This is a genomic window from Agrobacterium tumefaciens str. B6 (assembly GCF_001541315.1).
Classification (GTDB): domain Bacteria; phylum Pseudomonadota; class Alphaproteobacteria; order Rhizobiales; family Rhizobiaceae; genus Agrobacterium; species Agrobacterium radiobacter.
This window is the reverse complement of the sequence record NZ_LMVK01000011.1, coordinates 57,672-115,342: the sequence shown is the minus strand read 5'-3', so window position 1 is coordinate 115,342 and position 57,671 is coordinate 57,672. Positions and strand designations below refer to the sequence as shown.

52 protein-coding genes and 2 pseudogenes (1 of these 54 only partly in view) are annotated in these 57,671 nt (G+C 57.3%); 34 read left to right on the top strand and 20 right to left on the bottom strand.

Going from position 1 to position 57,671, the window contains the following annotated elements; all coding sequences use genetic code 11:
• The first annotated feature begins 420 nt into the window (after positions 1 to 420).
• Together ASB65_RS10090 and ASB65_RS10085 are read left to right on the top strand one after the other, a co-directional pair.
• Positions 421 to 711 (top strand): toxin-antitoxin system TumE family protein, encoded by a 291-nt coding sequence (locus ASB65_RS10090; RefSeq protein ID WP_060723879.1) that lies wholly within the window; start codon positions 421 to 423, stop codon positions 709 to 711.
• Complete coding sequence (locus ASB65_RS10085) at positions 708 to 1,076, top strand: hypothetical protein (protein ID WP_060723878.1); 369 nt, start codon at positions 708 to 710, stop codon at positions 1,074 to 1,076. Before ASB65_RS10090 ends, ASB65_RS10085 begins: the two co-directional genes overlap by 4 nt.
• A 223-nt stretch (positions 1,077 to 1,299) precedes the next feature.
• On the opposite strand, the gene ASB65_RS10080 is transcribed toward ASB65_RS10085, so the two are convergent.
• Both ASB65_RS10080 and ASB65_RS10075 read right to left on the bottom strand, forming a co-directional pair.
• A complete protein-coding gene (locus tag ASB65_RS10080; RefSeq protein WP_236734592.1) occupies positions 1,300 to 2,529 on the bottom strand; it encodes a type II toxin-antitoxin system HipA family toxin in 1,230 nt (409 codons plus the stop codon).
• Positions 2,530 to 2,549: 20 nt separating this feature from the next.
• Entirely contained in the window at positions 2,550 to 2,861 is a 312-nt protein-coding gene (locus ASB65_RS10075) for a helix-turn-helix domain-containing protein (RefSeq protein ID WP_236734591.1), read from the bottom strand.
• Between the two features lie 213 nt (positions 2,862 to 3,074).
• Here ASB65_RS10075 and ASB65_RS28880 point away from each other — a divergent pair, with 213 nt between their 5' ends.
• From ASB65_RS28880 to ASB65_RS29080, 6 genes are all read left to right on the top strand, one after another.
• Positions 3,075 to 3,650 (top strand): MFS transporter, encoded by a 576-nt coding sequence (locus tag ASB65_RS28880; RefSeq protein WP_236734590.1) that lies wholly within the window; start codon positions 3,075 to 3,077, stop codon positions 3,648 to 3,650.
• The gene (locus tag ASB65_RS28875; protein ID WP_236734589.1) at positions 3,629 to 3,979 is read left to right on the top strand and encodes a hypothetical protein; all 351 of its coding nucleotides are present in this window, start codon (positions 3,629 to 3,631) and stop codon (positions 3,977 to 3,979) included. Before ASB65_RS28880 ends, ASB65_RS28875 begins: the two co-directional genes overlap by 22 nt.
• 399 nt (positions 3,980 to 4,378) lie before the next feature.
• Entirely contained in the window at positions 4,379 to 5,707 is a 1,329-nt protein-coding gene (locus ASB65_RS10065; RefSeq protein WP_060723875.1) for a type II toxin-antitoxin system HipA family toxin, read from the top strand.
• 14 nt (positions 5,708 to 5,721) lie between these two features.
• Complete coding sequence (locus ASB65_RS10060; protein ID WP_060723874.1) at positions 5,722 to 5,997, top strand: helix-turn-helix transcriptional regulator; 276 nt, start codon at positions 5,722 to 5,724, stop codon at positions 5,995 to 5,997.
• 272 nt (positions 5,998 to 6,269) lie between these two features.
• Positions 6,270 to 6,590, top strand: a complete 321-nt coding sequence (locus ASB65_RS10055; protein WP_060723873.1) for a hypothetical protein — start codon at positions 6,270 to 6,272, stop codon at positions 6,588 to 6,590.
• A 124-nt stretch (positions 6,591 to 6,714) separates the two neighbouring features.
• Positions 6,715 to 6,843, top strand: a complete 129-nt coding sequence (locus ASB65_RS29080; protein WP_262567139.1) for a hypothetical protein — start codon at positions 6,715 to 6,717, stop codon at positions 6,841 to 6,843.
• Between the two features lie 114 nt (positions 6,844 to 6,957).
• On the opposite strand, the gene ASB65_RS10050 is transcribed toward ASB65_RS29080, so the two are convergent.
• Complete coding sequence (locus tag ASB65_RS10050) at positions 6,958 to 7,587, bottom strand: hypothetical protein (protein ID WP_139786523.1); 630 nt, start codon at positions 7,585 to 7,587, stop codon at positions 6,958 to 6,960.
• Between the two features lie 272 nt (positions 7,588 to 7,859).
• On the opposite strand from ASB65_RS10050, the gene ASB65_RS10045 reads away from it, so the two are divergent.
• Positions 7,860 to 8,087: a helix-turn-helix domain-containing protein gene (locus ASB65_RS10045; RefSeq protein ID WP_060723871.1), complete on the top strand. Its 228-nt coding sequence runs from the start codon at positions 7,860 to 7,862 to the stop codon at positions 8,085 to 8,087.
• 67 nt (positions 8,088 to 8,154) lie between these two features.
• On the opposite strand, the gene ASB65_RS10040 is transcribed toward ASB65_RS10045, so the two are convergent.
• Positions 8,155 to 8,994, bottom strand: coding sequence for a GIY-YIG nuclease family protein (locus ASB65_RS10040; protein ID WP_060723870.1), 840 nt, complete (start codon positions 8,992 to 8,994; stop codon positions 8,155 to 8,157).
• Between the two features lie 161 nt (positions 8,995 to 9,155).
• Between ASB65_RS10040 and ASB65_RS10035 the strand changes: the two genes are divergently transcribed.
• Positions 9,156 to 9,539 carry an ester cyclase gene (locus ASB65_RS10035; RefSeq protein ID WP_060723869.1) on the top strand — a complete coding sequence of 128 codons (384 nt, stop codon included), beginning with the start codon at positions 9,156 to 9,158 and terminating at the stop codon, positions 9,537 to 9,539.
• Positions 9,540 to 9,745: 206 nt separating this feature from the next.
• Positions 9,746 to 10,405 (top strand): outer membrane protein, encoded by a 660-nt coding sequence (locus ASB65_RS10030; protein ID WP_060723868.1) that lies wholly within the window; start codon positions 9,746 to 9,748, stop codon positions 10,403 to 10,405.
• A gap of 200 nt (positions 10,406 to 10,605) precedes the next feature.
• Here the strand turns inward: ASB65_RS10030 and ASB65_RS10025 are convergent, their stop codons facing one another.
• On the bottom strand, positions 10,606 to 10,887 hold the full coding sequence (locus ASB65_RS10025) for a hypothetical protein (RefSeq protein WP_060723867.1): 282 nt from the start codon (positions 10,885 to 10,887) through the stop codon (positions 10,606 to 10,608).
• Positions 10,877 to 11,746 (bottom strand): NYN domain-containing protein, encoded by an 870-nt coding sequence (locus ASB65_RS10020; protein ID WP_081088419.1) that lies wholly within the window; start codon positions 11,744 to 11,746, stop codon positions 10,877 to 10,879. Before ASB65_RS10020 ends, ASB65_RS10025 begins: the two co-directional genes overlap by 11 nt.
• Before the next feature lie 175 nt (positions 11,747 to 11,921).
• On the opposite strand from ASB65_RS10020, the gene traA reads away from it, so the two are divergent.
• A complete protein-coding gene (traA, locus tag ASB65_RS10015; protein ID WP_060723865.1) occupies positions 11,922 to 15,173 on the top strand; it encodes a Ti-type conjugative transfer relaxase TraA in 3,252 nt (1,083 codons plus the stop codon).
• A 279-nt stretch (positions 15,174 to 15,452) separates the two neighbouring features.
• Here traA and ASB65_RS10010 read toward each other — a convergent pair whose 3' ends face one another.
• A complete protein-coding gene (locus tag ASB65_RS10010; RefSeq protein ID WP_060723864.1) occupies positions 15,453 to 16,199 on the bottom strand; it encodes a hypothetical protein in 747 nt (248 codons plus the stop codon).
• 1,099 nt (positions 16,200 to 17,298) lie between these two features.
• On the opposite strand from ASB65_RS10010, the gene ASB65_RS10005 reads away from it, so the two are divergent.
• The 7 genes from ASB65_RS10005 (at position 17,299) to ASB65_RS09970 (ending at position 32,880) form a co-directional block, all read left to right on the top strand.
• The gene (locus ASB65_RS10005; protein WP_245301387.1) at positions 17,299 to 18,960 is read left to right on the top strand and encodes a ShlB/FhaC/HecB family hemolysin secretion/activation protein; all 1,662 of its coding nucleotides are present in this window, start codon (positions 17,299 to 17,301) and stop codon (positions 18,958 to 18,960) included.
• 3 nt (positions 18,961 to 18,963) lie between these two features.
• Positions 18,964 to 19,623, top strand: a complete 660-nt coding sequence (locus ASB65_RS10000; protein WP_236734586.1) for an invasion associated locus B family protein — start codon at positions 18,964 to 18,966, stop codon at positions 19,621 to 19,623.
• Between the two features lie 38 nt (positions 19,624 to 19,661).
• Entirely contained in the window at positions 19,662 to 20,576 is a 915-nt protein-coding gene (locus ASB65_RS09995; RefSeq protein WP_236734585.1) for a ChaN family lipoprotein, read from the top strand.
• Positions 20,577 to 20,611: 35 nt separating this feature from the next.
• Entirely contained in the window at positions 20,612 to 22,600 is a 1,989-nt protein-coding gene (locus ASB65_RS09990; protein WP_236734584.1) for a filamentous hemagglutinin N-terminal domain-containing protein, read from the top strand.
• Positions 22,601 to 22,725: 125 nt separating this feature from the next.
• Positions 22,726 to 23,565, top strand: a complete 840-nt coding sequence (locus ASB65_RS09985; protein ID WP_236734583.1) for a tetratricopeptide repeat protein — start codon at positions 22,726 to 22,728, stop codon at positions 23,563 to 23,565.
• A 376-nt stretch (positions 23,566 to 23,941) separates the two neighbouring features.
• Positions 23,942 to 32,566 (top strand): hemagglutinin repeat-containing protein, encoded by an 8,625-nt coding sequence (locus ASB65_RS09975; protein WP_081088417.1) that lies wholly within the window; start codon positions 23,942 to 23,944, stop codon positions 32,564 to 32,566.
• A gap of 11 nt (positions 32,567 to 32,577) precedes the next feature.
• Positions 32,578 to 32,880, top strand: a complete 303-nt coding sequence (locus ASB65_RS09970; RefSeq protein WP_060723862.1) for a hypothetical protein — start codon at positions 32,578 to 32,580, stop codon at positions 32,878 to 32,880.
• A 165-nt stretch (positions 32,881 to 33,045) separates the two neighbouring features.
• Here ASB65_RS09970 and ASB65_RS27205 read toward each other — a convergent pair whose 3' ends face one another.
• Complete coding sequence (locus ASB65_RS27205; RefSeq protein WP_236734582.1) at positions 33,046 to 33,390, bottom strand: hypothetical protein; 345 nt, start codon at positions 33,388 to 33,390, stop codon at positions 33,046 to 33,048.
• Between the two features lie 51 nt (positions 33,391 to 33,441).
• Here ASB65_RS27205 and ASB65_RS28150 point away from each other — a divergent pair, with 51 nt between their 5' ends.
• From ASB65_RS28150 to ASB65_RS09950, 4 genes are all read left to right on the top strand, one after another.
• Positions 33,442 to 33,801, top strand: a complete 360-nt coding sequence (locus tag ASB65_RS28150; RefSeq protein WP_139786524.1) for a hypothetical protein — start codon at positions 33,442 to 33,444, stop codon at positions 33,799 to 33,801.
• Complete coding sequence (locus ASB65_RS28870; protein ID WP_060723860.1) at positions 33,731 to 34,153, top strand: hypothetical protein; 423 nt, start codon at positions 33,731 to 33,733, stop codon at positions 34,151 to 34,153. Before ASB65_RS28150 ends, ASB65_RS28870 begins: the two co-directional genes overlap by 71 nt.
• A 119-nt stretch (positions 34,154 to 34,272) precedes the next feature.
• The gene (locus ASB65_RS09955; protein WP_060723859.1) at positions 34,273 to 36,576 is read left to right on the top strand and encodes a hemagglutinin repeat-containing protein; all 2,304 of its coding nucleotides are present in this window, start codon (positions 34,273 to 34,275) and stop codon (positions 36,574 to 36,576) included.
• On the top strand, positions 36,573 to 36,938 hold the full coding sequence (locus tag ASB65_RS09950; RefSeq protein WP_060723858.1) for an immunity 8 family protein: 366 nt from the start codon (positions 36,573 to 36,575) through the stop codon (positions 36,936 to 36,938). Before ASB65_RS09955 ends, ASB65_RS09950 begins: the two co-directional genes overlap by 4 nt.
• 160 nt (positions 36,939 to 37,098) lie before the next feature.
• On the opposite strand, the gene ASB65_RS28815 is transcribed toward ASB65_RS09950, so the two are convergent.
• Positions 37,099 to 37,566: a hypothetical protein gene (locus tag ASB65_RS28815; RefSeq protein ID WP_060723857.1), complete on the bottom strand. Its 468-nt coding sequence runs from the start codon at positions 37,564 to 37,566 to the stop codon at positions 37,099 to 37,101.
• A 9-nt stretch (positions 37,567 to 37,575) separates the two neighbouring features.
• Here ASB65_RS28815 and ASB65_RS28690 point away from each other — a divergent pair, with 9 nt between their 5' ends.
• The 3 genes from ASB65_RS28690 (at position 37,576) to ASB65_RS09930 (ending at position 39,384) form a co-directional block, all read left to right on the top strand.
• On the top strand, positions 37,576 to 38,670 hold the full coding sequence (locus tag ASB65_RS28690) for a hypothetical protein (RefSeq protein WP_206744124.1): 1,095 nt from the start codon (positions 37,576 to 37,578) through the stop codon (positions 38,668 to 38,670).
• An 11-nt stretch (positions 38,671 to 38,681) separates the two neighbouring features.
• Positions 38,682 to 39,053, top strand: a complete 372-nt coding sequence (locus ASB65_RS09935) for a hypothetical protein (RefSeq protein ID WP_060723856.1) — start codon at positions 38,682 to 38,684, stop codon at positions 39,051 to 39,053.
• 130 nt (positions 39,054 to 39,183) lie between these two features.
• Complete coding sequence (locus tag ASB65_RS09930; RefSeq protein ID WP_060723855.1) at positions 39,184 to 39,384, top strand: hypothetical protein; 201 nt, start codon at positions 39,184 to 39,186, stop codon at positions 39,382 to 39,384.
• A 162-nt stretch (positions 39,385 to 39,546) separates the two neighbouring features.
• Here the strand turns inward: ASB65_RS09930 and ASB65_RS09925 are convergent.
• The 11 genes and pseudogenes from ASB65_RS09925 to ASB65_RS09870 form a co-directional block, all read right to left on the bottom strand.
• A protein-coding gene (locus tag ASB65_RS09925; RefSeq protein ID WP_139786525.1) for an IS3 family transposase occupies positions 39,547 to 40,736 on the bottom strand; the annotation gives its coding sequence in 2 pieces (ribosomal slippage) (positions 39,547 to 40,484 and positions 40,484 to 40,736; 1,191 coding nt in all).
• 63 nt (positions 40,737 to 40,799) lie between these two features.
• Positions 40,800 to 41,639 (bottom strand): annotated as a pseudogene (locus ASB65_RS09915) (IS66-like element ISAtu6 family transposase); the annotation flags it as partial.
• Between the two features lie 72 nt (positions 41,640 to 41,711).
• Positions 41,712 to 42,059, bottom strand: a complete 348-nt coding sequence (gene tnpB, locus ASB65_RS09910) for an IS66 family insertion sequence element accessory protein TnpB (protein ID WP_060723852.1) — start codon at positions 42,057 to 42,059, stop codon at positions 41,712 to 41,714.
• A complete protein-coding gene (gene tnpA / locus ASB65_RS09905; protein ID WP_060723886.1) occupies positions 42,056 to 42,418 on the bottom strand; it encodes an IS66-like element accessory protein TnpA in 363 nt (120 codons plus the stop codon). Before tnpA ends, tnpB begins: the two co-directional genes overlap by 4 nt.
• A gap of 333 nt (positions 42,419 to 42,751) precedes the next feature.
• On the bottom strand, positions 42,752 to 44,047 hold the full coding sequence (locus ASB65_RS09900; RefSeq protein WP_198927607.1) for an MvaI/BcnI family restriction endonuclease: 1,296 nt from the start codon (positions 44,045 to 44,047) through the stop codon (positions 42,752 to 42,754).
• 26 nt (positions 44,048 to 44,073) lie between these two features.
• The gene (locus tag ASB65_RS09895; RefSeq protein ID WP_060723850.1) at positions 44,074 to 44,532 is read right to left on the bottom strand and encodes a very short patch repair endonuclease; all 459 of its coding nucleotides are present in this window, start codon (positions 44,530 to 44,532) and stop codon (positions 44,074 to 44,076) included.
• Positions 44,525 to 45,775 (bottom strand): DNA (cytosine-5-)-methyltransferase, encoded by a 1,251-nt coding sequence (dcm, locus tag ASB65_RS09890; RefSeq protein WP_065695363.1) that lies wholly within the window; start codon positions 45,773 to 45,775, stop codon positions 44,525 to 44,527. Before dcm ends, ASB65_RS09895 begins: the two co-directional genes overlap by 8 nt.
• A 229-nt stretch (positions 45,776 to 46,004) precedes the next feature.
• Positions 46,005 to 46,217: pseudogene (locus ASB65_RS09885) on the bottom strand (STAS domain-containing protein); the annotation flags it as partial.
• A 4-nt stretch (positions 46,218 to 46,221) separates the two neighbouring features.
• Entirely contained in the window at positions 46,222 to 47,391 is a 1,170-nt protein-coding gene (locus ASB65_RS09880; protein ID WP_236734581.1) for a hypothetical protein, read from the bottom strand.
• Between the two features lie 15 nt (positions 47,392 to 47,406).
• Complete coding sequence (locus tag ASB65_RS28145) at positions 47,407 to 47,805, bottom strand: hypothetical protein (protein ID WP_139786526.1); 399 nt, start codon at positions 47,803 to 47,805, stop codon at positions 47,407 to 47,409.
• Positions 47,802 to 48,662 carry an MDR family NADP-dependent oxidoreductase gene (locus ASB65_RS09870; protein ID WP_236734580.1) on the bottom strand — a complete coding sequence of 287 codons (861 nt, stop codon included), beginning with the start codon at positions 48,660 to 48,662 and terminating at the stop codon, positions 47,802 to 47,804. The genes ASB65_RS28145 and ASB65_RS09870 overlap by 4 nt, the downstream gene beginning before the upstream one ends.
• Positions 48,663 to 49,111: 449 nt before the next feature.
• On the opposite strand from ASB65_RS09870, the gene ASB65_RS09865 reads away from it, so the two are divergent.
• The 8 genes from ASB65_RS09865 to ASB65_RS09830 form a co-directional block, all read left to right on the top strand.
• Positions 49,112 to 50,263, top strand: a complete 1,152-nt coding sequence (locus ASB65_RS09865; RefSeq protein ID WP_060723847.1) for a transporter substrate-binding domain-containing protein — start codon at positions 49,112 to 49,114, stop codon at positions 50,261 to 50,263.
• Positions 50,264 to 50,274: 11 nt separating this feature from the next.
• Positions 50,275 to 50,883 carry an ANTAR domain-containing response regulator gene (locus ASB65_RS09860; protein ID WP_003509665.1) on the top strand — a complete coding sequence of 203 codons (609 nt, stop codon included), beginning with the start codon at positions 50,275 to 50,277 and terminating at the stop codon, positions 50,881 to 50,883.
• Positions 50,884 to 51,131: 248 nt separating this feature from the next.
• The gene (locus ASB65_RS09855) at positions 51,132 to 52,382 is read left to right on the top strand and encodes a transporter substrate-binding domain-containing protein (RefSeq protein ID WP_060723884.1); all 1,251 of its coding nucleotides are present in this window, start codon (positions 51,132 to 51,134) and stop codon (positions 52,380 to 52,382) included.
• A 154-nt stretch (positions 52,383 to 52,536) separates the two neighbouring features.
• Positions 52,537 to 53,430: an urea ABC transporter permease subunit UrtB gene (gene urtB / locus ASB65_RS09850; RefSeq protein WP_060723883.1), complete on the top strand. Its 894-nt coding sequence runs from the start codon at positions 52,537 to 52,539 to the stop codon at positions 53,428 to 53,430.
• Position 53,431: 1 nt separating this feature from the next.
• Positions 53,432 to 54,571 carry an urea ABC transporter permease subunit UrtC gene (gene urtC, locus ASB65_RS09845; protein WP_060723846.1) on the top strand — a complete coding sequence of 380 codons (1,140 nt, stop codon included), beginning with the start codon at positions 53,432 to 53,434 and terminating at the stop codon, positions 54,569 to 54,571.
• A gap of 1 nt (position 54,572) precedes the next feature.
• The gene (urtD, locus tag ASB65_RS09840; protein WP_060723845.1) at positions 54,573 to 55,322 is read left to right on the top strand and encodes an urea ABC transporter ATP-binding protein UrtD; all 750 of its coding nucleotides are present in this window, start codon (positions 54,573 to 54,575) and stop codon (positions 55,320 to 55,322) included.
• Positions 55,322 to 56,017 carry an urea ABC transporter ATP-binding subunit UrtE gene (urtE, locus tag ASB65_RS09835; protein WP_060723844.1) on the top strand — a complete coding sequence of 232 codons (696 nt, stop codon included), beginning with the start codon at positions 55,322 to 55,324 and terminating at the stop codon, positions 56,015 to 56,017. Before urtD ends, urtE begins: the two co-directional genes overlap by 1 nt.
• A 25-nt stretch (positions 56,018 to 56,042) precedes the next feature.
• Positions 56,043 to 57,671 carry the 5' portion of a nitrilase-related carbon-nitrogen hydrolase gene (locus ASB65_RS09830; RefSeq protein WP_060723843.1) on the top strand. Its footprint extends 123 nt past the window's final position, so the window shows 1,629 of its 1,752 coding nt (coding positions 1-1,629); it begins with the start codon at positions 56,043 to 56,045; its stop codon lies beyond the right edge, outside the window.

The following is a 57,671-nucleotide window of genomic DNA, read 5'->3' as shown; positions in this document are numbered from 1 at the left end:
TCCACCAATAAATAATCCACACTCCATATAAAAAACTATATAAAATCATCCAGTTGCAAGCGGCTCGAATTGCCGGTCCGCAAAACAAGCAAAAATCCGCCAATTAAACTCCCTCCCTCTGTCAGCAATGGTTCGCTTGCAATATTTTATATGTTTTCACACCACTCCAGTATAAATTATATGTTTAATGGCGACCCTTCCCTGTCTCAAGTGAATGACGCACCGCGATCAATCGTTCACTCTAGCCTATAAATAGTAATTAATTCCACTATCAAAGTATAAAAATAATAATATATGTATTTATCTGATTTATGTTAGCAAAATATTCCAAGTATAACACCCTGCAGCGAGCCGCCAATTAACCTCAAAGCTCCGTTGGCATCCTTGACAACGAGACGTGGCGATGGCATAAATGACAACATGATTGCCGCGATCCTTGTCGAACGTTCGAAAACTGTTTTGCCAGACGGTGCGATTGTCGAGATCGTTGTGTGGAAGGTGCCAGAACCCGTTCCCGGTAGCGCCCACCTGTTCAAGTATCGACTGTTTTATGGCAAGGACGGCAGGCGTATCGTCGCTTTCGACAACGAACGCGGCAAAGGCGATCATCGTCATCTTGACGGCGAAGAGCATCCTTACGTGTTCACAACGACCGATGCCCTCCTGTCCGATTTTCGGAAGGAGATAATCAAGAGGAGGCAGAAACCATGAGAGAAGCCTTGATACAAATCAGAGCAGACAGTGAGGCTGCCCTTGATGAAGCTTTTGACAGGGCAACCAGCGCCATGCGCTCAGGTAATCCCTCAGAGCCCGTGGCAGTCTTCACCTTCTCGTCGCCTGCACAGCTTTTTTCCATCATCACCCCCAAAAGGTGGGAATTGATCGAACATCTTCAGAAGATCGGCCCATCCAGCATACGCGGACTTGCCCGATCCGTCGAACGCGACGTCAAGCGTGTACATGAGGATGTGTCAGCGTTGTCGGATTGGGGTATCTTCGAACAAACCGAAGACGGAAAGGTTCACGTACCCTACGACGTGATCCACGCGAATTTCGACCTCAGAGCGGCAGCCTGATCAGGAACCATAACGCAAACTATCACCACACCACCCTTCCGGTCTTCGAATACGACAACCGGGAATGCTGCCGCTGATGACATGTCACCGCCTTCCTGCATCTCAGCCTGGTCCACCCAACGAAGACATAATTCCTGAAACTTCCAATTTCTGAAAGTTTCAGGAACTTTCCACGTTTGTGGCATCCGGCCTGCGTAAATCCGATCCGTCGAAACATGGGCCTTTAAGCCAGCCGATTACCATTCAGGAACTTGTCGAGTTCAGCGGTCCGGGTTCTGGATAACTGAACTTCCCCAGCAAACTCAGGCCATCGGTCTACGGCCGCTCTAACCTGTTCTATAACTTCCCCCGCATCCTGGTCTAAAATCGAGGCCCCTTTGGAGACTGCCAGAAGGTGAGACATGCCGGGATTCCTGCCTTCCCCGGCTATTGCCGCGCTGTGCTCCCCACCTGGTCCCGACGAAAAAGTAAGATCGTATGCGGGTGCCAGGGACCAGCGGCCATTCCCGTCCATAAGGAAGGCGTGGTTCTTCGCATGGTCGTCGCGATTTCTGGCATAGACATTGAACACCATGTTTCGGAACATCTTCAGGACTTCCGTAGCGTCGCGGGTCATTATGTGAGTAAGCTTGTGCAGTTGCTCATAATTCACACTCGCTTCACGATGGCTGGCATTCAGCAGGCCGCTTGCCGTGTGCATGTGCAGCCTGCCGGCAGGGGTCCTGTCAAAACGTTTCGTCGCAAAAAGCCGTCGTCCTTTCCTGGTCTCCAGCAGCAGGGTGTCGGCCATCGTCAGTCCTGCAGCGACGGCCATAAGCGAATAGGCTTTTTCTTCCGCACCGATCTCCCGCGGATCATCGGAACTCGGCGCCTTGACCATCCACCTTTCAAACCCCGGATCCAACGGTTGGCCGTAGTCCAAAACACAGGTATTTTCCGCTTGGTTGAAGCCGATCATAATCTTCGGCCGCGCACCCGCGGATCCACCCTGCGCGCCCTGCAAGCTGTCAATATCAGCCACGTCCATTTCAGCCTGCACCAACTCGACCTGATCAGCGAACCAGTCGAGATCGGTGACGGCCTGAGGCTCCTGGTCGTCTGGCAATTCAGGAACATATGAGAGCGCGCCCATTCCCGTTCTGCCCACTGCCGACAGACGGTCGACCGGGGTAAGTCGGGTATAGTCGATGCCCGCCCGCTGAAGACGGCGGTCCAGCAACAAACGACCCCACCCATCCGGCAAGCTGTCGTTGAACAGCCCGTGAAGCCCGTCAAATGGATCGCGAGGCGCTGCAATCAATCCAGTGGAGGCCATCATATGGAATGGTGAAACCAAAAGGGGCGCAGCCAGAAACTCCGCCGCGTACTCGAAATACGCCCTCCGTTCCCTGCCGCTCCAGGCAAGCGTCCCGAGCTTTCTCTCATTCCCTTCGAGCTCCAGATAAACGCTCATCTTCCGGATTGACGTGAACTTCATTTACGGCGCACACGCTGCTTGAGAGGACGATCAATGACATCATCGATATTCTGTGGCGGCCGACCTGGAAACAGCCGTTCGAATTCTGCTTCCGCCTCAAGAGCAAAGGCAATTTTTACCAGACTTTCGAGGGAAATTTTGCCGGTTTCCTCAAATAGCCTCAGCGATCCGTAGGAGACATTCGATCTCGCAGCCAATTCGCGTTGGGTCAATCCTTGCTGGATCCGTCGGCGCTTCATTCTATCCGCCAAGTCCCGGATAACCTCCACAGGAGAAGACATTTTAAATGCTAACATATTATCACCCATGCGCAAATCAGACTTATTAATGCCAATATAATAGCACTTAAAAGAAATCGCAACTCACATGCATGCTCAGAAAACTCGGCTTTATGACTCGTTGCGTATTGCAGGACTGCATCATCGCGGCCGTTTTCCACCATCGGTTAGCCGTTATAAGGAACACGACTTTTCCTTATAACGGCCTTGCCGCCCGTCGTGCATTATATGAACTCGCCGCAAATGACCTGCCTTCGTCTTTCAAAAATGCTGGCGTCTGCGAAATCCTCACCCAGCCCAATGGGCCTGCTCGGCACTGTTTCGGCGCTGGGAACGGCGCTCGGCCCATCGCTCGGCGGGCTCCTGATCCCGCTGGCAGGCTGGCGCGCCATATTCTGGGTGCAGGTGCCGCTGGCGGCCCTGGCACTGATCATGGCCATATCGGTACTTCCCGCCGACACCGGCAAGGGCAGAACCATATCAGCAAGCCTGTGGTCGGTGATGAACCGCTCTCTGGTACCAAATCTCATCGTCAACATCCTCGTCGCTGCCGTTATGATGACGACACTGGTCGTCGGTCCCTTCTACCTCGGTCTCGGCCTCGCGATGACGGCGACCAAGGTCGGCCTCGTCATGATGATCGGCCCGGTCATCTCCATCGTCAGCGGCGTACCCTCCGGCCGGCTGGTGGACACCTGGGGAAGCCACCGTGTGCTCGTGATCGGTCTCCTGCTCCTGACCACAGGCACATTGCTTCTCGCGTTCGTGCCAAACATGATCGGAGTTACAGGCTATGTGTGCTGTCCCTCATCGTACTGACGCCCGGCTATCAGCTCTTCCAGGCCACCAACAACACAGCGGCCCTTTCGGACGTGCCCGGTAACCGGCGCGGAACGGTCTCGGGATTACTCGGCCTGTCGCGCAATATCGGGCTGATCGCCGGCGCTTCTGCCATGGGCGCCGTATTTTCCATCGCCGTCGGGACGGAGGATTTTACCAGGGCGACAACATCCGCCATCGCCACCGGAATGTGCCTGACCTTCTTGCTGTCATGCGCCATGATGGTCGTTGCCATCCTCGTTGCATTTGGATGGCCGAATACACACGGAAAGCCGTCGCCGGTGATGAAACAACATCCGGAAGGCTGATCACCCGTGGCGGTATGCCTCAGGCGGCTCGATCCTCCTCGGTGACATGAGGCCCGCACGCCCCGAAGCCGGCGTTGCAATCTCCGCAGCCGGCAAGAGGCGCTTTGGAAATGCCCCATCCAATGGGTCAACTAATTGGCAGACCGTCGATACTGCCCCACTAAAATGGCCCAATATATGGGGATTGCCGCCCACGCTGCGAGACAGCGAGCACCAGACCCGGCTTGCCACTGTATTCGATAGCAAGAGCGAAGATGGAGGCGCGGAAACAAGCTCGGTGCCGCCTGCCAAGCTCTGTCAGGACTCCATGTTTCATGACAGGCGCCAGAATGATAGACCCACTAAGAAGGGTTGATTAAGCAGATTATTGGGATTATTGTTCCATTAAAGGGATCAATAATGCGTTTCACTCTCCAAACCCATTTTGACGACGTGTGGCATGATGCCGCTACACTGGAACTGCGGGACGATACCGCCGGGTATCAGGGCGCGTCGATCGTCGACTACGATCTCGACTACTTTATATCACACGCATCAACGGACTACGCAGCCGGAAACGCAGTTCGCGATTATCGCGCCCTTTCTGTGCACTATCCAGTCGATCTCGAAAACCGGTACAGCACAACCTGGCCACCATTCCTTCTTGATCTGATGCCGCAAGGGCATGCACGCAGGAAACTGGCCGAATATCTCGGCCTGAACGAAGGCACTCGCGGCTCTGACCTCCCGCTGCTCCTGCGGTCAGCCACAGGCGGAATCGGCAATATCCGGCTTAAGGAAGCCGCCGACATGGAGGTGGCGCGGCTAAAAGGAGTACAGCGCCAAGGCGTCACGGAAGCTGAAATACTTGAACGGTCGGACCGTTTCATGGAAGTTGCCGACCGCTTCGCGATGCTCGCCTCAGGCTCAAGCGGATTGCAGGGCGAATGGCCAAAAGTCTCCATGACCCAGGCGGCCGACGGCTTCTATTATCCCGACAGCTTCGTGACCGACGAGGAAGCCGTGCGCCACGTTATCGTCAAGCTCGTACGCAGCAACGATCCTGCCGACCGGATGATTCTCGAAGGCGAAGCTCTCTATGCGCGGATCGGCCGGAAAATCGGGCTGAATGTCGCCGAACCATCGGTCTACGCCGAGGGGGTACTGATTATCCCCCGCTTTGACAGGACGCGGAGCAAAACCGGCAAAATCGTGAGACTGGGTCAGGAAAGCCTGGTGGCAACGATCGGCGTGGCAGAATTCGGGTACATCGGCACGCATGAGGCCTACATTGACAGCCTGCGCAAATATTCTGCCGATCCTGTGGCAGATACAGTTGAATACATGAAGCGCGACATAGCCAATCTGGCGCTTGGCAACCCCGATAACCACGGCCGAAATTCCGCCCTCAGCAAACATGAAGATGGCACGGTCCGGCTGTCTCCTCTTTTTGACTTCGCGCCCATGAGACTGGCCAGAGAAGGAATTGTCCGCTCTACCCGTTGGGCAATGATGCGGGATGGCGGTCGGGATCATCTGCCCGACTGGAAGGAAGTCTGCACCCGCCTTTTTCCGGATAGCAATGACCGGCAACCGGTTTCCGGTGCGCTTTGCGAATTCGCAGAATGTCTCCAACAGGTACCCCGTCTTGCGCAGGGCATGGGAGCGCCGCCCGAAATTGTGCAACGTGCCATGAGCCGCTGCGCAGAAATCGCGCAGAGTGTTCAGACTTCCCTGTCACAAAACTGAGCAAGGGACACACCATGCCGCGGTGGAAAAAGCCGACTAAAGAAGAAATACTCCAAAACCGTCGTGATCTTGCCGAGCGGGCACGCCTTGGCGAATTGCGCCTGCCTGCTGCAGTGGCGGAAATCCGCAAGGGCCTCGGGCTGACGCAGGAGGAGTTTGCGACGATGTTGTCGCTGACCCGGCGCCAGGTCGCCGAGATCGAGACTGGCGCAGCAAATCCGACACTCGAAACGCTCGAAAAAGTCGGGCGGCTGTTTGGATTCAGCGTCGGCTTCGTGCCCCGGGCATGAACCGGACCCCTCAACAATCCCGGTTCAAAGCCTGCCAAGGCAAGCGCGACAGACCGCCTTTACAATCACCATCGACATCATGTTTTACTTCTGAAAATTTCTTCAACACCATGATAAAAATACGAATAATTCAGAAACAACCAAAAAAGATCGCATCTGTGCCCACGCGCCGTGACGCATCGGCGTCACATCCTCGTGCCAACTTCAGAGTCGGAAGCTCACCTCGAAGGTCTTCCATTGACGCCCGTCAGCCGACCCGGCAACCTCATACCATGACCCTGACCAACAGTTTCATTGCCGAACTTGTCCGCGACGCCAACAGGCTCGATCACCTCGACGACTATCAGAAACGGCGTATGCTCGAACGGGCAGTGACAACAATCCGCGACATGCGCGAAACAATCGGCATTCCATCAGGACCCGGCCGTGACAGTCTCGTCGACATCCACACCGTTGCCCTTTCTATCGAACGGGGATGGCGCAGCGATGAAGAGATCCGGAACGCTCTTCTGCAGGCAGCCGCCATGATCCGCGACCTGCATATCGTCCTCGACAGCAAAACCGAAATCAGCCTCGTCAAGCCAGCCAGTTGAGGGTTGGCGCCATCGTCGGACGGCCAAATGCAAAATCATACCGGCAACATTCAGTCCGCAAATATTAGGATTTCGTTAACCATACGGGACCACCCTTCCTTCACAGCAACGAGGGAGGTTGGCTATGGCTTACGACTGGAATCGCAATGAACGCGACGGCAGGTTCGATGAACTCGCGGCGGCTCTCATATTTTTCACCGTCGTCACCCTGCTTCTGGCATCCGCCTGCCTTGTGACGAGCCTTGCCGCATAGGCCGGGCGTGGCGTATTTCGCTGTCTGGCCGTCGCGGGGCGCTGAAGGTCCGGCGACGGTACTGTGTGTCACCACATACCGCTGCCGCGCCTCCAAAGCCCGCTCCAGCGTCGCTCAAACGGCAATCCTGTCCCTTTCCTCCTGAAACCGCGTCTCGCGCGTCTTCGGCCTCAGCAGGCGGATACGCGATTGCGGCTCTATCACAGACCAGTGCGGCTGGATCAGTTCACGCAGCATGCGGCGCAGTTCCGGCCAGGGGGTTTCCTCGTTGCGAAGCTCCGGATCATACATCACCAGCATGCAGTGAAGCTTGGCGGCAATGTCGTGGATGTAATAGGGTTGCAGCGAAATCAGCACACGCCCGGCAATGCCCTCGAACCGGGCAAGGTCCTGCGCCTTTGCAAGGCTTGCGCTGTAGCCGATGCGACGGTCGGCGGCCTTCCATGCCCGTCTCAGTCTCAGCAACTCCAGACGCGCGCTCTCTGCCGCTTCAGCACCGATCCGCGGCGCCAGTTCCCTGATCTCCTCGAAGGAGGACACAGTCCCGGGTGATGAACCACCATCATCGACGGCAATCACCACAGACGGACGACCGCCGGTCTCTTCCAGCAGTCGCGCCTCAAGATCCCGGCATTCGCGCTCGGCAGCAAGCCGCTGCCGGTACATCTCATACCAGTCTGGCCACAGCTCCCTGGCATGGACCGGTCCGGCAATGGTGCGCTTCGGAAGATCGTTGAGCAACATCGGAAGGATCCGTGCTGCGAGCGGCAAAAGATTGCGCCGGTTGATCACGCTTGGCAGGTTGTCGACAAACGTCTCGTTGGGGAATGCATTTGCGCACGAAATTTTAGGTAAAGTTCTGCTATTCTCAGAATCAGCCATGATCCAAGCTCCTGATAGCTAGATTGTGGTTAGGCTGGACGAAGTGGTACCAACACTGAGTCCAGCCGATTACAGCTTCGGAGGTTACGAAATTAGATGTCAACGAGCAAGAAAAATCACAACAGCGTAGTGAAATGAATGGCACTCAATGCAAACTTGCTCGTGTAGCGCTCGGATGGGGTGTCCGCGAACTGGCCAAAATCGCTGGCGTCTCGACGCAGACCGTATCGCGGCTTGAACGTGGTGACCTGCTCAAAGAAAACACGGTCGCGACGATCAAGTTGGTTTTTGAGGAAGCTGGAATTGAGTTTTTGCCAGAGAATGAAAACGGATATGGCATCTGGGTCAACAATCGCCGCTGACTAGGTAGTGAAACAACAGAACTAACGAGCACCGTCCCGCCCTTCAACTTTGCGGAACAAAGGCGTGCTAATTGCACAACAGTTCGATCGTATATTCATCGAGCACAACGCCTTCGACTATATCTCCCTCATCGAAGTGCGTCTGAAACCATCGGGCAATCTGGGAATTCTGGCCTACCACTCTGACAGCCCCGGTTCGATTGGCTCTCCGGTTGATCTTCGAAACGACTGGCGGATTACCGTCACTGAATTTGACCTGGATAGGTTCTCCTTCCTTTCCCAGAAATTTGCTGGCATCGGTGCCGGGGTTGAGGATTCCCATTTTATAATAAGTAGGTCCTAGCACGACAGAAAAAGACGCCAATATGCTGTCCGTCGTGCGTGAAGACAGATCGGCCTCGACGATAGCCGGAGCATCAAGCTCGGCTTCCTGTTCTTCCTCACGTTCTGCGTCTTCCGAGATCGCACGACCTTTATCTTTTCCGTTCCAGGGCGGATCGAACTCTCGGATCAGGCTGTCCTCTAGTCCGGCAGCCAGATTGATTTCAAAATCCAGATATTGGAGATGAGTTATCGGCGTGAAAACAAAGATGCGGACCATACCCCCATCCGCGATCGCCATTTTTATGTTGCGATGGCAACGCTGGTTCGTGGCTTGCGAGCCACCAGGATGACAATATCCGACGTAGCGCTTTCTGATTGAGCGGGCGGTCTTCCCAATGTAGAGAACTCGGTCTTCACGCACGAATGCGTAGAGCGCATTCGGTGCTTCCAGCAGAATTCGATTTGAGATGGCGTTCTCACCGTCGAGCTCGTAAGTGATGAAATCGTCTTTCAGCTGCCATTTCCCTACATCTACGAAACCGAGATTTAGGAGAACCTCAGCGTTTACCTGCGAGCTTGTCATGCACGTCCAACTCCTCTGGATTGGCGCCTTTTTGCTGAGAACAAACCGTCATGTCAACGCGATCTGGTTCGGGCAAAGCTGTTCAACAGAACAATGGGAGCCGTGTAACGATCAGCCGGCCTCGGCCCTAAAAACAGGATCCAATCGATACGGAGAAACGCATGCCGACACTTCAGGACGTCTATCTCGCCTGTCTCGACTGCCTCAACCGTCAGGCCTTCGATGAACTCGGCACCTTCGTCGACGATACAGTCGAACACAACGGACGACCATTCGGGCTGTCGGGCTATCGCGACATGCTGGTGAACGACTTTGCCGACATTCCCGACCTGCGGTTTGAAGCAGATATCCTTGTCAGCGACGCGAACAGGATTGCTGCCCGGCTTTCGTTCGATTGCACCCCCAAAGCCGCCTTCATGGGCCTCCCGGTCAACGGCAGGAAGGTTCAGTTCTGCGAACACGTTTTCTACGAGTTCGGGCACAACAAAATCCGCAGGGTCTGGTCGGTCATCGACAAGGCAGCAATCGAGCACCCGCTTGGCTGACGGTCTTAACCGGGCGAAGACATCTGTGGCCCGCGAGCGCCGGAAAAATCACCCTGACGCGTGCGATTGACGGGACTCCCGCCGGGCCCGGGCAGCCTCCGGTTTATGCAGACAGTTGCCGAGATCGTGGGCGTTGCACAAAGGTTACATCATTTTTCAGGGAAAACGCATATGAATGATCTCTCATGTAAGGGAGTTCAGAGACTATGAAGAAAATCGTATCGACTATCGCATTCGTGCTCGCCGCATCGACTGCAATGGCGGCCGATGCCGTATCAGAAGTTCCTGCAGCCCCGGCAGCAGACGTTGCACCGCTGTTCAGCTGGACCGGATTTACAGCCGGTGTCCAGGCCGGTTACGGCTGGAATCAAAACGACGCCTCGATCGTGGGCCTTCCAGGTGAAACATCCGCAGACTTTGACGGCGCTCTTGCCGGCGGGTTCGTCGGTTTCAACTATGACCTTGGCAACAGCTGGGTCGTTGGCCTTGAAGCAGACTTCGAAAAGAACTGGGGCGACGATTCCGCCACTATTCTGGGCACAAGCTTCGACTACGGGTTCGACTGGCAGGGCTCGGTCCGCGGCCGCGTTGGCTACGCATTTGACCGTGCCCTGGTCTATGGTACCGCAGGCTGGGCCTACGCTCGCGGCTACGCGGAAGTTCCAGGCGTTGCCGACGTGAAGGAAACCTTCAACGGCTACACCGTCGGCGTTGGTCTCGACTACGCGTTTACCGACATGGTGTTCGGACGCATCGAGTACCGTTACACCGACTTCGGCGACAAGGATTTCAATTTCGGCGGCGCTGCAATCAACGCAGATGTCGACCAGCATGCAATCCGCGTCGGCCTCGGCGTAAAATTCTGATCCACTCGGACAAGAAACAGCGAAAGCCCGGCCATCGTGCCGGGCTTTTTCCTTGTCCTTTTCCGAAGGCAGGAGAGCGACAAACCGGGGTAAACAAGTGCGAGCGACCTGTTCGCCACACCTCATGGCACCACAATGACTGAACATGCCGACCAGCACCGGACACGGTCAGGCACGCTCCCGCCAACCGCCAGCAAACGTCAACCGTTCCCGTCCGCGTTTTCCTCTTTGAGCAACTCCTCAAGCAGCACACGATCGGCATCCCGCAGCGCCATCCGCGGCAGCTGACGCCGCAGCAGGTCGCGCAGCATCTGCACGTCCGGCTCCTCTGCCGTTTGTTGCAGTTCGCTGGTCACCCACGTGCCCAGCAGCATTTTCCGCCGTACCTCAAGCCGCCGTTCCTGCGCGGCAAGCCGGGCCATCAGCGAACGCTTGCGCGCCTCCAGTTCCTCAATGCGACGGGCAACCGGTTTACGCGCCATGACCGGCTTCCCCGCATGCTGTGGTGCCCTTCTTCCTCACCAGCTTCACGCTGAGCAGATGCCCACCCTCGCCACAGCGTCTGACGATTATGGCCGGGCAGGCATCAGCGAAATCACCCGGTCCGGCAAAACCGAAGTGGCGCGGATTGAACGCCGGCTCATGCAGGGCAAGCCAGAGACCGACCTTTGCCAAAGGCGACCAGCCGTCTTCCTCGATACCGGCACAAACAGCCTCTTCCATCATCACCAGCATCTGCTGCCAGGCATCGGCGGAAAGACCTGTTTCCCTGCCGGCGGTTTGTTCTGCATCTGCTGTTGTGGCGGACAGCCACCGCATGTTTCCGGGTGGCCGCAGCCTGTCTAAACGGGTAAAGCTGCTGCAGGCGGCGATGAACGAAAACGGTGTTTGCCGGTCACCAAATCCATGCACATCGACACCCTCTTCACGGATGCGTACCGCCAGCCGGGTAAAGTCGCCATCACTCGAGACGATACAGAAACCGTCGAGGCGGTTCCGGTGCAAAAGATCCATCGCATCGATGATCATGGCGCCATCGGTGGCGTTCTTTCCCGGACAACTGGCAAACTGCTGCATCGGCCGGATGGCATGATCGGCAAGACGGCTTTTCCAGCCTCTCAGGTTTGCCCCTGTCCAGTCGCCATAGATGCGCCGGACGGTCGCATCGCCGAGCATCGCAATCACGCCGAACAGTCCGTCCACCTCCCTTGACGAGCCATTGTCACCGTCGATCAGCCCCGCCAGTCTCTGCCTGTGCTGCCCTGTGCCTTCGCCGGCATTGTCATCCGTCCTTGTGGTCTGTGACCGTCGTTTCGACCTTGCGAACCTGCCCGCATCCATCGCCGTCTCCATTGCTCTCCTGTCATCGAGGCAAGGGTAGCGAGGATCAGTTTGCAGCGCATTCTGGTGAATTCACCATAGAGCCAGCCATCCCCCGACCCGCTAGACAGGAAACAACAAGGGCGCACTTACGAGTTGGCGCACCGGCGGGGGGCCGTTTTATCGGGAGACCGGCATGGCGATCTATCATTGCAGTGTAAAACCGGTCGGCCGCAGTGCCGGCAAAAGTGCCGTCGCCGCCATCGCCTATCGCACCGCCAGCAAAATCCTCAATCAACGCGATGGCGTCATCCATGACTTTACCGCCAAGCAGGGCGTGGTTCACGCCGAGATCGTTCTTCCCGATGGTGTCGACGCCCCCTGGGCGCTTGATCGTGCCTCGCTCTGGAATGCCGCGGAGTTTGCCGAACGCCGATGCGATGCCCGTGTCGCCCGCGAGTTCGAGATCGCCCTGCCGCATGAACTGACCGATACTGAGCGACTGGCGCTGACCCGGGCCTTTGCCGGTGATCTCGCCAATCGTTTTGGCGCTGCCGTCGACTTCGCCATTCATGTGCCACAGGGCAAAAGTGACGGGCGCAAAAGCGACGACCGCAATATCCATGCCCATGTCGTCATGACCACCCGGGTGATCACATCCGCCGGCCTTGGAGAAAAGACCCTGATCGAGCGCGAGAACAGATGGCTGATCGACCATGGCCTGCCGACATCGCAGATTCAGATGAAGGCGGTGCGCGAGGCCCTTGCCGGTCTCGTCAACCGGCATCTGCTGCGTGCCGGTCTCGATCGCCGTGTCGATCATCGCTCGCATCTGTCCCGCGGTCTTGCCATCGAACCGACCGGCCATATGGGTGTGCATGCCGCGCAGATGAAAGAGCGTGGTGTCGATGTCTCCCGCTGCCGCATCGAGGATGATGCGGCACAACGAAACGCCGAGCTGATCCGCCGTCGTCCCGAACAGGTGCTTGCCCTCATCACTTCAGGCCAGAGCGTCTTTACCCGTCACGATATCGCCAGAACGCTCGGCCGCTACATCACCGACACGGCCACCTTCCACACTACCCTTGCCGCCGTTATGGCCTCACCGCAGCTCGTCCTTTTGCAGGCAGAGCAGAAACACGAACCGGCCCGCTATTCCACCCGGGAGATGATCGAACTGGAACGACTGATGGCAGAAAGTGCGATCAGGATGGCGGCGCGATCAGCTCATGGTGTCAGACCGGCGATAGTCACAAAATCAATCGTCCGGCAGAACGGGGAGCTGGCAGGATCAGGTCTCAGCGACGAGCAGACGAGAGCAGTGCTGCATGTCACCGGACCCGAACAGATATCGGCGGTGACCGGCTTTGCCGGTGCCGGCAAGTCGACCATGCTTGCGGCAGCACGGCGGGCATGGGAGGCGGACGGTTATCGTGTTCATGGTGCCGCCCTTGCCGGCAAGGCAGCTGAGGGCCTGACGTCATCTTCGGGCATTGTTTCCCGCACGCTGGCCTCCTGGGAACTCGGCTGGGAGAACGAAAAATCCATCCTCGGCCGGAAGGACATTCTGGTCATCGACGAGGCCGGCATGATCGGCAGCCGGCAGCTTTGCCGCTTCGTCAGGGAGGTCGAGGCGCGTGGCGCCAAGCTGGTGCTGGTCGGTGATCACGAGCAGTTGCAGGCAATCGGTGCGGGCTCGCCCTTCCGGGCCATCACCGAGCGGACCGGCGCCATCGAACTGACAGAAATCCGTCGCCAGAAAGACGAGTGGCAACAACAGGCCTCGATCGCCCTTGCCACCCGCCGTACCCCTGAAGCACTGGCACAATATGATCAGCAGAATGCCATCCGTTTTGCCGATGATCGACAACAGGCATGCGCGGACCTCGTGCGTGATTATCTCGCCGACCGGCGGGACAATCCGGATCAGTCCCGCATTGCCCTTGCCCATCGCCGTGTCGATGTCCGCGCCATCAATGACGCCATCCGGCAAGGTCTGCAGGCCAAGGGGGTTCTGGCAAAAGCAACAGGAAACGAAACCGGATCCGGCGAAATCATTTACCAGACGGTCAACGGCAAACGTGCCTTTGCCGCCGGTGACCGCATCGTTCTGCTGCGGAACGATCGCGCACTTGCTGTCAAAAACGGCATGCTGGGAACAGTGGAATCCGTCGAGCCGGACGCACTACATTTGCGGCTCGACGGGAGTTCGGGCGGACAAAAAACCGGCCGCAGGATCACTATCCGTCCAAAAGATTACCAATCCTTTGATCATGGCTACGCCACCACCATTCACAAGGCGCAAGGGGCAACCGTCGACCGGTCCTTTGTCATGGCCTCTGCCACCATGGACCGGCATCTGACCTATGTCGCCATGACCCGCCATCGTCATCAGGCAATGCTTTATGCCGGTCGTGACGAGTTCAAAAACATCAAGGCGCTCACCGCCAGCATGAGCCGGTCGGGGCTGAAGGAAACCACGCTCGATTATACCGACACCTTTGCCGAGCGCCGCGGACTGAAGGAGCCACCGGGCGAAAATATCCGGCAGCAGCGGGCGATGGGACAAAGCTCCTTGCAGCGGAGGGTGGAAGGACAAGGACAAGGACAAGGACAAGGACAAGGACAACGACAGCGCACGGAAGCAGATGCGATGGCGAAGAGCGAGCTGCACCATCAACACCAGCTCGTCAACATCCCCGCACCGCTCGTTCCCGCCATCACCCGCCACGACAAGGCGATCGACGAGATCGCCCGTGAGAAGGCGCGACCGCACCTGGAAGAAAGCATGGAGGTGGTGCGCAATGTCGCCACTCGTGTCTATCACGATGCCTTCGCTGCATGCGAAGCCATCAAGCCCCATATCCTCGATCCCGCCACCGATCCTGCCATTCTGGCAAGAGCCATCCGCGAGCGGCCAGACCAGTTCGGCGCCCTGCGCGGCAAGTCGGGCATCCTCGGTGACAACAGGGACAGAAAACAGGCCCTGCACTACGCCGGATCGGTTGCAACGCTTGTCGGGAACGCCGCCAGAAGCTGGCTACGGCATCTGGAGCGCGAACACCGCTCGGAAACATGGCAACGGGAAAAGCGGGATATCGTCGAGGTTCCCGCTCTCACGCGCCGCAGCGAGGAAATCCTCTCACGCCTCGGTGCGCTCTCCCATGAGCAAAGGCCAGCCTTCGTCCGGAAGATGGAAAGCACCACGGAAGGCCGGCAGGCATTGCGGGAGGTCACGGAAATAACGCAAGCCCTGACGAAACGGTTCGGGACCGCAAACCTGCGCAATGAGGATCTGGACAGGCTCAGCGTCACGGCAGACGCCCGTGTCTCCGTCGAACGGATCAAACAGGTGGCCGGACTGGTCGAGCGGGCGCACCACGCCGAGCTCGTTGAAAAGCAGAAGCTCACGCTCGGCCAAACGCAGGGGCTCGGGATGCGGATGTGAGAACCGGCACTCCCGTGCACGTAAAAAGCAAGGGATCATCGGGATGATGGCACAGCCTGTCCTCGCCCTCCGCCGACAGGCCATCACAAACAGCAGGAGAATGCCGGTCCCTGCAAATATTCCAGAGAGCCGCGGAACCGTTCGGCCTTGCCCGCATTCATATCGCGGACGGACCTTTCCCGCCGTCCATCCTGCCTTGCAGCCCTGTAAGGTTGGCACCACTCGAACCCTCCCCGCCGGAGGGTTTCTTTTTAATAGCATGGCTATAGTGACTGAGTGTCAAAACGTTCCATTGGTTATGTAACGGAAAGCAGTACCCGACACAGCCAGCCATGCCGCCCCGCACATAAATACGAGCATGAAGGCGCCAAAGACACCACAAAACCGTCGTACAATATTCAACCATCGCACTTGCCAATTGAACCGCGGGCCCGAGCGGTTCCCATTTGGCAGATAATAGCTGACGAAAACTGCCGCATGGACAAGTACGATGGCGACAGCGACAATCCCGGATGCCTGAAGTAACGCCCAGTTTGCCGCAGGCTGCAAAAGAATTCCTGGCAGCTCGACAAATTTGCCTGGCAAATGAAACGACCGCAGGGTCTGGCGATTTTCCCACGCAATTAGCAGGAAACGGACGCTGACTAACGAAATAAAGGCCGGCACGAAAAACCAGACCACATTTTCCGGGGTACGGACCGCACCGACGACGCACATCACGACGACCCCTGCCGCCACTGTCGTGAGAATCGTGATCGCCAGATATGCGAATACGATATACAGATAGATCAGGCCAGCCACGAGCAAGGAAACAAATAGACAGGCCGGAATGAAAGCACTACTGTTCTGGACGTTGTTCGCGCCGGGGTAATTAATCACGACATGGTTCACAGTGACGTACTGTTTCCCAATGCTGTTTCCGGCACCGGGTGGCATAAAAAAGTACGACAGGAGAAGCCCGATTACCGGGCCAAGAATGAGCCCATTGATAATTGGATGAGATAGAATATCGATAATGGTATGCATGTCTGGTGCCCCCGAATACAGTCGCACCGGCGCTACAACCAATCCGTTCACAACCAGTTATTGCAATTATTAAAATGCTTTGCACAACGATGGACGACCAGTTGTCGCGAAAATCGGACAAGCGTTTAAAGCCCCGATTGCGGATGACGACGTGCGATCAGATGGACAGCACAAATGAATGATCCCGGCCTGAAAAACGCCGTGCTCGAGGCACTCATGGCTCCTCCAAGTGAGTCGCTGAATCCGCAAGAATTTCTGTTGCAAAGCCCCTGAGGCGTCCTAAAGGTACTAAACAGGGGGCAGGCGACGAGACCTCCCCCTCCTCCCGTCAGCGAGGTTAAAAAACACACGTAACGGTCGTTAATCTTCGCACTCACTGTTCGGGCAAGGAATAAATCTTTTCTCGATTCGGTGTGTTTGGTGCCAACGTCGGCAAATTGCTACAGGCCAAAATAATGATGTGTGATTTTTCGCACTCTATTCCACGAACAATCCAACTGCTTTCAACCGGCTCCCTATTTAGCTTCGGCTGGAAGAATAAAGCCAGCGATGACAACCGCTTAAATATAATACTGACGTGAAGTATCGACCCTTGAATTCGCTCTGGCCAGCACCGTGCGAGCTTCGATCTCAGCGAAATCCAACGCAGAACTGATGCAAATTGGTAACTCAATTCTCATTCTTTTTGTAGGCGCGCCAGAGTTGTCTTGCAAAATACCCTCTATTGATTAATGCGTCGCATTGGGCAACATGGGGTTGAAGTTTATTGATGACCAGATATCTGGCCAGAGCGCGATTTGTCGTTCCGGCAGCTACCAAATCATCTACAGCAGGTCGTTTCGGCAGGAAGGTGATCGGTGGTATCGCGCCGACCTCACCCGCGTTGCGAAACTCGGTCCTCGTTCTCTGCGCAGCTCTTTGCTTTGCTCCACAAGCGGCATTGTCACGGGATGATCTTAAAGGGCCGCCGCCGGCAGAAGCGAACGCAGGCCAGGCAGATCCAGGTGTTGCTGCATCGCATGAGCCTGCCCTGACTATTCAGACATTTGCGGGTTCCGCATCTGATAGCGCGGCGTCCGGCGCTTCATCATGTTTTCCCGTGGACACGATCCGCATCGAAGGTGGACACGAACTCATTGGCAGCGAAGCTGTTGAAGATGTGACAAGACCCTTTGCATTGTCCTGCCAGAACAATGAAAGCGTCGGCGGATTGCTCAAGGCGGTGAACCGCCTTTTTGCCGACAAGGGCTTCGCCACCACGCAGGCCTGGTTGCCGGAGCAAGACATTGCCGCCAGCAGGACGCTGGTCCTGCGCGTTGTGCCCGGGCGGATCGATGCTGTTCTCTACAAAGAGGAGCAGCAGCCTTATAAGGGGTTCTTTCCCCGGATGGCGAAATTGAGTGGCAACGTTGCAAGGTCCACGTCCATTTCCGAATTCGTGCAGCAGGCAGACGCCTGGCTGGAGGGTATCGATGACGATCTCGAACGCCTGACCTTGTTGCCGCCATCCGACCGGATCGCGATATCTGGCACGATTGCCAAAGACGACGTCCTGCATGTCGATCGCCTGCAGGACACACTCGATAGCCTCAACAGGGTTCCTTCGAACAAGGCCAAGGCGGAGCTTGTTCCAGGCAAGAGGCCGGCGACTTCCGACGTGCAGATCACGAACCGCATCAATGACGCGTTCAGGCTCTACGGCGGTTACGACACGGAATCGATCGAAGGTGTCGACAAGCTTCGCTTCGGGGTCACGGCGGAGAAAGACAATCTCATCGGTATCAACGACATGTGGGGCCTCACGCTTAAAAGCGGCGTCGAGACTAACGAGCTGAGCGGGGATTTCGCGGTTCCCGTCGGACGAGCCACAATGAGGCTCAAGGGGGACTGGTCCGAGAACATGATCGACCTCGGCCCGCTTTCCGAGTTGTTCATGACGACCTGGGACGTCAGCGCGGGTGCCGACTGGATCGTTCATTCATCACGGACAGAGCGGCTGGGTGCCGATTTCACAGTCGCGCATCGTGAACAGAACCGGTATATCAACGGCGTTGGGCTGATGGACCAGCGCGTTTCTCCGCTTCAGGCAGGCCTGACTTACAGCCGCTTTTTCGAACGCGCCAACGTTTCGGCCCGGATCGGTGCCAGCCAGGGGCTGTCTATCTTCAATGCCCGCGAAGATGCCGACGATATCGATGACTCTACGCCCCACAGCCAGTTCACAAAGCTGGATGCGTCTTTTTCGGGGTCTTATGTCTTCCCCGGGCGCGCCTCCGTTTCGTCCAGCCTGTCGACGCAATGGGCGGCAACAGCGCTTTATTCCGACGACCAGATGACAATCGGCTCGCGCAGCTCGGTACGGGGCTTTTCCAACGGAAGCTTCAAGGCTGACCGGGGTGCGGTGTGGCGCAATGAGGTCGCATTCGCCATGCCGGTCGATTTGCTGTTGGGGAAAGCCGGATCAGGCACACAGCCGGACAGCCAGGGCCCAGTGCAAATATCCGCCCAATCGTCGGAATGGGCGCGAACGACCCTCTCCCGTCTCAACCCCTATCTCTTTCTCGACGCAGGGCTCGGCCGCGACGTTGCCAATGAAGTCACCGGATACCGGGTCGGCAGTGGTGTGGGCCTGCGATATGGCGGTCCAAGGCTTTCTTTCGATGTCGGCTACGCCTGGCGGGTTGCCGAAGACAGCCGAAGCCGGCGCGTGAGCGAAGAAAAGGGCGAGTTGTTCATGACACTGCGTTTGAAGGTTTTTTGAGCCATGCCGTTTTTGTTCGATCTTCCCTCAAGAGATGCTGACGATAATTGCCTCACGTTCGGGCTGCGCCGTCAGAGAGTCTCATATGTTTTCGGAATTGGCATCGCGCTTGTTGCCGTTGGATTGCTGCTGGCTGCTCCCACCGCGAAAGCAAATGCGGATGACGGCAAGGCTCCCGCTGTCCGGGAAGACACTTCCGGGGCTGCAGCGCCACCAGCCGTAGAGCCCAGACGTTATGGCGACTGGGAACTGGTCTGCAAACCGCAGGCGGATGCCGCTACCCCGAAAGCTGAAAGTGCGTCATGCCGTCTCCAGCAGGCGCAGGCCGTCAACGGCGGGAACGATGTCGTCTTTCTGTTCAACATTGCGAGGCAGGGAAAACAGCGCGTCGCGATCATTTCGACGCCGCTGAACGTCTATCTGCCGGCAGGTCTGGAGTTGAAGATCGATGGCGGGCAGACACAGCGCGTTATCTTCGAGACCTGCAATGTCTCCGGATGCCACGCCGGCTTTGCTCTCAACGGCTCGCTGCTCGGCGCGTTGCGCAAGGGAAACGTTCTGACGGTCGCTCTCAAGGACACCAAGGCAACCACCATTCCGCTCAAGGTTTCACTCAACGGGATCAGCGCCGGTATCGACGCGCTGGATGCGGCAACACCATGAGAGCAGACAGGGAGATATGCGCAGGAATAGCTCGCCATGTGTTGGTTGCCGGCCTGATGGCGGCAGGCTGGCTATCGATGGCCGGACAAGGATTGGCAGCACCCGGCGAGTTCAAGGACTGCCCGGGCAGGATTGAAGAAGTGTCCAGCAGCAGCCCGATCTCTTTTGCCGACCTCGCCGGTCGCATCAGCAAGGTGGATTACGTGCTCTTTGGCGAACGGCATGGCGTCAGGGAACAGGCGGTTGCGTCGTCCTGTGTGCTGTCGGCAATGGCAAAGGATGATCGTCGGGTCACCGTCGTAATGGAAATGCTTTCGCGCGACGATGATGCAGCAATTGCCCGTTATCGCGAAAATCATCCGGAGACCCCGGCTGGACTGGGCGCAGAACTGAAATGGTGGACACGAGGCTGGCCCGCCTTCGACAACTGGTTGCCCCTCGTTGAGCGCGCATTCAGCCTACGGGTACCGTTGCGCGGCGGGGATCTCGCAGAGAATGACGGATCCGCTGGCAAACTGACGTCAGAGGAGAAAAAGGCGATCCGCAAACGGCTCGGTGCGGATGAAACCGCAATCCGCGAAAGCTGGACGAAAGCAATGATGGCCGCGCATTGCGGACTGATCCCGGACCGGCAGGCCGCGCTCAACGCCGACCATCAGATCCGCCGCGATCTTTCCTTGGCCGATGCCGCAGAGCAGGCCCGGATGTTGAAGCACGGTGTTCTGCTGCAGGTCGGCCGTGGTCACGGCCGCAAGGACCGCTCGCTTTATCAGGCCCTTGCCCGGGCAGACGCGTCGGTTCTAACCGTTGGCGCTTTCGCCGAAGGTGAAAATATCACCGACGAGGAGCGCAGGCTCTACGATTACCTGTGGATCGTCGGCAAGGCTGAACTGGCCGACCCGTGCAAATTGACAGGGCTGACGAGCAAGACAGGGGAGCCCATCTCCGAATGAGACGTACGTTCCGGTTGGCAAACATGAAGAATTCCGTGGCAGCTAGTCTGTCCTTGCTGCTGTGCGGCGTGGCGCTGCCCGTCTTCGCGCAGGTCATTCCCGACGGTGGCAGCAATACGACCACCAGTATCGACGCCACTAGCGGCGCTACAAACGTTCAGATCGCACCAGTCGGCAATCCGACATCCGCCATCAGCCACAACACCTATACGGAATTTTCCGTCAACTCTCTCGGTGTCAATCTCGACAACCGAACAGTGAACGCACGCACGATCCTCAACGAGGTGACATCCTCACGCATCTCGAACCTTAACGGTCCGCTGGATGTGCTGGGTGCCCGAGCCCATGTCATCGTTGCGAATCCGAACGGCATCTCTGTCGACGGCGCAAGCTTCCGCAATACCGGAGGTGTCGTACTTTCCACTGGCAAGGCGTCTGTCGTGAGCCGGCAGATCACATCCGGCTCCTTTCAGGATAATGTGGTGCTCAAGACAGAAGGCGGCACGATCGATATTGGCGCGGGCGGTCTTTCCGGCGCGATGTCTACCCTGCATTTGTTGGCAGGCCGCATCCGCATCGATGGCCCTGTCGAAAACAGCTCTCCTCAATTGCGCTCGTCTATAGAACTGACCGCCGGCGGCAGTTCCGTCGAATACGATTCAGCGATCGTGCCGAACTCCGATCTCGAGAACTGGGGACGGGTGACCGACGAAGGAAGCAATGATAATTCTGTCGCCATTGAAATAACCTCGCGCGGGACGCTGAAGGCCAATACTGTCCGCATCCGCGCCACCAACAATGGCGCAGGTGTCAGCCACGCGGGCAACGGGCTCGCAGCATTCGGCGATTTCGTTATCGATGCATCCGGCAAGGTTACGACGAGCGGGTCGATTGAAGCGAAGCGCAATGTCCACATTAACGCAGGCTCGATAGAGGCCCGTTCACTGGCCGGTCAGCCTCAAAGCAAAATCGAAGCCATCAACGGCGCGTTGACGCTTCTTGCCGGAACGGGCGACATCAAAAATACCGGTGTCTTGATGAGCGGCAGCACCCGTGACGGAGCGAATGCAGACTCCAAAGGCGCCGCTACACTCAAGGCTGCGGGTGATATCGCGCTGCTGACCGAGAATGCGGATCAGCTCGCAATTGTATTCGGAGCGAAGGGTGATCTCGATGTCCGCGCCGGCGGCTCCATTATCAATAATACCGGCAGGCTGCTCTCGAACAGCGCGACAACACTCGAAGCAGGCGGCGACATCCTCAATATCGCCGATGTCCTCAACGGCGAAGGTGTATGGCACTACCAGAAGGACGTTGGCAAGCGGCTCTGGTACACCCTCTGGCAATCGCGCGAAACGATCGAAACCGTCAGCCTGGATTATGGTCAACAACGGGTGCCGGGCCAGCAGGCATATATCATCGGTGACGGTGTCGCGATGAAGGCCGGTGGAAACGTCGTCAACCGCGGCAGCTCGATCAATGCCAATACCGGATCGGTGCTGATTGACGGGACAAGCATTCTCAATGAGGGCGGACTGTCCGGCTCCCTGCAATTCGTCAAGCGCTGCCGGCTAACCTGCATCGGTTATGGCTCGTCCACGACAAACGTCTCGGGTGGCGCCATCAATGCCAACGGCAATATCGAATTGCACGCCTCATCCTCAATCCTGAACAGATATGGCCAGATCGTCAGCTACGGCAGCATCAACGCGACTGCTCCCTCCGTGGTGCTGGAAGGCCGTTCGATCCCGACCGTCGTTCAGCGTCCAACCGGCCTCTATAATTTCTGGGGCGGATCGACCGCGTGGATCGGGACCGGCGATCAGGGCGGTGTCTTTGATGCGCCCCAGGGCAGCATCACGATCAATGCCTTTCGTCCGGTTCAGGTGACTGCGGGCACGCTGCGGGCGCGAGATGGTGTCTTCGCCCCCTCAGGTATCGAAACCTTCAAGGAAACGGCAGGCGAAGAATACCCGTTCGGCCTCGACTCCATCGGGCTCTTCCCGGGGATGGTGGGTAGATGATGGCAAGCCGAATTCACCGGAAATCACCGTTCTTGCTCGCCGCGACGCCCAAACTCACGGTGCTGAAAAAAGACGAAATTGCTCTCGGGCATAACCCGGAAAATCCCGATCACGGAGTTCAATCCATGCGCAACACATCATGCCGCCGACCCGCCCTCACCTCTCTGGCCATTATCGCCCTCATGGGCGCTTTGGGTTTGGCGCAACCCGCATCGGCTGGCCCTCTTGAAGATGGCAAGACGCTTCTCGAAAAGAAGGATTTTGCCAATGCCGCAAAGGCTTTTGCCGACGGTTTTGACAAAGGCGATGGAGAAGCCGGCTTTCATCTGGCGCGCATGGTCGAGCTCGGTGTGGGTTTTACGCCCGACGCGGTGAAAGCACGGGCCCTCTATATCGCTGCGGCGGAAAAAGGTTCGGCTGCGGCGATGAACCGGCTGGGGCTCATGCATCTTCGCGGAGAAAATGTCCGCCAGGACTTTGCCGCCGCGGCTGAACTCATCTGCAAGTCCGCCGATCTCGGTAACCCGGAAGCCCAGTTCAATTGCGCAGGTCTTGCTCTCGATGGTCTCGGCCGCGCCAAGGATGCCGCAATTGCCTTCGGTTATTACGAGAAGGCCTCGCAAAATGGGCATACCGGCGCGCGCAACATGGAGGCCGCACTTCTTCGAACCGGCACCGGAACCGGACAGGACCTCGCCAGGGCGGTGAAGCTGTTCGAACAGGGCGCGTCGCTCGGAAACCCGGTCTCGCTCTACGGTTTCGCCGAGATGCTGGAAAAGGGTGAAGGCGTGGCTACCGATCCAATCCGCGCCCACCTCTATTACAACCTCGCCAATGAACGCGGACATCCCGGCGCGCGTGCGGCTCTTGAGCGGCTGACGGCGAGCATGACACCGACAGAGATCGAGGATGCGCAGGCGCGTGCTCGCAACTGGAAACCTGCTCAAACGGCTGAAGCCAATTGAGCACCAGGATTGAGAGAATGGTTGGCGCGAAGATGACCCGATTTCTGTCCCTGTGCCTTTTACTGGTCTTTGCGGCTGGCTGCCGGCCGACTGACCCGCAGCCAGTGGCCACATGGAACGGCGAAAAGATCATGTCGGCGACGTGCACCAATTCGATCATCACCCCGACGGAGCGATCCTGCAAAAAAGCGCTCCTCGAAAAATGCAGGCCGGGCGCGACGATTGCCAATGTGAGCGAAACATCCCGCCCGGTTTATCGCCATCCGGGATGGACCACGCAATATGTGTGGACCGCCCTCATAAAGAACTGCTGACGACCCCGGTTTTGCGCCTGCGCGAACACGAATTCAATTGCCCTTGCTGTGGGAGTATCCGAATGAAAACGATGATGGTCAAAGTGCTGATCCGCAAGTCCAAGCCGGGCAAGCTGGTCAAGAAAGCGACCGCATTGGTGACGTCGGTCAGCCTTGTGCTGACGACGATCGCCAGTTCATTTGCACCTGCCAGCGCACAGGTCATCACCGATCCGACCGCACCAATTGAGTTTCGTCCAAACGTAACGTCTTCGGGCAACGGAACGCCGACGCTGAACATCGTCAAGCCGTCGAGCGGCGGCGTCAGTCATAACAAATTGCGCGAGTACAATATCGATACGCGCGGGCTGATCCTGAACAATTCCGTGCTTGGCGGAACCTCGATCATCGGCGGCAAGGTTGAATCCAATCCCAATCTCGTCGGTGGCAGTTCCGCCAAGATCATCGTCAACGAAGTAACGGGTAGCAGACGTTCCAACCTCAATGGCGTGACGGAGGTTTTTGGTTCAAAGGCTGACGTGATCGTGGCCAATCCCAATGGCATTGATTGCATGGGTTGCGGTTTTATCAACACCGGTCGCGCGACGCTGACCACCGGAACACCGCTTATCGACTACAATGCCGGCACGGTAGGGCTGGAGACCCGGTCAGGCGATATCACCATTTCCGGCGCCGGTGTTTCGGCCGCCGACGGCCAGTCGCCGGACGAGATCCGGCTTGACGCAAAGTCAATCCGGATCGATGCCCTGATCGATGCGCGGGGTCGTATCGACCTCAAGGCCGGCTCCAATCGCACGGATGGTTCAACGGGTAAAACGACGACCATTGCCGGCGATCCCGCGGGCCAGGGGATCGTTTCGAGTGCTGCAGGTGTTGTACGCGCGGCATCGATTGCAGCACTTTCCAGCGATCTGAACACAGGTATTTCGCTGGCTGGCAACATACAGGCTCTTGGTATGCTCGATGCCAATGGCGCACTCCTGCCGGGCGCGCTTTCGCTCGTATCCGCTGGTGATATCCGGACGGTGTCGGGTGGCGTAGCCGGCAACGCCGACCTTCGTGCAGCAGGCGCGCTTCAGATTGCGCGCGATCTCGCGGCACAGGGAGAAATCTCCATCACTGCCCGAGATGTTTCATTGCTCGATACGGCGACCGTAGAAGGCGGGCGCGGCCTTTCCATCGTTGCGAGTGCTGACATCGTTTCCGCTGCTGTTCTCAAATCCGGCGGTGCTATGACGGTGGATGCGGGCAGCAGCGCCTCTCTGTCCGGCATTGTCGCCAGCGTCAGCAATATGAACCTGCGCGCGACAGACAAACTTGCCACCGACACGGCAACCCTTGTTGCGCCGAACATCGACATCAGGGCGAAGGACGTGGTGCTGACCTCGACCTGGTTCGAACCGGAAAACCAGGGTTCGATCACGGCAACGAATGTCGAGATCGGTGATGGCACCCAGTTCAAAAAGACTTCTCCCGTCTTCATCAATGCGGCTGAACAGCTAACCATCGGCACCCGGATCGATACTGCGGGCTATCCTGCGCTTGCGATGGCATTCCGGGATCTCGCGATTTCGAACACCGGCGTGTTCACGACGGGCGATCGCCTGTTCGATGTCCGGAACTTCAGGAACGCCGGCGTACTCCTTTCAAGCGGCCAGCTTGCGATCAACGCTCAGCGGGCGATCGTTGATGCAACGGGTGTCATCAAGGCCGGAACACTCAGGATAACGACCGAAGGCAATCTCACCAATCTGGGAAGCCTCCTCTCCGAAATGACGCTTACGCTTCTTTCTGACGGAAGCGTAACAAATGACGGAAAGATCACCGCAGCAGGTGAACTTGAACTCGACGCCGTAAATTATATCGCCGACTCGCAGGGGGCTCAATTGGCTGCCCGGAAGGCAGTGCTGATCCTCGGAAGCGAGCTCCGCAATAACGGAGCGATTAGCGCACTTGAGACCGTCGATATCAGCGCCGGTGGCGGGATCACGAACACCGGTACGATCAGCTCCAATGCAAACCTCACTCTCGTGGCGGCTGATCTCCTCAATTCCGGTGCGGCGGCATTGATCGGGACACAAGGAAATCTTTCGATCACGTCCGGTCACCTCGCCAACCTGTTCGGCACTCTCCAGGCCAATGGAAGCTTCGAGATCGCCGCATCCGGCTCTCTCACTAATGCCGGTCTGCTGCTTGGACGGTCTGACCTTGCAGTTACAGCCTCGGCACTGACCAATCTCGAAACCGGCAGGATCCATGCGGGACGGATAGACATCAAGCTGGATGCAGGCGATCTGAGCAATCTTGGTCAGATGGTCAGTGGAGACACGTTCGGTATTGTCACTGCGGGAAGTGTCCTCAACGATGGTATCGTCCAGGCGAGGTCATCCAGCCTGCACCTGGAAGCAGTCTCCTACATTTCCAATTCTCCTGCGGCGGAATTGGTAGCGGCGAACGCAAACATCATCCTTTCGGGTTCTTTACGCAATGCTGGTCTGATCGCCACGCCTGGAGCGCTGACTCTGCAGGCGGCACAGGGTGCGCGAAATGAGGCAAGCGGCGAAATCGTCGCCAAGGTGATCGAGGCAAAGGTCGTTGGTGATCTCGTCAATCTCGGCAAACTCGTTTCCGAGACAACGCTGAGTGCCACCGTTTCTGGCCTCCTTGCCAATAGCGGTTCTATCCATGCCGCCGGCGATCTGGAACTGACTGTAGCCGATCTGATCAACAGTGGTTCCGGGTCAAGTATCGCCAGCAACGGCGACATAACCGTTCTCGCCTCACGCGGTATCGCCAACAATGCAGGTTCAATCGCTTCCAATCGCGCGCTAACGCTTTCGGCAGACACTACCTTGTCGAACTCTGGTCTTCTGCAAGGTCGCGAGGGACTTTCAGTTTCGGCTGAGAAGCTCGATAACCAGCAGACGGGGCGTATCTATGCCGGTTCGACACGCCAGACAGAAAATGGCCTCGTACCCGTTGGCGAACTGACCTTAAACCTTTCCGGAAATCTCTCCAATCTCGGCCAGATCGTTTCGGCCAACGGTGCCCTGCTTTCAGCGACCGCGAGCCTTGGTAACAGCGGATCAATCGAGGCCGGTGGAAACCTGCGTCTGCAGACTTACAGTTATATTCCCGGTTCTTCGTCTGCCCGTCTGGTGGCCCGCAATCTCGACCTCATCCTTGGCTCGTCCTTCACGAATGCCGGGTTGCTTACCGTTGCCGGCAAGCTTGGTCTCGATATCAAGGGCAATCTTGTCAACGGCGCCACAGGTAAAATCGATGCCGGCGCGATAGAGACCAGTGTCAGTGGAAACCTGCACAATCTTGGTTCGATCCTGACACCCGGAACACTGAACGTTGTAGTTGGCGGCCTGCTGACAAACGAAGCGCTGATTCATGCCGGGGCAGGATTGAAAGCCCAGGCCGCGTCGCTCGCCAATGTCGGGACCAATGCCGCAATCAAATCCAGTGGCAACATGATCCTCGAGGTTCGCGGCAATCTCGATAACAGCCTTGGTCGCATATTCGCTGGCGGCAATCTTGCAATCGAAGTCCTGGCAACGCTGACGAACGCATCGGCCCGCATCGAAAGCGGCGCCGACATGCAGATCAAGGCGACGGCACTGATCAATACCGCCCTGGATGGGACGGACAGCGCGCAAGACTATTACCAGCTCGGTGATCTCAGCATTCTCTATGCGACCGAGCGCACCAGCAGCCCCGCGCGATACTGGGGGACGATGACTGCCACGCGCGACGAGTTCTCCGGGATTGTTCGAGTTCGATTGCCCGGCACGATCCGCGCCGGCGCAAACATGGCGATATCAGGTGATGCTCTTGAAAACCGCGAAGGCCGTATCCTCGCGGTCAAGGACCTCTCCATCGACGTGAACCGTATCCTCAACGATATGGTCACCAGCAATGTCGATCACTACCGCGTGCAATGGGGTGGTGTCCGGAGTTTCATGGATAGCGGGTCGGGCAAGTTTCATGCGCCGGTCGGTGCCGATCCGCGATGGCTCGTGGCACAATTCAACCCCGCCGTTTTCAAGGACCCGGCGCTTGCCGAACGCGCTGAAGGCGGCAACCGGATGATTGTCATTTCCAAGGGCAAGTCTCCGGTGACGATCACCTATTCGGGTAAACAGAAATACAAGGATGGCGTTATCAACGGAGGCGCCGTCCAGGTCATCGAATACGCCGACGCGGCAAGTCTGCTTGATCTGGCTGCGCTCGGTATCGATCCGAACAATATTCCCGATGTGATCATGATCGGCAGCCGTATGGCCGACGTAGGAAGTGGCCCCTACGGCAACGCCACGAAAACATATGTCGGCACCGCCACGGTCGGTGTCGGCTCAATGATAAAGTCTGGCGGCTCTCTGATGATCGACGGCGGCGCTGCGATCACCAATCGCGGCACGCTTTCCGGAAGCCTTGTGTCCATCGAGGCAGGTGAGTTGCAAAACGGCCTTGGCACGCCGGGCGGCATCGATGGTTCCGGCTTCGGCAATTATAGCGGCACGACGCCTGTTGGCATCAGTGGCAATGTCGGTTCGGCTATTGGCGCTGCCGCAGGCCAGTTGGGCATCGTCAACTTCGTGCTCGATGATGTCTCGGTTCCTCCTCTTGACCTCGGGGCTTTCGAAGCGCGAAACCTGCACAGTGTCAACGCCTCCGATTTCGGCAACCTCGTGCGCGTCACCGGCTCGGCCGAAGCTGCCCGCCTGCTCGGCTCGGCGCGCATAGATGGCGCAGCTCTCACCTTCTATGCGGATCCGGTCGCAGAAGCGAAGGCCTTGGCCGAGGCGGCCCGCCAGCAGGCTGGTACGCATCTGGTCGTCGATCCTTCCCTCTCTGTGGAAGAGCAACGGGAGCAGCTTTACCGCAATGCGGCGGAATTCGCGGCGAGCACCGGCGCGCAATACGGCGTGGCCTTGACCGAGGCGCAGCGCGCTGCCCTCGAAAAGCCGATCGTATGGCATGAACCCCGTATCATCGACGGCAAGCCCGTGCTCGTCCCGCGCCTTTACCTGCCCTCGCAGGATGAACTGTTGCGTGGCGGACGCGGCGCCGGCCTGATCGCTGCCGATGATCTCCTGATCGATATCGACGGCAAGCTCAACAACAGCGGTGCGATCGTAGCCTCCGGGCTCGCCTCGATTTCCGCCTCCTCTATCCTTAACCAGCGTCTGATCGACCTCGATGAGCGTGACCGTGCACTTGCCGGAGGACGCGGGGACAGCGGTCTGATTTCGGCGGGCACTCTGTTCATGGCAACCGATGGCGATCTCCTGAACCGGGGCGGCACACTTGCCTCGGCTGGCAACATCGACCTCAGGGTCGGCGGCTCGCTGATCAACGAAACAGAGCGTTATACCCGTACCGTCGATTCACAGGATGGTTGTGTCGGCAAGGCCTGCGGCACCCTGCGTACCGACTACAATGTTGCATCCATCACGGCCGGACGGGATCTGACCGTCATCGCCGACCTGGATATCGTCAATAGCGGCGGTACACTCGGCTCCGTCACCGACATGCTGCTCGCAGCCGGTCGCGATGTGGCCTTCGAGACGCTGAAGGACAGTTTCGTCGCTGAAGATTACAAGAAGCGCGGCTTCCTGTCGGGTGTCACGGTGCTGCGCAACGAGATCACCACCGCCGAGGCCAGCGCCCAGTCGCTGGTTGGCGATGTATCAATCCTCGCCGGTTACGGCGTTTGCGACGGTGGCAGCCTGTGCGCGAAGGGAACCGCTCCTGGCGATGTTCTTCTGAACGGCGCGCTGGTCAGCGCCTTCGACAAGCTCTCGATCGACGCCACCGGCAAAATCGACATGGGTGTCGTCAGTGAGGAAGTCCATAACCGCTACAAGGAATGGGGTTTCAAGGGTCTGGGATGGGGCTCGGTCAAGCAGGCGTGGAACGATGTCGATACGACCGTCACCCGGCTTTCGGGCAATGATGTCTCGCTCAATGCCAAGGGTCCGATCACCGGAACGGGCGTGAAGATCGCCGCCGTCAACGACCTCCTGATGAAGACCGATGACACGATCCGGCTGGAAGCGGCGCAGGATGCGCTTTATTTCACGGAGAAGGGTTTTTACGTCGGGCTGAGCTTCCCGGGTTCGGCCGGCATAGATGCCGCGTTGAAGGGCGGCTCCGGCGGACAGGTCCTGTCCGGCCTTGCCGGAATCAATCCGCTGACCGCCAAACTCGCAACGCTTGCCAATGCCGACAATGGACTTGCGGCTGGGCTGGCTGCCGTCAATCTGGCGACCGGAGGCCTAGGGGCTTTTTACAGCGCGGGCCAGTCAACGAAGGGGCCTTCGCTCAGCAATCCGGTCGAGAAAATGCTGGACCCGTTGGGGCAATTCAGAGACCCCGCAACCGGTCAGATTACGGCAGGCTCGGTAGCGAAGACTGTCGGCATCAACCTGTCGGTCTGGAAGAGCGAGCAGCGCTGGAGCGAGAGCCAGATTTCCGAGCTGACGGCTGGCGGCGATATTGTCATGAAGGCCGGGCTGGACGTCATTCTGGATCAGGGCACGAAGATGGTCTCCGGCGGCGATGTCTCCATCGATGCAGGCCGCGATATCCTCATGGCGGCGCTTGTCGATTATGCGAAGGACAAATCATCTTCCTTCGGGCTGCAGCTCTCCCTGTCCTCGATCGGCTTCGATATCGGCAAGTCGAAGGGCTATGACGAGACGCTGACGAATGCCTCCATCACCGCCGCCGGAAACGTCTCGCTGACATCGGGCCGCGATATGTCGCTTCTCGGCGGCAACATCATCGGCAAGACGGTCGATCTCGATGTCGGGCGCGATCTCACCATCCTCTCGCCGCAGGCTCAGGGCTGGCGGGACGGCTTCTCCTTCGGCCTGACGGTTGGCGTCAACCCCGCCGACTGGAGCGTTCGCGGCTCAAAGGAGGACGGTTTCAAGGCATGGTCCTCCGGCTCGGGGATTGTCGCGGCACAAGGCATCGACATCAAGGTTGCCGAAGACACCACGCTGGTCGGTGCGCTGCTTCAGGCAACGGATGGCGACATCAGCCTCGATACTGGCACACTGACCGTGGCCGACCTGAAGGACACCGACCAGTACAAGAACGTTGGCGGGTCTATCGGCATCAGCGGCGGTGGGCTGAACTCCGTCGGTTTCTCCTACGAGAAGAAGGACAAGCTGGGCGAGACCCGCACGACGCTTGATGCCTCCGGTGAATTGAACGTCACGAGTCGTGATGCCGACAAGGATGGTGTCGCCGGAACGGAAGCGGACAAGGCTGCCGCCGAGGAGCTTCTCGCCTCCATCAACAAGGATGCTTCGAAGTATCAGGAAATCACCAGGGACAGCTACACCAAGCTGTCGGGCGAACTCGATGTCGAGGCTCTGCGTAATCTGAAACGCAATCTCGATTTTGCCCTCCGATATAGCCAGGCGCAGGATGCCGCCGTTCCGGGCTGGATTGCGGCAGAAGGTCCGCAGGCCATCGATCAGTATCGTGAGGCAATCCTCTATGGCGGAGCAACACCTGCCGAAGCTGAAGAGTTGATGAAGACGCCGCGCTTCCAGGCCATGCTGCAGGAGCGCAAATCCTTCGAGGCTTTGAAGCAGAGCGCACTCAACGGCGAGGACCTGCTGAAATCGATTATGCTGATCCAGCAGGGCGAGGAACTGTATCGCGATCCGACGAGCGGTAACCTTATGGTTCGCACCGCCTGCGGTACAAACGGACCCTGTGGCGTCGAGATTTCCAAAGTGCGGCCGCTGGCAACAGAGGACGTGGCGAACTTTATTGAGCAGAAGCTGGCGCAAGGTGGCGATAAGGCCCTGCAGGAGGCGCTGGAATGCGCTCTGGCTTACGCGCTCGTTCGCGGGGACCTCAACCACTTCGAAACCCTGAAATCATCAGGCAAATTTGATGCCGCAGCGATCCAGAAATATGCCGACGCAGCGAAAAGCATCGTCGGTAGCAATCTCCAGAACGAGGCTCCGGCTCTTGCCGCCGATGGCATCGACATCACCATGACGTTGACGAAGATCGTCATGGCCAGCCAGAACGGCCAGATCAATGCCGCACAATTCAATCAGTTGATCGACATCCTGAAAACCGGCGGACCAAGCGGTCAGGCGGCAAGCTTCCGGATTGCGATTGCTCTAGGCACGCTCAGTGATGCAGACTCAAGTTATCTGAAAGCTCTCTCTCAGAGAATGCTGGACGACTATGTGGCGGACGCCGCCGTTGAGCGGCAGATCCGCGAATTCATAACTGCAAATCCAGATTCACCCGAGGCAAAGGAAGTTAAGCAGCTTCTCGCGCAGGGCATTGCCATGTCAGCGGCTATGGCGGCTGTTGGTGTAAAATTTTACGCTCAAAAGCCTCTAGTTGATCTCACTGATTTCAGGCGTGTTCATATTTTGAATCGCCATAAATCGGGTGCTGGGGTGCCGGGTAAAACAGAATTTCCTGGTAGCTGGAATGACGATCAGGTCATGCATGTCGTTTCTGACATTGCAACCGATCCCAAGGCTATTCGCGGAATAGGAAAGTACAATTCGCCTTATGCCATTGGGACCAGAGATGGTATCGAGGTCAGAGTGGATTTTTATCCAAATACCTTGCCTAATGGACAGCCCCATCCAAGAGCAGGAATGGTTTCGACGGCTTATCCAACAAGATAACAGGTGAAAATATGAATAAGGAACATGTAGGGCCGTCTGAGTATTTGGGGTTCTTGTCTCAGGTATCTCAATTCATTGATCCTCAAATTGCGCGGGATGCCGCCGACTTCGATTATGGGCAATGGGAATTGCCATTCGAAGCCGTCCTGATTGAGCTTACGGGGATGCCTCGAAATGAAATAGAAATTGACTTTAATACGGTTGAGTTATTAGCAAAGGAAGCAGACATTACTGAGGAAGGCGTAATAGATCCGGAAACTTGGCGCAAATTTTTAGATTGGTATCACAGCAATACTACAAAGGTTGGCGCATAAAAATTGGCCTAGGCGTGATGCTGTCGTGCACGGGTTATGAAAGACCTGACAAATCCAGAGTTGCTGACATGAGGACCGAAGGCCACTACGTTCTTGAATACGATATATTGAAATCATTCTGAAGAGCGCAGGTAAACCATGGCAGATGATTCAACGCAATCCAGACTACCCACCACCTTCCTTTGGCGTGGAAACGATATCCATCACTTCCTTTCCAAAAACCATGCTGCGGTTTGCGACGGCCATTGCAAGCTTTTCGACTTCCAGCCTCCGGGTTTCGATGATCCTCGTCGCTCGCAGTAGCTCCGCCTCCAGCAGCCGTTCCACACGCAGTCGCAGAACAGGATCATCACGGCGCAGTTCGTCCAGTTCCCTGGAACTCGAGACATCGCAGTATTGGAGTGACTCCAGCCCCATACTTGCGAGCATAACCGTAGCGATATCCGCACCTGCAAGCGGCACGGCGTTCGGCTCATCTCGAGTGCCGAGCTCGCGAGATCGCCTTTCCAACACGACTTTGCGGCCAACCTTGCTGCGGAATCTTCCAGGATTCCCGGGTTCATGGCGTCTGCTGAAGCTGCCGAACCGGACAATCTTCAGACATATGTCGAGAAGAGGTTGAAAGGCGTCAGGATCGGTGCCGACTGGCTTGACTCCCTGCCGCTGTATGTCGCTATCCGCCTTTGCGAAATTGTGGGCGCATCTCTGTTGCACGGAAACCTGTTCCGCTCATCGGGATTCGGCGAGCCGACCTACACGTTGCTCACCGATGACTGGCCTCGGTCGAATCCCAAGGGCTACGCCAACTGGTTCGCGTCGCGGCAGGCCGAAGTATTCGAGCGCCGGCAGCGTGCAGTTCAGCGCCTTCGACAAGCTCTCGATCGACGCCACCGGCAAAATCGACATGGGTGTCGTCAGTGAGGAAATCCATAACCGCTACAAGGAATGGGGTTTCAAGGGTCTGGGATGGGGCTCGGTCAAGCAGGCGTGGAACGATGTCGATACGACCGTCACCCGGCTTTCGGGCAATGACGTATGGCTCAATGCCAAGGGTCCGATCACCGGAACGGGCGTGAAGATCGCCGCCGTCAACGATCTTCTGATGAAGACTGATGACACGATCCGGCTGGAAGCGGCGCAGGATGCGCTTTATTTCACGGAAAAGGGTTTTTACGTCGGTCTCAGCTTTCCGGGATCGGCCGGCATAGATGCCGTATTGAAGGGCGGCTCCGGCGACAGATCCTTTCCGGCCTTGCCGGCATCAATCCGCTGACCGCCAAACTTGCAACGCTCGCCAATGCCGACAATGGACTTGCGGCTGGGCTGGCTGCCGTCAATCTGGCGACCACCGGTGCTTCCGTCTTCGGGAAGCCAACGTCGGAACTCGGCAAATTGGGCATCGACGGCGGTGGGGCAGCGGTTGGGAAAGGATTAAACGATCGCCTCAATCCGCTGTCGCAGTTTACCGACGAGAACGGCAATTTCTCGGCCAAGAATTTTGGCATCAACCTGTCGGTCTGGAAAAGCGAGCAGCGCTGGAACGAGAGCCAGATTTCCGAGCTGACGGCTGGCGGCGATATCGTCATGAAGGCCGGACTGGACGTCATTCTCGATCAGGGCACGAAGATGGTCTCCGGCGGCGATGTCTCCATCGATGCCGGCCGCGATATCCTCATGGCGGCGCTTGTCGATTACGCAAAAGACAAATCGTCCTCCTTCGGACTGCAGTTGTCCCTGTCCTCGATCGGCTTCGATATCGGCAAGTCGAAGGGCTATGACGAGACGCTGACGAATGCCTCCATCACCGCCGCCGGCAATGTTTCGCTAACATCGGGCCGCGATACGGCGCTTCTGGGCGGCAACATCGTGGGCAGAACGGTCGATCTCGATGTCGGGCGCGACCTCGCCATCCTCTCGCCGCAGGCTCAGGGCTGGCGGGACGGCTTCTCCTTCGGCCTGACGGTTGGTGTCAACCCCGCCGACTGGAGCGTTCGCGGCTCGAAGGAGGACGGTTTCAAGGCATGGTCCTCCGGCTCCGGGATTGTCGCGGCACAGGGCATTGATATCAAGGTTGGCGAGGACACGACGCTGGTCGGCGCGCTGCTTCAGGCGACCGATGGCGATATCAGCCTCGATACCGGCACGCTGACCGTGGCCGACCTGAAGGACACCGACCAATACAAAAACGTTGGCGGTTCGATCGGTCTCAGCGGCGGCGGGCTAAACTCCGTCGGCTTCTCCTATGAGAAGAAGGACAAGCAGGGTGAGACCCGCACGACCCTCGATGCCTCCGGTGAATTGAACGTCAACATCCGCGATGCGGACAAGGACGGCATTGCTGGAACGGAGGCCGACAAGGCGGCAGCCGAGCAGCTACTCGCCTCTATCAACAAGGATGCCTCGAAGTATCAGGAAATCACCAAGGACAGCTATGCCAAGCTGTCGGGTGAACTCGATGTCCAGAACCTGATCGAGTTCGGCGATAACATAAAGGCGATCCAGAACTATCAACGAGCTATGAACGCCGCCATTCCGGAAGCCATCGCTGCGGAAGGGCCGGAAAACGTCGACTACTATAGGCGTCTGCTGGCCAACGGTCTGACACCAACAGAAGCGGCACGCGCTATCGAAGCCCCGGAGATCCAGCAATTCGTCTCAAGCCAGCGTGTCTGGAACGACGCGGTTGGTTTCTATGGTTCGGCAAGCAAGGTCCCGGCTGAAATCAAGGCCGCAATTGCAAACGGTATAAAGCTTGATTTTTCTACAGGCGAACCGCTGATAAGACGGGAAGGCTGCGAAACCAATGGCTTCGGTTGCGAAGTAAAATTCCAGACGCAGAATGCGGAGGGCATGCGTCAGGCCGAGATTGCAGTTTCCAACGCAAAGTCCGAACTCGAGACGTTGGTGCCTCAATTACAAGCGCTGCTCGACAAAGCGCTTTCCGGCGACCTTACGATCAATCCTGCTGCACTGTCGCTCGAGATCGAAAAGACCAAGGCGAAGATCTCCGCCGCCATGTTCATCTATGAGCTCTGCTATGACACGGTCGGTGAAACCTCACTCGTCAAGGTCCTGAAAGACGTCGTCAATTCAACACCGTCCAATGCGGGTGGGATCTACGGGGAACTTGGTGCAGCAGACGTTACAGGTTTCCTCGAGACAAGCTTCAGCGACGTCCGCCGGAAAGTCTTCTACAGCGACAATCCGGGAGCAATCGAAACCGCGGATGAAGTTCTCCTCCTGACGCCAAGCCCCACCTTTTTAGCGTCCGATGTCAAACTTACCGGAAAGGTCATCGCAAGTGGAGCTTTGCGTCTCTATGAAACAACTGCTGGGAAGTGGTTGTCGAAAGAGGCGGTCGAGTATTCGGTAGGTAAAGGATCAGATTGGTCGCTGCTTGGCGGTGCCTTGCGGGAAGCTGCGAACTCCGCATCAGCCGCGCTGCAAGGAAAGGGAAAAATAAACTTCGGTATGGGCTCATTCAACGAAAAACAAACAATGGCTATGGGTGAAGCTTGGGTGGGTCCTGGATACCGAATTACTTCAAATGGCTATTATGAAAGTGCGGACAGGTTGCGCCAGTTCCGGCCTCCCAGTTACAAGGATAAGCTAGGAAAAATTCAGGCAAATTTTGAGCAAAGACTCCCCGGCCAGTTGAAATGGGGATCTAACGGTCATGTGGATGTCGTACCATGAGAGCTGAGATAAAATCATATTCAATGGTTGGTGGAGAGCTGGCAAACTACTGGCCGGATGATCCAACTGATTTCTGTGTTGGCATGGACGTAACAGTGGGTGTTATTGGCGGAGAAGGAGGAGATATTTTCAGCTTTGAAGTTTGTTCTCCAAAATGGTTTCACAAGAATCGTGTCGATAAACCGACATTTGCCAGACATGTATTATTTGTAAACGAGTATGATGAGGCCGCGATAAAACTAGCGGTGCAGCAATTGGTTAATAGTGTATTCGGAGAAACATGGGACGAGATAGCCACTACTTTAGCTCGTTACATGTTTTGGGAGTTTGAGGACTATGACGTTTCTTCTCCTTCGGCCTGACGGTTGGTGTGAATCCGGCCGACTGGAGCGTTCACGCGTCAAAGGAAGACGGCTCTAAGGCATGGTCTTCCGGCTCGGGTATGGGCCTAGAAAATTGGCTGCAACACACCTCATGCGCTTGCCGTTGACCGTGAGGTCGCGAGAGACATCCTTAGCGACCTCACAAAAGCACTAAAAGGTCTATAAGGACAAGCAGGGCGAGACCCGCACGACGCTCGATGCCTCCGGTGACCTGAACGTCACCATTCGCGATGCCGACAAGGATGGTGTTGCCGGAACGGAAGCGGACAAGGCGGCCGCCGAGCAGCTTCTCGCCTCCATCAACAAGGATGCCTCGAAGTATCAGGAGATCACGAAGGACGACTACACCAAGCTGTCGGGCGAACTCGATGTCCAGAACCTGATCGAGTTCGGCGATAACATCAAGGCGATCCAGAATTATCAGCGAGCCCAGAGTGCGCTGGTTCCGGGAGAGATCGCGGCTCAGGGAGGCCGGGCTGTCGATGTCTGGCGCAAAATGATCATCAATGGCGCGTCGCCGGAAGAAGCAACAGCGCTTGCCAAAGGCGATCCGATTTTTGAGCTCACAGTTCGCAAGCTTGAAACCGCCGACGCGGCAATCGAGCACTACGGCAGTATGGATAAGCTGCCCGAGGGAACCCTGACGCTGATCGCGATGGGCCAGACAATCCTGTTCGGTAAGGCGAGCAATTATGAAGGGGGCGCGGTCGTCGTTCCGTGCGCTGCGAATGGCGTCTGCCAGGTGGAACTGGCAGCCTATCTGCAAACGTTGAAGACGAATCCGAATTCGGTCGAGATAGCAGTCGCCAATTTCCGTAATGAAGTCATCAAGGGCCTTGCGAACACCTCGACCGATGACGTCAACGGTGGACCTTTCCGTCTCGATGCTGCGTTCCGTGATCTCTTGAATTGCGTATCCGACAACCCGGCCAATGCGGCCGACGATCTTCTTGCAGCGTATCGGGCCAACCCCAGCGGGTTTCAGGCGTTGGCGTATCGGACCTACGACGTAACGCGCGTCAATCCCCAATCTGTTATCGCAGCAGTTGAAGGTCTGGCTGCGGGCGGCAACATCGCTCAGTTCGAGACCGACATGACCCTGGCGCAGTTGCCGCGTTCAACTGCGCTTGATGGATTGTTCACAATTGCCGGAATTGCCTACGAATTCACGCCGGTCGCCGATACGGTTGCTATGGTTGAAGCCGCCGATAGCGGTGATGTAGCCGGCATCATGATTGCAAGCGTCGGCTTCCTGCCCATCGCAAAGGCAGGGAAGCTTCTCGGTAAAAGTGCAGAAGCAGTCAAGGATGTCCTTAAGGCCGGAGGCGATGAGGCAGGTAAACTAGCAAAGGATATCGCCCAGGAAGCGGGAAGATATGCTGAGGTAGGTGGCCACCATGTTCATGCTAAAGCTGCGTTTAAGAACCACATGAACTATAACCCAAAAGACGGATTCTCGATTAGTCAGGAGTTTATGAATACCTACGGTTTACGCCATGCAGACATGACATCTTATCAAAGACAGGCATTCACTGAACTTGCTCGCACGGGAAAACCAAATACTCTAGCGGAGCATACACGTATTGCAGTAGAAGCCTTGAAGGCTGGCGGCGCAGACGAAACGCTCGCACGAACATTAGTTGCACGATCTTTGGCAGCGCTGCGCGCGTCTGGTGTTCGTGTACCCACCGATATTCCTTGGAAGAAATAGGAGGTGATCGAATGACGCAGGACTTAGATACGTTTGGAAGATTGCTTATGAAAGATGTTCGAGACCAAACGATTTCAGAATATGATGGAATGGTCTCGGGAAAAATCAATTCTAATTCGGGGAAAAAATTACGAGCCTTACTCGATCAATTTGATCAAGATCAGAGGGAAGCGATCAAGAATATTATATTGACACAAATCGACGGAGCTATTCACAATTTTCTTTGGTTGATTGAAAAGGGAGGCGATTCGTCTTTCCCGGTTGTTTTAAACGGAGGGATTCCTCCAGTTGATTTAGCTACGGCCAGCGACGGTCTCACGGGTGAACTTTACAGCGATGAAGGGTGGATAGCCCGATATTCTATGAACAGAGGTACTTTTTGATAAGAACGCAGTCTGCGACAAGGCTTTTTCCAGTTGTGCCATCCGGTATACATACGAACTTACCTATATGGATAAATTTTAGCTGGATCAGGGTCACCAGTACGCCACTCAATCATATCGCAGGTAAATGATGGCCGATGATTCAGCGAAATCCAGACTAAAGGATCTCATCAAAAAGCTGGTCGCAGTTCCCGATACTGAGGAGGAGCTGGGCAAAATCACAGATGAGATCAATGATTTATCTCCCGATTCCGCATGGTCGAACTACATTTTCTATTCTACTGCGTTTGAAAATACTGACGGAAATATCGATGCTGATCGAGTTGTATAGGAAATACATAAAAACAAATCAATTATGCTTTGATTTCATATACATTTCTGAGCTTTTGACAGCCGGGGATTCGTTGCGACAGTGATGCGGATGTCGCAATCGACACCGCGTGCTACGATGCCGGCTAGTCGGAAGGTTGACATCTCGTGGGATTCTGAATCTTCATCCAACGGCGATTAGAGCCTCGGCGGTTTTCGATACGCCACTTGGCGCGGTGGGAGCAACCGGCGGAAACGCGTAGCCTTCATCTTGCGCAGCGTTGGAGCCGGTTGCGGCGATGCTCCCGGCAAAGTCTGCCGGGGTTTTGTATCCGAGCGATGAGTGCGGCCGGGAATGGTTGTAATCGTCCGCCCATTCGGCGATGGCGCTGCGGGCATGATCGAGACCGAAGAACAGGCTCTCGTTCAGCAGCTCGTCGCGCATCCGTCCGTTGAAGGACTCAATATAGCCGTTCTGCATAGGCTTTCCCGGTGCGATGTAGTGCCACTCGACCTTGTGCTCCTTTGACCAAGCGAGGATCGCGTTCGACGTGAATTCCGTGCCATGGTCGGAGACAATCATGCCGGGCTTGCCCCGCCGCTCGAGGAGCGCCGTCAATTCGCGAGCAACACGACGGCCGGAGATCGAGGTGTCCGGGATCGCCGCCAGGCATTCGCGCGTCACGTCATCAACGATGTTGAGCACGCGAAATCTTCTTCCGCAGGCGAACTGATCGTGCACGAAATCCAGCGACCAACGGGCATTGGCCTTGGCTTCGACGAGTATCGGCGCACGCGTTCCGACGGCACGCCGCCTGGCCTTCCGCTTGCGAACCGACAGGCCTTCCTCTCGGTATAGCCGGTAGACGCGGTTGACACCGGACGGCTCTCCCTCCCGCCTGAGCAGGACAAACAGTCGCCGGTAGCCGAAACGCCGCCGCTCGTTGGCGAGGTCGCGCAGTCTTGTTCGTAGTTCGGCCTCTGACGGGCGGCGTGACCGATACCGCACCATCTTCCGGTCAGCCGATATGATCTGGCAGGCCCGCCGCTCCGAGAGGCCCATGACGGCCTTCAGATGCGCGACGGCTTCACGCTTGGCGGCGGGCCCTACCATTTTTTTGCAAGAAGCTCGCGGAGTGCAGCAGCGTCCAGCATCTGCTCGGCGAGCAGCTTCTTCAGCTTGGCGTTCTCCTCTTCGAGCGCCTTCAGGCGCTTCGCCTCGGAAACCTCCATGCCGCCGTATTTGGCTTTCCAATTGTAAAATGTCGCGTCCGAAATCCCATGCTTGCGGCAGAGGTCGGCCACCTTCGCGCTAGCCTCCTGCTCCTTCAGCACCGCAATAATCTGCTCTTCAGTAAATCTCTGCTTCTTCATTCGTCCGTCCTTTGATGGGCCGGACTCTAATGCAATCTGGAGGAAATTACCCGTGGCAGGTCAGCCACTGCCGTCGAAGACGTAGACCCAGACCCTGCCGGTTTTTGTCTTGCCCCGCCCGGGGTCGAGAACATCGACCGGGGTATCGTCCGTATGTATTCGGTCAAGCGCGGCGATGTGGGCCCTGATCAACAAGACGATGGGTGTCAGCAAAGCGGATACGCGGCCGACCCAGTCGGCCATCACGGAGCGCGATATGTCTATTCCCAGCCGATCATACATCTCTGAGAGACGGTAAAGCGGAATGTGATCATCGAACTTGGAGACCATGATATGGGCGAGCAATCCAGGCCCGGGCTTGCCGCGCTCGATCGGCAAGGTTGGCATCTCGCCAGCCACTGTCGTATCGCATTCCTTGCAGATCATGCGCTTTTCGACATGCCGAACAATCTTGACCGACGCCGGCACGTGTTCCAGCACCTGAACCACCCTGTCGGGCGCCTTCAGGAAGGAGGTGCCACCGCAGGTCGGGCAATTACAGGGAGCCGCATAGATCAGTTCTTCGGTGGCGAGACCCTCGGGCAATGGTTTGCGCTTTGGCTTGTCCGGCGCGTCGTCCAACTCCGGCAGAGGAGTTTTCCCGGAGCGCAGTTCAGCCTCGGCGCGAGAAGCCTCGATCTCCTCCAGCATCAACTCAAACTGTTCGATCTTCCGGTCGATCTTTTCCGAAGAGCCGCCGTGCTGGCGATGGCGGAGCAGTTCCAGTTGCGCACGAAGAAGCCCGATTATCGAGTCACGCTTTATGACCTCGGCTTCCTGGCTCTCAAGCTTTGCCGCCTGTTCTGCGACGAGTGCGCGCAAAGCAGTGAGCTCGTCCTGACTGTCCAGCGGCGCTGTTTCCATACCCGCGAATCTAGCCGATTTGCCTCTGACGCGCCAGCGTTAAGCCTCGGATGCCCCTGCAAAATATAGCTTTTATCCCGTTCGGCCAGGAGCGGACGTCCATGCCGGGCGGCGCCAATCAATCCCCTCAACCAGCATGGAAAGCTGCGCCTGCGTCAGGTGCGCGACACCTTCTTTCGCTGTCGGCCATGGAAAGTATCCGCGCTCCAAAATCTTGTAGAACAGGCAGAACCCCTGGCCGTCCCACCAGAGAAGCTTGATCCGGTCAGCGCGTTTTCCGCGGAAGCCGAAGATTGCGCCCGAGCCCGGCGCCTCCTTCACGACCGCTTCAACCAGCGCGGACAGACCATCAATACCACGCCGCATATCGGTCACTCCGCAGGCCAGATAGACCCGCACATTTCCCGATGGTCCGATCATGCCGCCTCCACGCAAGCGACCAGCGGGCCGAGCAGCTTCAACTCGACATCTATCGGCACCTTCAGACACCGACCGTTCCGCAGCAATATCTCGACGATCGCCAGCCTCGTTACCGTGGCAGACGCCTGACTTACGCCAACCTCCTCCATGATTTCCACTGGAAGGAACACCGTGCGTCGATCCACATAGTTGAACGACTTCCGCCACAAGCGGATCTGGCCAGGATGAACGTCATGCCGCCGCGCCACGTCACCAATGCGAGCACCCGGCTCATCAGCTTCCGCCAGTATCCTCAGCTTCGCCTCGTCCGACCAGCGCCGCCTGCGCTCGGTGCCGGAAATGATCTCTATGCGAGCCATGAAACCTCTTTGTTCTGGTATTAATGTCAGCACTAATGCTGGTTCTAGTGCCAGAACATCGCCTGATTTCCCCGCTCAGCAAAAACAGCTCACCGGACGCTCACGACCGAAGTCATTTCTTATCACAAAGGAATCTGCGGTGGCACGACCACCTTCGCGTTATACAGGGCAGCATTTCGGCGTATCGAGGAGTGCCGTTGACCTGCAGCCACGTCGTATGCCCGTCCGACATACAAGAGCCCACCAAAAAAGCTTTTGATCCCAAGGACATCAATTTGACGCAGAGCCTTGACTTTTAACGACTGCGTTAACGCTCGGTTATAAAGCCAGACTTCAGATCGAAAGCTCAACCATCTCGGTCGCGTGATACATCTGCCCGAGTTGATCGTGCCGGATACGAAACTGGCTTCGCCGCTTGATCCGGAAGTTTCCCGCGACATCGGTCTCCAGCTTGATGGCCGGATCGTAATAGACGGTTCCAACGGCAAGGGCCTTCAGGAACAGGATCAAGTCCGTCTGCTCGCAGAGCTGAATACGTGGCCCGTAGCGATATTCAGGTGGCGGCGTCCGGAACAGCGAGGGAACGTAGGCGGCCTGGGCATGTTTGCGGTTCCAGTGCTCGATGATGCCCGTGTACTGCCAAAGCGCGGCTGTTTCGCCATACTGATCCAACAGGGCGATCCCCCCGGTCAGGTCGGTGATCTTGCCGGATTCGAAATCGTAGCCGGTCAGGCGCAACTGCAGGCCGGTATCCGGGTGACAGCCGCGGGCGCTCGAATAAATTCCCCCGAAATTCAACCGCCCCGCCTTCCCGCTCTTGTCGGCATAACCGAACCTTCGCAGAAAGGCTTCCACCCCCTTTTCGCGATAAAAGCCGCCGGTCGGTTCCGGCGTGAGCAAGGTTACCGGGCTCGTTGGCCGGTAGCGGTCAAAGTCGGTTACGCCATACTGCTTGATTTCCCAGCCGAGGTAGTCCGGTTCCGAATAGCCGTTCGGCGTGATACCTAGTTCGGCCTCCAGCGTATAGCCGCCACCATTCCTCGCGACATAGGGACGGGCAATGCCGTCGGCACCAAGCTTCTGCGAGGCTATCCAGTGTTTGGCATAGATGGCCGTGAGCGTCTCCAGAAGCCGCTGCCTCGTGCTGCCGGCTTCAGGTACCGCCGGAATTTCCAGAAAAACACCGGCAGGCTCGAGATCAGCGGATGCATATATGGCGTTAGCCAGGGGACTGCCGGCCGGCACGGCGCAGCCCAGAACCCGCCCGTCACGGGTGATCCCGAGAAAAAGTACCCTGCCCTCGTCGCGAACCCGCATGACATCGCCCGGGGCATTGCGGCATCCCTTCAGAAAGCCGGACATCCGCACTTCGGGGTATTTCGGGTAGAGAATAAGCTGGGCATTCGGGGCCTCGTAGCGGCCGTTTTCATCCATCCACCAGAAACGGACACTTGCCTTGGCCCGGTCGCGCACGCACCCGGCCGTATCAGTTTCATCGGTCTCCACAGCACCGTGCGGAATAACGTTCAGGGCAGAAAAGTCGCCGCCGAGGTAAATCTGGTTCTTGGAGTTGTCGTTCGGTGCAAGCTTCTTGGCGTAAATTCGCTCGGCGCCACCCTGGCGCAGCAACCCGGCAAGGGCCTCAAGGGTATCAATCATGCTGCGAGGCCCCGGATTTCCAGTTCAGGTGTTTCACCGCGCAGCCATACCGCAAGGGCGGCAACAATATCATCAACCGGCAACTTCTCCCTGCCCTTGAGCGCGCACTCCCACACGGTACCGACACGCCAGCCGGTCTCCCGAAGAAGGGCAGTCGCCCTCACATCACGCGCCACGTTTCCCGAGATCTTGGCCTGCCAGAATTCCGTCCGCGTCGAGGGCATACGGAAGAGATGGCAGTCATGGCCATGCCAGAAGCAGCCATGGACAAAGACCACGGCGGAATATTTCGGAAACACCATATCGGGTTTTCCGGGCAAGGTGCGCTCATGCAGCCTGTATCTAAAGCCGGCCGCATGCAGGGCCTTGCGCACAAGCAGTTCCGGCTTCGTGTCCTTGCCACGGATTCCGGACATCATCCGGCTGCGGACATGGGCAGGAACGATATCAGCCATTGACGACGGCTTTCTCCTCCTCCGCCTCGGGAAGATGAAGCACCTGACCGAACCGGGCTTCCGGCAGCCACGGGCTCATGGCCTCTGCAATAGCCTCGACAACGGGCATGACGACCGCATTGCCGAACTGCTTGTAGGCCTGGGTGTCGGACACCGGAATTTCCCAGACGCGATTTCCCCGCTCGAACCCCATCAGGCGGGCACATTCCTTCGGAGTAAGCCTGCGCGGACGGTTCCCCTTCCCCTGATCGATCAGGATTTCAGAGCCATCCTTGTAGTAGCGAGCGGACAGTGTGCGCGCGACGTCACCGGGACCAAACAGACCAAATCCGAACCCGTTGCCCTTGGCCTCGTGCTTCTTCTTGTAGTTCTGGAGGTATTCCCAGAGCTTCGGGGTCAGGGTGTATTTGGCGTCAACGCCGGATTGCAGGATGCTGCTCAAGGTCGGTTCCGGGCCTTCCGGCACAGCGACGTCATCAAACGAGAATCCGGCGCTGTGATCGCGGAACCCGGCAATGAAGATGCGTTCCCTTCCCTGGGGAACCCATGGCCGGGCACTGACCACCCGGGTCACGACCTTGTAACCGAGTTCCTCTTCGAGCACCTTCATGATGGTTGCAAACGTGCGTCCCTTGTCGTGGCGCTGGAGGTTTTTCACGTTCTCCAGCAGGAAGGCTTTCGGCTTGTGGTAGCGGATGATCTGCGCCACATCGAAGAACAATGTTCCCTGTGTGGCATCGAGAAAGCCGTGGGGACGCCCCAGTGCATTTTTCTTCGACACGCCGGCGATCGAGAACGGCTGGCAGGGAAAGCCTGCCAGCAGCACGTCGTGCACGGGTATCCTTGCCAGCGCCTCGTCATCCTTTGTGTACTCCCGGATATCACCGGCGAAGACGTGTTCCTCATCCTCGGGAAAGTTTTTCCGGTAGGTCTCTGCCGCGTATTTGTCCCACTCGCTGGTGAAAACACATTTGCCGCCAATGCTCTCGAAACCGACCCTGAGACCACCAATGCCGGCGAAGAGGTCAATAAAGCGGAACCGGACCGGCTTTTCCGGCAACCGGTGGCTTTCGGCCATCTGCCGGAGCATATCGAGAGCAAGCGGCGACGGAGAGCATTCGCCGTTTTCGTGACGGTAGGCGGAGCGGATGGAAGCCCTGGTGACGCGCGCAGCCTCCTCAAGGGTAAGTCCGGCCTGCTCCCTGAGCCGCGCGAACTCTGTCTTGCCGTCCTGATGCGTCATTCCCGAATCTCCGCTGTGTCGATTTTTGCCACTCTGGCACAAAGGGACTCAGCAAACAAACCGTTTGTTCCCTCTTTGTTCGAATTCTGACAAGTTCACACAGGAGAATTTGCTTCACGCCAGAGCCCTGCTTGCAGCTTTTGCCTTGGAATCATTCAATCTTGGAGCAGACCAAGAGGCAACATTCGCGGGACAGATGGCTGCGCACAAATGTACGCAGCCACGTTGTTCAGTGTAGTGAGGCGCTTGCCGCAAGCCGCTCATCCTTGTCGTGCAGCGCGAAGCGGTCAATCATATCAGCACTCGCCTTGAAGCCGAGGACCTCGACCTCGTCGCCCGCCTGACGAAACTTCAATACGATCTTGTCCAACGCGCCGATTGCGGCGATGTCCCAGAGATGGGCCTTTGTGAGATCGATGATGATCCGCTTACACACATCCGACAATCTACGGCTTTCTGGCTTTGAAAGGACGCTCGAGCAACTCGTTTGGAATCGCATACTCTCTCCATTCTCCCTCAACGAGAGAAAAGATCCGGTTTCCGTAATCAAACACGTGCAGTCTGTCTTCCCGGGCAAAAATCGCTGATGGCTGAACCCGTTTGCTCCCGAGCTGGAGCTTCACCTTTGGTGTAAAGGTTTTTGCTAAATGTCCATCGAAACGAAACAGTTCCGAGTCAGCAATGAGGATCAACTTGCCGTCGAGATAAGCAGCATCAGAGTAATGCTTTTCGCGATCCGGCAACGATGAAATCTCCGAAAAACCGCTTTCTGGTGTTCCAATCATGACCAGACCGTCGGAGCCAACCAGATAATCATTGCCCTGCTTGTCGGAAGTGATGGCGGCCACCCATGCGTATGGTGGTGAAGCCTTGGCAATCCGTTCAGGTAACTCCTGACGTTTCCAACTGCCAGGTGTTCCTGTAAAAAGCGTCGTTAGAACAGGATGGGTACCCTTTTCAGCTCTCAATCTCTTTTTCCGTTCAAAGCGTTCGTCTTCCGTCATGTCACTTCGATATAGAGGATGGCCCGGGTAAAGGGTAAAGTATCGTTGGTTCGGTCTCTGGATCGCAACGATAAAGATCTCACCTTTGACGTTTTTGCCTAGAATGGCCCATTCAGTCCCCGAGTAGGGATATTCAGTCGTAAGCGACGGAGACACGTCCTCCCAACTCCCGCCTTTTCCGAGCTTCAAGAAGTTCTCGCTGCCTGCCACAAGCCAACGATTGTCATAAGGAAGAATGGAGCGGAAATCGATTTCAGGCGCGGTCTCGGATTCGGCTTGAGTTCCGGGGATAATGAAATGCTGTGAACCGTCTGGACTGACAACGTAAATGTCGCCCTGCAGGCTGATCGTGACATAGGAAGGCTCGACATTGTCTTTCGACGACGGTATCACGCGGATGTCGCGCAACTCCCTGCGAACATCCGATCGCGAGAATGTTTGTTCAACAGTGTCGCGCATTAGAATGATCGTGTATGGATCGTCCCAACGCGGTCCACCCACCAGAGCAGCGAAATGGCGGTCGGTGTCTGCCATGGATGCCTGATAGAATTTGGGCTCCCATTTACCGTACAGTTCTTCGAAATCTTGCTCGTCATTCGGAATGTCATCCAAGAAGGTCTCTCCTTTTTACGGGTATTTTCCAGCACGAAGTACATCAGCGATTTTGCCCGTTGGAAGCGGTTTTTCCTTCGTCCTTCCCGGAGCGGAAAGGCCTGTCTTCTTCTTCACCTGTTCTTCCGCCCGGGCATTCGCCGCTTCTGCACAGGCTTTGTCGATTCCATTGGTTGCCAGTAGCGCATCTTGAGACGCTAACAAGATATCTTCCATAGGAGCTGTTCCCGGGAAATCCGGATGATCAATCCCTTTCAGTTCGTTCCTGGTTAGTTCGTGCACACCGCCAGAGCCGTTTTTTCTGCTGTGTTGGGCTTCAGTCAGGCAAATTGACTCACCTTCGCCTTCGGTAGGAGCGTTAGGCACTCTCTCCGTCGTTACTTTGCCTGGACGATCGCCCAGACGGTATGTCATGTCGGCGACAACGTGGTGGGCGTAGTCGCCTGCGCCTGAACACTCCTCTTTAATTTCGTCGTAAGGGCCGATAAGACATTTTTTACGTCGTCTTTTCTTATCATCAACCCTAGTGCTTGGACCGAGAGGCGGAGGGGGGACTGGTTGAGGACCAGGTTTGGGGTCTTGCTTCTTTTCTTCTTCCCGCTTTCGCGTTTCTCGAAATAGACATCAATCCCGTTTGGAGAGGCAGCGTTCAAATCGCGTACGAAATCCTCCGAGCGATGATCAACCACGCTGTCGAAGCCAAGTTCACCCTTGACGAACGCACACTTGTCGGGTCCACCAGCTATACCGACTGCCCTCGCCCCGTAAAGCTTTGCAAGCTCTCCGACCATCGAACCCACGGGCCCAGAGGCTGCAGCGACCGCGACCGTCTCACCCTGTTTCGGTTTGCCAATGAACTTCAGACCACTCCATGCAGTAAATCCCGGCATGCCGAGTACGCCGATCGCGGTCGTGACCGGCGCGCCGTGCGTCTCGACCTTTCGTAGCAAGTCCCCATTGATGACCGCGCCCGTACACCAACCGGTCCGCCCGCGCACGATGTCGCCAGGCCCGAAACCATTGTGCCTCGACTTCACAACTTCGCAGATCGTCTCGCCCTCCATGATGCCGTCGACGGGTACAGGCGCGGCATAGGATTTGGCGTCGCTCATACGCCCACGCATGTAAGGGTCGAGCGAAAGATAGAGAACACGGACCGTGACATCGCCCTCGGCTGCTTCGCGCAACTCGGCGTCCTCAAGTCGGAAATTTTCATGCGATGGCTCGGCCAATGGGCGGCTTGCCAGCGCGATGCGTTTGATCGTCATCATAAGGTGCATCCCTCGTTCAATAGTCCCGAGTTTTTTAGGCACCCTCGGGTTGGATATTCTACCGCTTCTCGAACTCGACGGGCGGCAGCATCCTGATCCTGGTGTGCTCTCATTTGGGGTTGTAGATCATTTTGATCTGCTCGAACACGTCCAGACAGACCTAACCGCTTGAGCGATACCCCCGAAAATTGAAGGACCGTTCGGCGACCACCTCATAAGGCTTGACGATCAGCTCAAGGCGTATGCGTTGTAAAAGACTAACGGGCATGCTGGCGATCACCGCTGGCACCCAACTCCAGGACAACGATCAAGGGTCATCCTTTGGCTATTGTCACCGAACGAGGAAACTGACATCATGCGACAACAGGCTTAAGTGAGCCGCTGATATCCATGGGCAGGGTAGCTCTCGACCGGAAACGGGCGGGGGCTTTTTTTATTTTTTGGTGGCGATGATGACTTCAGAAAATTGGCGGGTCGGTGTGCTTTTCTCTGAAACGGGCGTGACTGGAGCCGTGGAGAGTACCCAGAGGGCGGCGTGCCTACTGGCGATCGCTGAAATCAACGCGGCTGGTGGGGTGCTTGGCCGAGCGATCGAACCTGTGGCCTATGATCCACGATCAACACCCAACCTGTATAAAGAACTTGCGGTCAAGCTTTGCGATGAAGACAGGGTCCGAGTGGTTTTCGGTTGCCATATGTCGAGCACCCGCAAAGCCGCTTTGCCCGTCATCGAGGCTCGTAATGCGTTACTGTTCTATCCGACACTATACGAGGGATTTGAATACTCCCGGCATTGCATCTACACCGGCGCCGCCCCTAATCAAAACTCCGTTCAACTGGTTGATTTCCTGACCACGCGCTACGGAAAGCGGGTTTTTCTCGTCGGTTCGAACTACGTCTATCCTTATGAATCAAACCGGACGATCAGCGATCTCTTCCTTCAAATCGGAGGTCAAGTCCTCGACGAGATGTACGTCCCGCTGAACCTCAAAACTGAAGATATCGCCAGGATAATCCGTCACATCGAGGCAGCCAGGCCTGATGTCATCTATTCGACGATCGTAGGCGACGGCATCATCCCGTTCTATACAGCTTTCAAGGAAGCGGGCTTTAATTCAGCGACAATGCCGATCGCAAGCCAATCGACCAGCGAGGCCGACGTGATCCGCATGCGACCGGACGTCGCCGAAGGCCATATTACGGCCGCCCCATTCTTTGCCTCGCTCAACACGCCCCGCGCCCGCGCCTTCGTCGACGCTTTCCAGCGGCAATATGGACGGGAGATGCTACCGACCGCCCCGGCAGAAGCAGCTTATTTCCAGGTTTATCTTTATGCAGCGGCGTTGCAGCAAGCGGGGAGCGACGGTCTTGAGCAGTTGCTGCCAGCCCTATATGAAGTCGAGTACGATGCCCCGCAGGGCGCTGTGAAAGTAGACCGGCTAACCAACCACACGCACCTTTGGCCGCGAGTGGCAAGGGTGAACGCGCAGGGCGGCTATGACATCGTCTACGATCCTTCGCTGCGCGTGGCGCCAGATCCCTTCATGCGCGAATATCGCCCGGACCTGACGCAGACTTTTCCGCATCGTGTCAAGGTCTGAGAGGGAGCAACATGTCTTTCGCCCTTCTTAGAGATTTGCGGGATCTCAAGGTTCTTGTTATTCATCCCCGGACGTCCGAAGGGGAGTTTCTGGTCGATCACCTGCGGCGTATCGGCTGCACCGTCAATTGCCTCTGGCCCGTGCCTGCCGAATTGCCGCTTGGCACAGATGTGGTCTTCCTCGCAATGGAAGATGAGGCGCGACCGGAAATCGAACGCCTGCTGAAATGCCTCCCCAATCCGGCTCCGACGATGTTGGCCATCGTCGGTTACGAAAACCCTTCGACGTTGCAGATCGTGTTGGAAAGCGGCGCACTCGCCATTGTCGAAAGACCGATCAAACCGTTTGGCTTGCTCACCAATCTCGCCATTGCCCGCAGCCTCTGGCTCGAGCGCCAAAAGCTCGTCAAGGAGGCGCGCAAATACAAGCGCAAGGTTCTCGGAGACCAGAAGCTCGCTCGGGCAAAGGCAATTTTGATGGCCAAGCGCGGCACGAGCGAAAGTGAAGCGTACCGCCAAATGCGCGAGGAGGCGATGGCCCGACGCGTTCCGATTGATGAAATCGCCAATTCAATTATAAGCGCCGAACAGCTCTTGCGCCCACCCCCAAAACATGATTAGTTTTTCAAGTGTTCCAGACGAACACCTCCGGCACATCCCTTCTTCTTTGAAGCCATGTGCCGATGTTGCACGCGGCGTAGCCGTGATGCGGTGATGGCAAAGGTGCCCGCAGGCTGTGACAAGCCTCGCGGGTTTTTTGTTGTCTGCTGACAGTGACGTCAGCCCTCCAATACTGTTTCGGCATGAAAGCCCCGGCCCTGAGCCGGGCAATGCCGCTGCGTGCGCCAATCAAAAAAAGGGGAACCAAGATGGTGTTCAACAGACGTGAATTTCTGAAAACCGCAGCTACCGCTTCCGCCGCACTCGCCCTGCCGGCTCTCGGCGGCCGGGCCTTTGCCGCCGATGCCATCAAGGTCGGCGCGCTCTACTCGCAGACGGGTGGCCTTTCCGTGGCTGAAAAGCTTCTGGCCAACGGCGTCATGATGGCCGTGGCCGAAATCAACGCGGCCGGCGGCGTGCTCGGTCGGCAGGTCGAGGTCGTCGTTGAAGACGGTGCCTCCGATCCGAAGACCTTTAGCGAAAAGGCCTCGAAACTGATCCTCAAGGACAAGATCTCCACCGTGTTCGGTTGCCACACCTCCGCCAGCCGCAAGGCCGTACTGCCGATCTTCGAACGACGCGGCGCAATGCTGTTTTACCAGACGCATTATGAAGGCTTCGAGTGCTCCCGTAACGTTGTCTATTCGGGTGCAGTTCCGAACCAGCAGCTCTCCAATTACATTCCCTGGATCGTGGAGAAACTGGGCAAGAAGAAGTTCTTCATCGTTGGCTCGAACTATGTCTATCCGCGCGAGATGGCGAAGGTTTCCAAGAAACTCATCGAGGCGGCCGGGGCAGAATGGGTGGCGGACGAATATCTGGAACTCGGCCACTCGGAGTGGGCGGTCATGGTCAGCAAGATCAAGGAGTCCGGCGCGGACGTTGTTCTCTCCAACGTTGTCGGCGACTCGATCATCGCCTTCTATCGAGAATTCAAGAACCAGGGACTGTCGCAGGAGACAATCCCGATCTGCGCGACAGTGACATCCGAAATCGAGATCGCGGCCATGGGGGCCGAATATGCGGCGGGCAGCTACACATCGTTCCCCTATTTCATGTCGATCGAAACGCCTGCGAACAAAAGCTTCATCGAGCGCTTCAGAAAATTCGTAAACGACCCGAAAGCCGTGACATACCATTCGCTTGAGGCCGCCTATTTCCAGGTATTTCTGTGGAAACAGGCAGTCGAGAAATCCGGCGATCTGTCTGCCGATGCGATCCGGGCCGGCATACGCGGCCAGACCTATGACGCGCCCGGCGGCAAGGTGACGACCGACCCCGACAACCTGCATTGCTGGCTGACACCGCGCATCGGGCAATGGCAGCCGGATGGCCAAAGCAAGGTCGTCAACGCCTATCCGGCGCCGATCAAGCCGTTACCCTATTCGGCCTATGGCGAGACGGAAAGCAATCTCTTCTGCACCGTCAACGGTCTCGACGCAACCAAGCTCAAGGGCTGATCCCTTCCCCGCATCGTCCCGCCAGGCATGCCTGGTGGGACCGTGTCTCGGCAAGGCGGATCTGCGTTTTTTCCTCTGCGTGGCGTCAACCCGCTTCGGGATTGGCAAGGAGCAGGAAAAAGTCTGGCCCGCCCTTCTCATGAACGGTGGCGTTATGCTCGATATTCTTTTCATCGGCCTCAGTCTCGGCTCGATCCTTCTTCTGGTGGCACTTGGTCTCGCCATCACATACGGCGCCATGGGCGTCATCAACATGGCCCACGGCGAAATGGTCATGATCGGTGCATATGTCGCCGTTCTCTCGGGCATCTGGCTTAAAACCAGTCTTCTGCTCGCAATACCGCTTGCCTTCGTCATCACCGCCCTGCTTGGCCTGGCGATAGAACGGGTGGTCGTGCGGCGGCTCTACGGCCGCCTGCTGGATACGCTGCTTGCCACCTGGGGCATCGCCATCCTTCTGCAGCAGGCGGTAAGGCTGGAATTTGGCCTCACTTTTTTCGGTATTCACATCGAAGGCCTTGGAGCCGGACTGCAAAACGTCGCGGTGCCTTCTTATCTGCAGGGCACGTTCCGGCTCGCCGATGCCGACATCAACGCCTACCGCACCTTCATCATTGTGGTGACTGCCGTGCTGACGCTGGCGACGTGGTTCATACTCTACCGAACCACGGCGGGCATGCAGGTTCGCGCCATCATCCGCAATCCAAAAATGGCTGCGGCCTGCGGCATAGACGTGAAACGCATCAACGCCCTGACCTTCGCCTTCGGTTCCGGTCTCGCCGGCGTCGCCGGCGTGATGATGTCCGGCTTCAAGACTGTTTTCCCTGACATGGGCACAACGATGGTGGTCGACGGCTTCATGGTCGTGGTGACAGGCGGTGTCGGCAGCCTGTTCGGCACCGCCCTGTCTTCAGGGCTTCTCGGCGAGATCAATGCACTGGTGGCCATCGGCACGAACGACATTCTGGCGCGCGCGGTGGTTTTCGGGGTCGTCATCATTGTGATTCTCGTCAAGCCCAGCGGGCTGTTCTCGTTCAAGGGGCGCTAACATGAGCATCGAACGAAAATTCCAGATCGCCGCCTATGTCGTCTTCATCGCGCTGATCTTTGCAGCACCCTTTTTCGGTGACGAATTCTGGCTGAACCGTATCTCCAAGTATCTTGTCTATGGCATGCTCGGCGTCGCCATCGCACTGACATGGGGATATGCGGGCATTCTCAATCTCGGTCAGGGGCTGTTCTTCGGTCTCGGCGCCTACATGCTCGCCATGTCGCTGAAGCTGTCCAGCGCGACCAGTCTGCAACAGGGCTCCGACAGGCCTGTTCCCGATTTCATGCTATGGAACGCCGAACCCGGCGCACCGACGGAACTATGCTGCATCAACAAGGGCTCTTTCCTCTGGCTTCCGTTTCAAAGTCAGACGGTGGGCCTCGTGCTCGGCATCGTGCTTCCCGTGATGATCGCCGGCGCACTCGGCATGCTGGTTTTCCGCAAACGCATCTCCGGTGTCTTCGTGTCGATCATCACGCTGGCACTCGTTCTGCTCGTGCGTCTCGTCATGGTCGATGCGCAACCGGTGACAAATGGCTTCAACGGTCTGACGGACCTCGGCTGGCTGACGATCGGCGGCATTGAATTCGACCCTTACAGCCGGGCGACCTATTATCTGTGTGCCATATGCCTGTCGCTGGCGCTCATCGGAGCGCGTCTTGTGGTGGAGACCCGCGCGGGCACGATCCTGCAGGCGATCCGCGACGATCAGGTCCGCGCCCGTTATCTCGGCTTCGACGTCTCACTCTACCAGGTGTTCTTTTTTGTCATTTCGGCGGCGATCGCAGGTGTTGCCGGCATGCTTTACGTGGTCGTCGCGGAGTTTGCCTCACCCACCTTCATGGACCTGTCTTTCTCGGTGACCATGGTCGTCTGGGCTGCCGTCGGCGGGCGCTCCTCCCTGCTCGGCGCCTGCATCGGCGCGATCCTGATCAACATGATCGAGGCCGAGGTGAGTGAAACCGAAGCACTGGTGGAGGCGTGGAAAGCGATCATCGGCCTCATCTTCGTCCTCGTCGTCCTGTTCATGCCGCGTGGCCTCGGCGGCGTCGCGCATGATGTTCTGCGGCAGCTCGTCCGCCGCCTTAAGCCATCAGCGTCGTCTCCATCGTTGCAGCAACAAAGTGAGGCATTGTGATATGAGTGCAATCGCGTTGACCATCGACGGTCTCGGCGTCGATTTCGGCGGTTTCAGAGCCGTCAACAATGTCAGCATCACCGTCCGTGATGGTGAATTGCGGGTGTTGCTCGGCGCGAACGGCGCCGGCAAGACGACCCTGATGGATCTCATCAGCGGCAAGACCCGTAGCACGCAGGGCAAGGTCTTTGTTTACGATACCGACATCACCAACTGGCCCGAACACAGGATCGCCCGCGCCGGGATCGGCCGAAAATTCCAGATCCCCAGCGTTTTCCGTGATCTCACCGTGCGGCAGAATCTGGAAGTGGCCAATTGCCGCAATCCATCGGTGTTCGCCAATCTCCGGTTCGGGTTTTCGCGTGCGGAGACAAACCGCGTTGATGAGGCGCTCGCGCTGACCGGCCTGGAAGCCGAAGCGGACTTGACCGCCGCCTATCTCAGCCACGGCCAGACGCAATGGCTGGAACTGGGCATGCTCATCGTGCAGGACCCCAAGGTCATCCTGCTGGACGAGCCGACGGCTGGCATGACCCAGGCGGAAACCCGCAAGACAGCCAAGATCATCAAAAATCTCAAAGGCCGCCACACCATTATCGTCGTCGAGCACGACATGGGTTTCGTGCGTGAAATCGCCGAGCGCATCACCGTCCTTCATCTGGGCGAGGTTCTGGCGGAAGGCAGCGTCGGCGATATCGAACACAATCCCAAAGTCCGTGAAGCCTATCTCGGTTCGAAAGGAATATCCTGATGCTGACCCTGAAAGACGTGCACAGCTATTACGGACGCAGCCACATTCTGCACGGTGTCACCATTGATGTTCCGACCGGCAAGGTCACAAGCATTCTCGGCCGCAACGGCACCGGCAAGACCACCCTCTTGAAAACATTGATGGCGCTGACCGATCGCATGACGGGCGAGATGCGTCTTCAGGGCAAGGACATCGGCGCATCCCCGACACACAGGAGGGCGCGGGCCGGCATCGCCTATGTCCCCCAGGGCAGGGAGATTATCCCCGATTTCACTATCCGCGAAAACATCCTCATGGGCGCCTTTGCGCGAGCGGATGGCAAACGCGAAATTCCAGCACTGGTGCCGGAACTTTTTCCCTACCTGATGGCCAATCTGGACCGGCCCGGCGGCGTGCTTTCGGGCGGGCAGCAACAGCAGCTTGCCATCGCACGCGCGCTGGCCGCCGACCCGAAAGTACTGCTTCTCGATGAACCCAACGAAGGCATCCAGCCCTCCATCGTCGAGGAGATTGAAAAGATCATTATCCGGCTCAACCGGGAGATCGGCATGACGATCATCCTCGTCGAGCAAAACGTCGCATTTGCGCGCCAGGCGTCCCACCACTTCGCCATGCTCGAAAAAGGCGCCGTGGTTGCGACAGGTGCCATCGACATGCTCTCCGACGCACTCGTTCACCGCCATATGGCCGTCTGAAAAAGGCCGACCTTTCACAGAGACAATGGGAACAATCATGACATCCACACAGAGCTACACCGCCGCTACTATCCAGTTCGAACCGACCATGTTCGAAAAGGCACGCAATATCGACAGGCTGACGGCCCTTTGCGAGGAAGCGGCGCAGACAGGGGCGCGCCTGATCGTCACGCCCGAAATGGGAACGACCGGCTATTGCTGGTTCGACAGGGCCGAGGTGAAACCTTTCGTCGAGACTGTCCCCGGGCCGACCACCGATATTTTCCATGCGATTGCCCGCAAGCACCGCTGCTATATCGTCGTCGGCATGCCGGAAGTCGATCCGTCGAGCGACCTCTATTACAACACAGCCGTTCTGATCGGTCCGGACGGCGTCGTTGGCCGGCACCGCAAGTCGCATCCGTATATCGCTGAGCCAAAGTGGGCTGCGAATGGCGATATCGTACATGAGGTGTTTGAAACGGAAATCGGCCGAATTTCGATGCTGGTCTGCATGGATCTGCACTTCTTCGAAACGGCGCGGCTGGAGGCCCTGGGCGGCGCCGACGTCATCTGCCACATTTCCAACTGGCTGCAGGAGCGCGCGCCCGCCCCCTACTGGATCAACCGCGCTTTCGAAAACGCCTGCTATGTCATCGAAAGCAACAGGTGGGGACTGGAGAGAACCGTGCAGTTCTCCGGAGGAAGCTGCGTGATCGAGCCTGATGGGACAGTTGCAGCAGCGATCGATACAGGCGACGGAATTGCCTATAGCCAGATCGATCTTGCCCGCGCGCGCCGTCGCGAAGTCCTGAGCGAACCGGTATTCGAGTCGCGCCGGCCCGAGCTTTACATGAACATGATGACCAACAGTTTCACCTGGAATCCGGGTGACTACTTCCGCCTCTACGGTTATCAGCCCATTCCGCCGGGGCGCAAATCGCGCGCAGCCGTTGCCCAGTTCGCCCCATCCCCGGTGATAGCGGATAATATTGCCCAGATCAGCGCGTTGGCCACCGAGGCAAAGGCGACCACAGCGCCAGATATTCTGGTTTTCCCGGAACTGTCGCTGACCGGGCTTGAGGCTCCCGGTTCCCGGGCGGAACCGCTTTCGGGCCCGACGGTCTCCGCCTTCGTGCGCCTGGCAATGAAGCTCGGTTTCTATCTCGTCGCAGGGTTTGCCGAAGCGGACGGAGACAAGGTCTACAACAGCGCGGTCCTTGCGGGTCCCGAGGGATTGGTGGGAAGCTATCGCAAGACGCATCTGGGCGTCGCCGACAGTTGGGCAACGGCGGGCGACGATTGGAAAATCTACGATCTCGCCATCGGACGGGTGGGTCTCGCGATCGGGCATGACGCGCTTTATCCGGAAGCTATCCGCTCGCTTTCGCTGATGGGCTGCGATCTGGTCGCCTGCCCTTCTGCAATCGCCGGAATATTCACCGGCAGCCATGCGGGCACCAAGATCCCGCACAACTATCCGATCCCCAAAGGGGCAGATCCTTTTCATTGGCATGCGCTACGGGTGCGCGGTGGCGAAAACAACGTCTATTTCGCCTTTGCCAATGTGCTGGACACGGAAAGGGGATATCTGGGCAAGAGCGCAGTCTTTGGGCCGGATTCCTTTGCCTTTCCCCGTCAGGAATCGCCCATTCTCGATGAGCAGGGGATCGCC

Excerpts from the sequence above, each read along its gene's own strand:
- ASB65_RS10045 (WP_060723871.1), top strand. The coding sequence starts at position 7,860 with ATGAATGGCACTCAATGCAAACTTGCTCGTGTAGCGCTCGGATGGGGT.
- ASB65_RS28150 (WP_139786524.1), top strand. The coding sequence starts at position 33,442 with ATGGCGTCTGCTGAAGCTGCCGAACCGGACAATCTTCAGACATATGTC.
- ASB65_RS10090 (WP_060723879.1), top strand. The coding sequence starts at position 421 with ATGATTGCCGCGATCCTTGTCGAACGTTCGAAAACTGTTTTGCCAGAC.
- ASB65_RS28145 (WP_139786526.1), bottom strand. The coding sequence starts at position 47,805 with ATGACATACCGTCTGGGCGATCGTCCAGGCAAAGTAACGACGGAGAGA.
- urtC (WP_060723846.1), top strand. The coding sequence starts at position 53,432 with ATGAGCATCGAACGAAAATTCCAGATCGCCGCCTATGTCGTCTTCATC.
- urtE (WP_060723844.1), top strand. The coding sequence starts at position 55,322 with ATGCTGACCCTGAAAGACGTGCACAGCTATTACGGACGCAGCCACATT.
- tnpA (WP_060723886.1), bottom strand. The coding sequence starts at position 42,418 with ATGGCTCGCATAGAGATCATTTCCGGCACCGAGCGCAGGCGGCGCTGG.
- ASB65_RS10000 (WP_236734586.1), top strand. The coding sequence starts at position 18,964 with ATGCCGTTTTTGTTCGATCTTCCCTCAAGAGATGCTGACGATAATTGC.
- ASB65_RS10085 (WP_060723878.1), top strand. The coding sequence starts at position 708 with ATGAGAGAAGCCTTGATACAAATCAGAGCAGACAGTGAGGCTGCCCTT.
- ASB65_RS28880 (WP_236734590.1), top strand. The coding sequence starts at position 3,075 with ATGACCTGCCTTCGTCTTTCAAAAATGCTGGCGTCTGCGAAATCCTCA.
- ASB65_RS09895 (WP_060723850.1), bottom strand. The coding sequence starts at position 44,532 with ATGGCTGATATCGTTCCTGCCCATGTCCGCAGCCGGATGATGTCCGGA.
- ASB65_RS10080 (WP_236734592.1), bottom strand. The coding sequence starts at position 2,529 with ATGAGCGTTTATCTGGAGCTCGAAGGGAATGAGAGAAAGCTCGGGACG.
- ASB65_RS09930 (WP_060723855.1), top strand. The coding sequence starts at position 39,184 with ATGGCCGATGATTCAGCGAAATCCAGACTAAAGGATCTCATCAAAAAG.
- ASB65_RS09865 (WP_060723847.1), top strand. The coding sequence starts at position 49,112 with ATGATGACTTCAGAAAATTGGCGGGTCGGTGTGCTTTTCTCTGAAACG.
- urtB (WP_060723883.1), top strand. The coding sequence starts at position 52,537 with ATGCTCGATATTCTTTTCATCGGCCTCAGTCTCGGCTCGATCCTTCTT.
- ASB65_RS09855 (WP_060723884.1), top strand. The coding sequence starts at position 51,132 with ATGGTGTTCAACAGACGTGAATTTCTGAAAACCGCAGCTACCGCTTCC.
- ASB65_RS10075 (WP_236734591.1), bottom strand. The coding sequence starts at position 2,861 with ATGGGTGATAATATGTTAGCATTTAAAATGTCTTCTCCTGTGGAGGTT.
- ASB65_RS09950 (WP_060723858.1), top strand. The coding sequence starts at position 36,573 with ATGAGAGCTGAGATAAAATCATATTCAATGGTTGGTGGAGAGCTGGCA.
- ASB65_RS10020 (WP_081088419.1), bottom strand. The coding sequence starts at position 11,746 with ATGGATGCGGGCAGGTTCGCAAGGTCGAAACGACGGTCACAGACCACA.
- tnpB (WP_060723852.1), bottom strand. The coding sequence starts at position 42,059 with ATGATCGGACCATCGGGAAATGTGCGGGTCTATCTGGCCTGCGGAGTG.
- ASB65_RS10065 (WP_060723875.1), top strand. The coding sequence starts at position 4,379 with ATGCGTTTCACTCTCCAAACCCATTTTGACGACGTGTGGCATGATGCC.
- ASB65_RS10060 (WP_060723874.1), top strand. The coding sequence starts at position 5,722 with ATGCCGCGGTGGAAAAAGCCGACTAAAGAAGAAATACTCCAAAACCGT.
- ASB65_RS09870 (WP_236734580.1), bottom strand. The coding sequence starts at position 48,662 with ATGATGACGATCAAACGCATCGCGCTGGCAAGCCGCCCATTGGCCGAG.
- ASB65_RS10040 (WP_060723870.1), bottom strand. The coding sequence starts at position 8,994 with ATGACAAGCTCGCAGGTAAACGCTGAGGTTCTCCTAAATCTCGGTTTC.
- ASB65_RS29080 (WP_262567139.1), top strand. The coding sequence starts at position 6,715 with ATGGCTTACGACTGGAATCGCAATGAACGCGACGGCAGGTTCGATGAA.
- ASB65_RS09860 (WP_003509665.1), top strand. The coding sequence starts at position 50,275 with ATGTCTTTCGCCCTTCTTAGAGATTTGCGGGATCTCAAGGTTCTTGTT.
- ASB65_RS28690 (WP_206744124.1), top strand. The coding sequence starts at position 37,576 with ATGGATAAGCTGCCCGAGGGAACCCTGACGCTGATCGCGATGGGCCAG.
- ASB65_RS10035 (WP_060723869.1), top strand. The coding sequence starts at position 9,156 with ATGCCGACACTTCAGGACGTCTATCTCGCCTGTCTCGACTGCCTCAAC.
- ASB65_RS10010 (WP_060723864.1), bottom strand. The coding sequence starts at position 16,199 with ATGCATACCATTATCGATATTCTATCTCATCCAATTATCAATGGGCTC.
- dcm (WP_065695363.1), bottom strand. The coding sequence starts at position 45,775 with ATGACGCATCAGGACGGCAAGACAGAGTTCGCGCGGCTCAGGGAGCAG.
- traA (WP_060723865.1), top strand. The coding sequence starts at position 11,922 with ATGGCGATCTATCATTGCAGTGTAAAACCGGTCGGCCGCAGTGCCGGC.
- ASB65_RS10025 (WP_060723867.1), bottom strand. The coding sequence starts at position 10,887 with ATGGCGCGTAAACCGGTTGCCCGTCGCATTGAGGAACTGGAGGCGCGC.
- ASB65_RS10030 (WP_060723868.1), top strand. The coding sequence starts at position 9,746 with ATGAAGAAAATCGTATCGACTATCGCATTCGTGCTCGCCGCATCGACT.
- ASB65_RS10050 (WP_139786523.1), bottom strand. The coding sequence starts at position 7,587 with ATGTTGCTCAACGATCTTCCGAAGCGCACCATTGCCGGACCGGTCCAT.
- ASB65_RS09975 (WP_081088417.1), top strand. The coding sequence starts at position 23,942 with ATGAAAACGATGATGGTCAAAGTGCTGATCCGCAAGTCCAAGCCGGGC.
- ASB65_RS10055 (WP_060723873.1), top strand. The coding sequence starts at position 6,270 with ATGACCCTGACCAACAGTTTCATTGCCGAACTTGTCCGCGACGCCAAC.
- ASB65_RS09935 (WP_060723856.1), top strand. The coding sequence starts at position 38,682 with ATGACGCAGGACTTAGATACGTTTGGAAGATTGCTTATGAAAGATGTT.
- ASB65_RS09985 (WP_236734583.1), top strand. The coding sequence starts at position 22,726 with ATGCGCAACACATCATGCCGCCGACCCGCCCTCACCTCTCTGGCCATT.
- ASB65_RS09970 (WP_060723862.1), top strand. The coding sequence starts at position 32,578 with ATGAATAAGGAACATGTAGGGCCGTCTGAGTATTTGGGGTTCTTGTCT.
- urtD (WP_060723845.1), top strand. The coding sequence starts at position 54,573 with ATGAGTGCAATCGCGTTGACCATCGACGGTCTCGGCGTCGATTTCGGC.